The sequence below is a fragment of the Nocardioides turkmenicus genome (assembly GCF_011045035.1).
GTDB lineage: Bacteria > Actinomycetota > Actinomycetes > Propionibacteriales > Nocardioidaceae > Nocardioides > Nocardioides turkmenicus.
The window spans coordinates 1-56760 of record NZ_JAALAA010000009.1 but is presented as its reverse complement, the minus strand read 5'-3'; the positions used below and the strand labels follow the sequence as shown (position 1 = coordinate 56760).

The 56760-nt window shown below is 70.5% G+C and carries 58 protein-coding genes and 1 riboswitch (1 of these 59 only partly in view); of the genes, 31 read left to right on the top strand and 27 right to left on the bottom strand.

Annotated features, from left to right (window positions below; translation table 11 throughout):
• The 5 genes from lon to G5C66_RS12115 all read left to right on the top strand — a co-directional run.
• Window positions 1-645 carry the 3' portion of an endopeptidase La gene (gene lon / locus G5C66_RS12135; RefSeq protein ID WP_165111230.1) on the top strand. Its footprint begins 1680 nt before the window's first position, so the window shows 645 of its 2325 coding nt (coding positions 1681-2325); the start codon falls outside the window, past its left edge; the stop codon is at window positions 643-645.
• A 68-nt stretch (window positions 646-713) separates the two neighbouring features.
• Window positions 714-1265 (top strand): isochorismatase family protein, encoded by a 552-nt coding sequence (locus tag G5C66_RS12130; protein ID WP_165111229.1) that lies wholly within the window; start codon window positions 714-716, stop codon window positions 1263-1265.
• Window positions 1262-2173 (top strand): DJ-1/PfpI family protein, encoded by a 912-nt coding sequence (locus G5C66_RS26815; protein WP_165111228.1) that lies wholly within the window; start codon window positions 1262-1264, stop codon window positions 2171-2173. Before G5C66_RS12130 ends, G5C66_RS26815 begins: the two co-directional genes overlap by 4 nt.
• Before the next feature lie 83 nt (window positions 2174-2256).
• Window positions 2257-2395: riboswitch (SAM riboswitch) on the top strand.
• Window positions 2396-2406: 11 nt separating this feature from the next.
• The gene (gene thrC, locus G5C66_RS12120; protein ID WP_165111227.1) at window positions 2407-3684 is read left to right on the top strand and encodes a threonine synthase; all 1278 of its coding nucleotides are present in this window, start codon (window positions 2407-2409) and stop codon (window positions 3682-3684) included.
• 41 nt (window positions 3685-3725) lie between these two features.
• The gene (locus G5C66_RS12115) at window positions 3726-4646 is read left to right on the top strand and encodes an SGNH/GDSL hydrolase family protein (protein ID WP_338144155.1); all 921 of its coding nucleotides are present in this window, start codon (window positions 3726-3728) and stop codon (window positions 4644-4646) included.
• On the opposite strand, the gene G5C66_RS12110 is transcribed toward G5C66_RS12115, so the two are convergent.
• The 7 genes from G5C66_RS12110 to G5C66_RS12080 form a co-directional block, all read right to left on the bottom strand.
• Window positions 4641-5903: a type II toxin-antitoxin system HipA family toxin gene (locus G5C66_RS12110; protein ID WP_165111226.1), complete on the bottom strand. Its 1263-nt coding sequence runs from the start codon at window positions 5901-5903 to the stop codon at window positions 4641-4643. The genes G5C66_RS12115 and G5C66_RS12110 overlap by 6 nt on opposite strands.
• On the bottom strand, window positions 5903-6148 hold the full coding sequence (locus tag G5C66_RS12105) for a helix-turn-helix domain-containing protein (protein ID WP_165111225.1): 246 nt from the start codon (window positions 6146-6148) through the stop codon (window positions 5903-5905). The genes G5C66_RS12110 and G5C66_RS12105 overlap by 1 nt, the downstream gene beginning before the upstream one ends.
• A gap of 90 nt (window positions 6149-6238) precedes the next feature.
• Window positions 6239-7846, bottom strand: coding sequence for an AMP-binding protein (locus G5C66_RS12100; protein ID WP_165111224.1), 1608 nt, complete (start codon window positions 7844-7846; stop codon window positions 6239-6241).
• A gap of 87 nt (window positions 7847-7933) precedes the next feature.
• A complete protein-coding gene (locus G5C66_RS12095; protein WP_165111223.1) occupies window positions 7934-9502 on the bottom strand; it encodes an AMP-binding protein in 1569 nt (522 codons plus the stop codon).
• 17 nt (window positions 9503-9519) lie between these two features.
• Entirely contained in the window at window positions 9520-10785 is a 1266-nt protein-coding gene (locus G5C66_RS12090; RefSeq protein ID WP_165111222.1) for an RNA polymerase sigma factor, read from the bottom strand.
• A complete protein-coding gene (locus G5C66_RS12085; protein WP_165111221.1) occupies window positions 10785-11132 on the bottom strand; it encodes a YciI family protein in 348 nt (115 codons plus the stop codon). Before G5C66_RS12085 ends, G5C66_RS12090 begins: the two co-directional genes overlap by 1 nt.
• Window positions 11129-11491 (bottom strand): YciI family protein, encoded by a 363-nt coding sequence (locus tag G5C66_RS12080; protein WP_241248459.1) that lies wholly within the window; start codon window positions 11489-11491, stop codon window positions 11129-11131. The genes G5C66_RS12085 and G5C66_RS12080 overlap by 4 nt, the downstream gene beginning before the upstream one ends.
• 211 nt (window positions 11492-11702) lie before the next feature.
• Between G5C66_RS12080 and G5C66_RS12075 the strand changes: the two genes are divergently transcribed.
• The 4 genes from G5C66_RS12075 (at window position 11703) to groL (ending at window position 19433) form a co-directional block, all read left to right on the top strand.
• Complete coding sequence (locus G5C66_RS12075; RefSeq protein WP_165111220.1) at window positions 11703-15545, top strand: Pls/PosA family non-ribosomal peptide synthetase; 3843 nt, start codon at window positions 11703-11705, stop codon at window positions 15543-15545.
• A 1-nt stretch (window position 15546) separates the two neighbouring features.
• Window positions 15547-16881, top strand: a complete 1335-nt coding sequence (locus G5C66_RS12070; protein WP_165111219.1) for a M1 family metallopeptidase — start codon at window positions 15547-15549, stop codon at window positions 16879-16881.
• Window positions 16882-17054: 173 nt separating this feature from the next.
• Complete coding sequence (locus G5C66_RS12065) at window positions 17055-17588, top strand: GNAT family N-acetyltransferase (protein ID WP_165111218.1); 534 nt, start codon at window positions 17055-17057, stop codon at window positions 17586-17588.
• Window positions 17589-17801: 213 nt separating this feature from the next.
• Window positions 17802-19433 carry a chaperonin GroEL gene (gene groL, locus G5C66_RS12060; RefSeq protein WP_165111217.1) on the top strand — a complete coding sequence of 544 codons (1632 nt, stop codon included), beginning with the start codon at window positions 17802-17804 and terminating at the stop codon, window positions 19431-19433.
• A gap of 91 nt (window positions 19434-19524) precedes the next feature.
• Here the strand turns inward: groL and G5C66_RS12055 are convergent, their stop codons facing one another.
• Both G5C66_RS12055 and G5C66_RS12050 read right to left on the bottom strand, forming a co-directional pair.
• Window positions 19525-20088, bottom strand: coding sequence for a hypothetical protein (locus tag G5C66_RS12055; RefSeq protein WP_165111216.1), 564 nt, complete (start codon window positions 20086-20088; stop codon window positions 19525-19527).
• Window positions 20085-20642 carry an RNA polymerase sigma factor gene (locus G5C66_RS12050; protein ID WP_165111215.1) on the bottom strand — a complete coding sequence of 186 codons (558 nt, stop codon included), beginning with the start codon at window positions 20640-20642 and terminating at the stop codon, window positions 20085-20087. Before G5C66_RS12050 ends, G5C66_RS12055 begins: the two co-directional genes overlap by 4 nt.
• 72 nt (window positions 20643-20714) lie before the next feature.
• On the opposite strand from G5C66_RS12050, the gene G5C66_RS12045 reads away from it, so the two are divergent.
• The 14 genes from G5C66_RS12045 (at window position 20715) to G5C66_RS11980 (ending at window position 36972) form a co-directional block, all read left to right on the top strand.
• Entirely contained in the window at window positions 20715-21746 is a 1032-nt protein-coding gene (locus G5C66_RS12045) for an alpha/beta hydrolase family protein (RefSeq protein WP_165111214.1), read from the top strand.
• Between the two features lie 287 nt (window positions 21747-22033).
• Complete coding sequence (locus G5C66_RS12040) at window positions 22034-22609, top strand: hypothetical protein (RefSeq protein ID WP_165111213.1); 576 nt, start codon at window positions 22034-22036, stop codon at window positions 22607-22609.
• Entirely contained in the window at window positions 22606-23136 is a 531-nt protein-coding gene (locus tag G5C66_RS12035) for an NTP transferase domain-containing protein (protein WP_165111212.1), read from the top strand. Before G5C66_RS12040 ends, G5C66_RS12035 begins: the two co-directional genes overlap by 4 nt.
• Window positions 23137-23209: 73 nt before the next feature.
• Window positions 23210-24088 carry an AAA family ATPase gene (locus G5C66_RS12030; RefSeq protein WP_165111211.1) on the top strand — a complete coding sequence of 293 codons (879 nt, stop codon included), beginning with the start codon at window positions 23210-23212 and terminating at the stop codon, window positions 24086-24088.
• A complete protein-coding gene (locus G5C66_RS12025; RefSeq protein WP_165111210.1) occupies window positions 24085-25191 on the top strand; it encodes a VWA domain-containing protein in 1107 nt (368 codons plus the stop codon). Before G5C66_RS12030 ends, G5C66_RS12025 begins: the two co-directional genes overlap by 4 nt.
• Window positions 25184-26314 carry an XdhC family protein gene (locus G5C66_RS12020; RefSeq protein ID WP_165111209.1) on the top strand — a complete coding sequence of 377 codons (1131 nt, stop codon included), beginning with the start codon at window positions 25184-25186 and terminating at the stop codon, window positions 26312-26314. Before G5C66_RS12025 ends, G5C66_RS12020 begins: the two co-directional genes overlap by 8 nt.
• Window positions 26315-26389: 75 nt before the next feature.
• Window positions 26390-27613, top strand: coding sequence for a sigma-54-dependent transcriptional regulator family protein (locus G5C66_RS12015; RefSeq protein WP_165111208.1), 1224 nt, complete (start codon window positions 26390-26392; stop codon window positions 27611-27613).
• Between the two features lie 75 nt (window positions 27614-27688).
• Entirely contained in the window at window positions 27689-28204 is a 516-nt protein-coding gene (locus tag G5C66_RS12010; RefSeq protein WP_141795068.1) for a (2Fe-2S)-binding protein, read from the top strand.
• Window positions 28201-30678, top strand: coding sequence for a molybdopterin cofactor-binding domain-containing protein (locus G5C66_RS12005; RefSeq protein ID WP_165111207.1), 2478 nt, complete (start codon window positions 28201-28203; stop codon window positions 30676-30678). The genes G5C66_RS12010 and G5C66_RS12005 overlap by 4 nt, the downstream gene beginning before the upstream one ends.
• Entirely contained in the window at window positions 30675-31529 is an 855-nt protein-coding gene (locus G5C66_RS26810; protein ID WP_165111206.1) for an FAD binding domain-containing protein, read from the top strand. The genes G5C66_RS12005 and G5C66_RS26810 overlap by 4 nt, the downstream gene beginning before the upstream one ends.
• A gap of 3 nt (window positions 31530-31532) precedes the next feature.
• Window positions 31533-32267 carry an SRPBCC domain-containing protein gene (locus tag G5C66_RS11995; protein WP_165111205.1) on the top strand — a complete coding sequence of 245 codons (735 nt, stop codon included), beginning with the start codon at window positions 31533-31535 and terminating at the stop codon, window positions 32265-32267.
• A 126-nt stretch (window positions 32268-32393) separates the two neighbouring features.
• Window positions 32394-33875: an NAD(P)-binding domain-containing protein gene (locus G5C66_RS26805; protein ID WP_165111204.1), complete on the top strand. Its 1482-nt coding sequence runs from the start codon at window positions 32394-32396 to the stop codon at window positions 33873-33875.
• Between the two features lie 164 nt (window positions 33876-34039).
• The gene (locus G5C66_RS11985) at window positions 34040-35008 is read left to right on the top strand and encodes an AraC family transcriptional regulator (protein ID WP_165111203.1); all 969 of its coding nucleotides are present in this window, start codon (window positions 34040-34042) and stop codon (window positions 35006-35008) included.
• A gap of 77 nt (window positions 35009-35085) precedes the next feature.
• Window positions 35086-36972 (top strand): carboxypeptidase regulatory-like domain-containing protein, encoded by a 1887-nt coding sequence (locus tag G5C66_RS11980; protein WP_165111202.1) that lies wholly within the window; start codon window positions 35086-35088, stop codon window positions 36970-36972.
• A gap of 27 nt (window positions 36973-36999) precedes the next feature.
• Here the strand turns inward: G5C66_RS11980 and G5C66_RS11975 are convergent, their stop codons facing one another.
• The 6 genes from G5C66_RS11975 to G5C66_RS11950 are packed head-to-tail and all read right to left on the bottom strand — an operon-like array spanning window position 37000 to window position 42042.
• Complete coding sequence (locus G5C66_RS11975; RefSeq protein ID WP_165111201.1) at window positions 37000-37734, bottom strand: tetratricopeptide repeat protein; 735 nt, start codon at window positions 37732-37734, stop codon at window positions 37000-37002.
• Window positions 37731-38633, bottom strand: coding sequence for a vWA domain-containing protein (locus G5C66_RS11970; protein ID WP_165111200.1), 903 nt, complete (start codon window positions 38631-38633; stop codon window positions 37731-37733). The genes G5C66_RS11975 and G5C66_RS11970 overlap by 4 nt, the downstream gene beginning before the upstream one ends.
• Entirely contained in the window at window positions 38630-39634 is a 1005-nt protein-coding gene (locus G5C66_RS11965; RefSeq protein WP_165111199.1) for a vWA domain-containing protein, read from the bottom strand. The genes G5C66_RS11970 and G5C66_RS11965 overlap by 4 nt, the downstream gene beginning before the upstream one ends.
• Complete coding sequence (locus G5C66_RS11960; protein WP_165111198.1) at window positions 39625-40128, bottom strand: hypothetical protein; 504 nt, start codon at window positions 40126-40128, stop codon at window positions 39625-39627. Before G5C66_RS11960 ends, G5C66_RS11965 begins: the two co-directional genes overlap by 10 nt.
• On the bottom strand, window positions 40115-41002 hold the full coding sequence (locus tag G5C66_RS11955) for a DUF58 domain-containing protein (RefSeq protein WP_165111197.1): 888 nt from the start codon (window positions 41000-41002) through the stop codon (window positions 40115-40117). The genes G5C66_RS11960 and G5C66_RS11955 overlap by 14 nt, the downstream gene beginning before the upstream one ends.
• A 26-nt stretch (window positions 41003-41028) precedes the next feature.
• Complete coding sequence (locus G5C66_RS11950; RefSeq protein WP_206444009.1) at window positions 41029-42042, bottom strand: AAA family ATPase; 1014 nt, start codon at window positions 42040-42042, stop codon at window positions 41029-41031.
• 191 nt (window positions 42043-42233) lie between these two features.
• Between G5C66_RS11950 and G5C66_RS11945 the strand changes: the two genes are divergently transcribed.
• The 3 genes from G5C66_RS11945 to G5C66_RS11935 all read left to right on the top strand — a co-directional run bounded on the left by G5C66_RS11945 (window position 42234) and on the right by G5C66_RS11935 (window position 44557).
• Entirely contained in the window at window positions 42234-42971 is a 738-nt protein-coding gene (locus tag G5C66_RS11945) for an SDR family oxidoreductase (protein ID WP_206444008.1), read from the top strand.
• Window positions 42972-43002: 31 nt separating this feature from the next.
• Window positions 43003-43893 (top strand): SDR family oxidoreductase, encoded by an 891-nt coding sequence (locus G5C66_RS11940; protein WP_165111195.1) that lies wholly within the window; start codon window positions 43003-43005, stop codon window positions 43891-43893.
• 61 nt (window positions 43894-43954) lie between these two features.
• Entirely contained in the window at window positions 43955-44557 is a 603-nt protein-coding gene (locus tag G5C66_RS11935; RefSeq protein ID WP_165111194.1) for a TetR/AcrR family transcriptional regulator, read from the top strand.
• An 18-nt stretch (window positions 44558-44575) separates the two neighbouring features.
• On the opposite strand, the gene G5C66_RS11930 is transcribed toward G5C66_RS11935, so the two are convergent.
• On the bottom strand, window positions 44576-45187 hold the full coding sequence (locus tag G5C66_RS11930; protein ID WP_165111193.1) for an alpha-ketoglutarate-dependent dioxygenase AlkB: 612 nt from the start codon (window positions 45185-45187) through the stop codon (window positions 44576-44578).
• Window positions 45188-45333: 146 nt separating this feature from the next.
• Here G5C66_RS11930 and G5C66_RS11925 point away from each other — a divergent pair, with 146 nt between their 5' ends.
• On the top strand, window positions 45334-46047 hold the full coding sequence (locus G5C66_RS11925; RefSeq protein ID WP_206444007.1) for a GntR family transcriptional regulator: 714 nt from the start codon (window positions 45334-45336) through the stop codon (window positions 46045-46047).
• Between the two features lie 10 nt (window positions 46048-46057).
• On the opposite strand, the gene G5C66_RS11920 is transcribed toward G5C66_RS11925, so the two are convergent.
• Window positions 46058-46408 (bottom strand): hypothetical protein, encoded by a 351-nt coding sequence (locus G5C66_RS11920; protein WP_165111192.1) that lies wholly within the window; start codon window positions 46406-46408, stop codon window positions 46058-46060.
• 71 nt (window positions 46409-46479) lie between these two features.
• On the opposite strand from G5C66_RS11920, the gene G5C66_RS11915 reads away from it, so the two are divergent.
• The gene (locus G5C66_RS11915) at window positions 46480-46737 is read left to right on the top strand and encodes a DUF4031 domain-containing protein (RefSeq protein WP_165111191.1); all 258 of its coding nucleotides are present in this window, start codon (window positions 46480-46482) and stop codon (window positions 46735-46737) included.
• Here G5C66_RS11915 and G5C66_RS11910 read toward each other — a convergent pair.
• The 8 genes from G5C66_RS11910 to G5C66_RS11875 form a co-directional block, all read right to left on the bottom strand.
• Window positions 46734-47972 carry an MFS transporter gene (locus tag G5C66_RS11910; protein ID WP_165111190.1) on the bottom strand — a complete coding sequence of 413 codons (1239 nt, stop codon included), beginning with the start codon at window positions 47970-47972 and terminating at the stop codon, window positions 46734-46736. The genes G5C66_RS11915 and G5C66_RS11910 overlap by 4 nt on opposite strands.
• A 40-nt stretch (window positions 47973-48012) precedes the next feature.
• On the bottom strand, window positions 48013-48630 hold the full coding sequence (locus G5C66_RS11905; protein WP_206444006.1) for an HD domain-containing protein: 618 nt from the start codon (window positions 48628-48630) through the stop codon (window positions 48013-48015).
• Window positions 48631-48647: 17 nt separating this feature from the next.
• Window positions 48648-49844, bottom strand: a complete 1197-nt coding sequence (gene serA / locus G5C66_RS11900; RefSeq protein WP_165111188.1) for a phosphoglycerate dehydrogenase — start codon at window positions 49842-49844, stop codon at window positions 48648-48650.
• Between the two features lie 74 nt (window positions 49845-49918).
• Complete coding sequence (locus G5C66_RS11895; RefSeq protein WP_241248458.1) at window positions 49919-50767, bottom strand: L,D-transpeptidase family protein; 849 nt, start codon at window positions 50765-50767, stop codon at window positions 49919-49921.
• Between the two features lie 124 nt (window positions 50768-50891).
• Entirely contained in the window at window positions 50892-51548 is a 657-nt protein-coding gene (locus tag G5C66_RS11890; RefSeq protein WP_165111186.1) for an exonuclease domain-containing protein, read from the bottom strand.
• A gap of 59 nt (window positions 51549-51607) precedes the next feature.
• Entirely contained in the window at window positions 51608-52018 is a 411-nt protein-coding gene (locus G5C66_RS11885) for a hypothetical protein (protein ID WP_165111185.1), read from the bottom strand.
• A 37-nt stretch (window positions 52019-52055) separates the two neighbouring features.
• On the bottom strand, window positions 52056-52361 hold the full coding sequence (locus G5C66_RS11880) for a DUF2087 domain-containing protein (RefSeq protein ID WP_206444005.1): 306 nt from the start codon (window positions 52359-52361) through the stop codon (window positions 52056-52058).
• Between the two features lie 35 nt (window positions 52362-52396).
• A complete protein-coding gene (locus G5C66_RS11875; protein WP_165111183.1) occupies window positions 52397-52693 on the bottom strand; it encodes a DUF1905 domain-containing protein in 297 nt (98 codons plus the stop codon).
• Window positions 52694-52774: 81 nt separating this feature from the next.
• On the opposite strand from G5C66_RS11875, the gene G5C66_RS11870 reads away from it, so the two are divergent.
• The 3 genes from G5C66_RS11870 to G5C66_RS11860 are packed head-to-tail and all read left to right on the top strand — an operon-like array spanning window position 52775 to window position 54170.
• On the top strand, window positions 52775-53236 hold the full coding sequence (locus tag G5C66_RS11870) for a pyridoxamine 5'-phosphate oxidase family protein (protein WP_165111182.1): 462 nt from the start codon (window positions 52775-52777) through the stop codon (window positions 53234-53236).
• Window positions 53226-53870: a hypothetical protein gene (locus G5C66_RS11865; RefSeq protein ID WP_165111181.1), complete on the top strand. Its 645-nt coding sequence runs from the start codon at window positions 53226-53228 to the stop codon at window positions 53868-53870. Before G5C66_RS11870 ends, G5C66_RS11865 begins: the two co-directional genes overlap by 11 nt.
• 42 nt (window positions 53871-53912) lie before the next feature.
• Window positions 53913-54170, top strand: coding sequence for a hypothetical protein (locus tag G5C66_RS11860; protein WP_165111180.1), 258 nt, complete (start codon window positions 53913-53915; stop codon window positions 54168-54170).
• Window positions 54171-54177: 7 nt separating this feature from the next.
• Here the strand turns inward: G5C66_RS11860 and G5C66_RS11855 are convergent, their stop codons facing one another.
• Both G5C66_RS11855 and G5C66_RS11850 read right to left on the bottom strand, forming a co-directional pair.
• On the bottom strand, window positions 54178-55827 hold the full coding sequence (locus G5C66_RS11855) for a DNA repair helicase XPB (protein ID WP_165111179.1): 1650 nt from the start codon (window positions 55825-55827) through the stop codon (window positions 54178-54180).
• A 9-nt stretch (window positions 55828-55836) separates the two neighbouring features.
• Window positions 55837-56760 (bottom strand): helicase-associated domain-containing protein (locus tag G5C66_RS11850; RefSeq protein WP_206444004.1); only part of this gene is annotated, 924 nt, incomplete at its 5' end.

Below are 56760 nucleotides of genomic sequence, written 5' to 3'. Positions count from 1 at the left end.
GACAACCTCAAGGACCTGGTCGGACGGCCCCGGTTCACGCCGGAGTCGGCGGAGCGTACGTCGGTCCCGGGCGTCGCCACCGGGCTGGCCGTCACCGGGCTCGGTGGGGACGTGCTCTTCATCGAGGCGTCCGCGGCCGACGGGCAGACCGGGCTGAACATCACCGGTCAGCTCGGCGAGGTGATGAAGGAGTCCGCGCAGATCGCGCTCTCCTTCGTCCGCTCGCACGCGGCTGAGCTGGGCGTCGACCCGGCGGTGCTCGACCGTTCGCTGCACGTCCACGTGCCTGCGGGAGCGGTCCCGAAGGACGGGCCGTCGGCCGGCATCACGATGGTCACCGCGCTCACCTCGCTCGCGACCGGTCGCCCGGTGCGCAGCGAGGTCGGCATGACCGGCGAGGTATCCCTCTCCGGCCGGGTGCTGCCCATCGGTGGCCTGAAGCAGAAGCTGCTCGCCGCCCAGCGGGCCGGCCTGACCGAGGTCTTCGTGCCCCAGCGCAACGAACCCGACCTGGACGAGGTCCCGGACGACGTGAAGGAGGCGCTGACGATCAACCTGGTGAGCGATGTCAGGGATGTCGTACGCGGCGCCCTGGCGCCCGCCGAGGGAGAGGCCACCGCGGAGAGCACGGTTGCCGCTGCCTGACCGGATCGTTCCGGATGCTGCCCGCTTGATGCCTCGTGCGTCGAGCGGGCAGCTCGCACACTGGAGGCATGAGCAACCGAGCCCTCATCGTCATCGACATCCAGGAGTCCTTCCGCCAGCTCGAGGCCTGGCCGCAGACTCTTCACCCCGACATCGCCGAGCGCGCCGAACGGCTGGTGAGCCTTGCGCGGGCCGCCGGCGACCTGGTCGTGTGGGTGCTGCACACCGAGCCCGGCAGCGGCGGCGCCTTCGACCCGGCCTCGGGCCACGTGCGTTATCTCGACGGCCTCAGCGGTCCCCGGGAAGGTGAGGTCGCGGTCCGCAAGACCTCCCACAACCCCTTCACCACCACCAACCTGCAGCAGGTGCTGACCCAGCACGGGGTCACCGAGCTCGTGGTGTGCGGGATCCGCGCCGAGCAGTGTGTCGAGACCACCGCGCGGGTCGGCTTCGACCTCGGCTACCAGGTCACCTACGTGGCCGACGCCGTCACCACCGAGCCGCTGGGCGGACTGTCCGCGGAGGAGGTCGTGGAGCGTACGAAGCTCGTGCTCAGCGGCCGGTTCGCCGAGATCGCGACCATCGCCGAGCTGGAGGCTGTGGCAGCATCTGCAGCGTGAGCAAGGTCGTGTTCGTGCTGCTGCCCGGCGTACATCTGCTCGATCTCGCCGGGCCGGCACAGGCGTTCCACACCGCCGGCAACCTCGGCCACCCCTACGAGCTCGTGTACGTCGCCGGCACCGCGCCGGGGGAGGTGCTCTCGGCGCAGGGGCTGCCGCTGGCGGCCGCGGCGGAGTGGCCCGACCTCGACCCCGGCGACCTCCTCGTCGTGCCGGGCTGGCGGGCTGCGTACGACCTTGTCGGCGGTCCCCGGCTCACCCGGGAGACCGCCGAGCGGCTGCGGGCACATCATGCGGCCGGGGGCGAGGTGGCGAGCGTCTGCGCGGGCGCCGACGCCCTCGGTCAGGCCGGGCTCCTCGACGGCCGTCTCTGCACCACCCACCACGACCTCCAGGACGCGCTGTCCAGGCGCTACCCGAAGGCCCGGGTGGTGCGGGACGTCCTCTTCACCACCGATGACCGGATCGTGACGTCGGCCGGCATCGCCAGCGGTATCGACCTGAGCCTCCACCTCCTCGCGATGCGCCACGGCCCGGCGCTGGCTGCGCGGGTGGCCCGTGACATGGTCGTCTACGCCCGCCGTAACGGCGACCAACCGCAGGAGAGCGTCCTGCTGCGCCACCGGAACCATCTCGACGACACCGTCCACCACGTGCAGGACGTCATCGACGCCCGGTTCGCCGAGTCGCTGCCGCTCGCCGGTCTGGCCGACGGCGTGGGAGTGAGCGAGCGCACCCTGACCCGCGCCTTCGTGCGCGCGACCGGCCTCACGCCGCTCCGGTATCAGCAGGCCCTTCGCCGCGAGCGCGCCGACCACCTGATCGCCGCGGGCACGACCATGGAGTCGGCGGCCCGGGCGGTTGGCTTCGACGACGCCCGGATGCTGCGCCGGCTCCGCGCGCGCTGAGGTCGGTCCAAATAGTGGACGAGCGGTCCGCGGAGTGGAACCCGGGTGTGTGGGGCGCCGGATACCTGCCGTACGATCGCTACTGCTCATCGAGAGGGACTGAGGGAACGGCCCAGTGAAGTCCCGGCAACCGACCGCGAGCCTCCTCCCAAGCCTGGGCGGGTAGCGGAGCAGGTGCTAATTCCGGCCCGGCGCGAGAGACGTGATCGGGGAAGATGAGGAGGAGGTTTCTCATGAGCGCTGCAACCACGGAGACCACGACCGCCGGCCTTCGCGAGGGCGCCTTCGGCAACGCCTCGGCACTATCGTGCCGCGAGTGCGGCAACCAGATCGACCTCGGTCCGCACTACGCCTGTCCGGAGTGTTTCGGGCCACTGGAGGTGGCCTATGACTTCCCGGCCGTGACCCGCGAGGAGATCGAGGCCGGACCCCGCAACATCTGGCGCTACAAGGCGCTGCTGCCGGTGCCTGCCGACATCGAGCAGAGCCCCAACACCGAGCCCGGCTTCACCCGCCTCCTGGACGCGAAGAACCTCGCCAAGGAGCTCGGCGTCGAGAAGATCTGGGTGAAGGACGACTCGACCAACCCGACCAACTCCTTCAAGGACCGCGTGGTCGCGTGCGCCCTGAGCGCCGCCCGCGAGCTCGGCGCCAAGGTCTTCGCCTGCCCCTCGACCGGCAACCTGGCCAACGCCGTGGCCGCCGCCGGCGCCCGCGCCGGGATCCCCACCGCGGTCTTCATCCCGAGCAACCTCGAGCAGCCGAAGCAGGTCAACTCGGCCGTCTTCACCGACAACCTGATCGCGGTCGACGGCAACTACGACGACGTCAACAAGCTGGCCCAGGAGATCGCGGCGGAGGAGGACGGCTGGGCGTTTGTGAACGTCAACGTACGTCCCTTCTACGCCGAGGGCTCCAAGACGCTCGGCTTCGAGATCGCCGAGCAGCTCGGCTGGCGCCTGCCCGACCAGATCGTCATCCCGGTCGCCTCCGGGTCCCAGCTGACCAAGGTCGACAAGGCCTTCAAGGAGCTGATCAAGCTCGGCCTGGTCGAGGAGAAGCCCTACCGGATCTTCGGCGCACAGGCCACCGGATGCAACCCGGTCGCGACCGCCTTCAAGGCCGGCGTCGACGCCATCCGCCCGGTCAAGCCCGACACCATCGCGAAGTCGCTGGCGATCGGAAACCCGGCCGACGGCATCTACGTCCTCGACGCCACCCGCTCCTCCGGCGGCGCCGTCGAGGAGGTCACCGACGACGAGATCCGCGCCGCGATCGTGCTCCTGGCCCGCACCGAGGGCATCTTCACCGAGACCGCCGGCGGCACGACCCTCGCGGTCACCAAGAAGCTCGTCGAGACCGGCGCGCTCGACCCGAGCCTGGAGACGGTGATCATCAACACCGGCCACGGCCTCAAGACCCTTGACGCGGTCAGCGGCATCGTCGGCCCCCGCGCCACCATCGCCCCCAACTACGACTCCTTCGAGGAAGCCGGGCTCTCCCGGGCGTAGGTTGGCCTCGCGTTCACACTCGTGCGCTACAGATAAGGAATGTGAGCAGCGCGAAGACGAGTGAAGAGGCCAGGTGGCTCGGTATGGTCGCCGCCACCGCCGGAGTCGCCGGTGCGATCGGGGTGGTGGGGGCGGCGGCCGGCGCCGGGTTCGTGACGTTGCTGAAGAGACAGGCGGCCCACGCGCGCGACGTGATCGGGAAGCCTCTGGGCGAGGAGGCGATCGACGCCGACAAGGTCTACAAGAAGACCTTCGGAGGTACGCCGGTCGAGCTCCTCGTCCTCGGCGACTCGATCGCCGCCGGGCTGGGCGCGGAGACCAGGGGCGGCACCCTCGGCGCACGGCTGGCCAAGGGCACGGCCAAGGCGCTGCAGCGACCGGTGCGGCTGCGTACGGCGGCCGTGGTCGGCGCCGAGACCTCGATGGTCCCGGCTCAGCTCGAGTCGCTCCCGGACGGCTACCGGCCCGACGTCGCGGTCGTGATCGTGGGCGGCAACGACGTCACCCACCGGGTGCCGCAGAAGGACTCCATCCGGGTGCTGGGCGAGGTCATCGACGCCCTGCGCGAGCGTGGCGCCGAGGTGGTCGTCGGCACCTGCCCGGACGTCGGCGCGGTGCGGCCGCTGCCGCAGCCGCTGCGATCGCTCGGACGCAGGATCGCCAAGCAGCTGGCCGACGGCCAGCGGGAGATCGCGCTGGCCAAGGGTGCCCACGTCGTCTCGCTCTCCGACGTCGTCGGGCCGTTCTTCATCACGAACCCCGACGAGATGTTCGCCATCGACCACTTCCACCCCAGCGCGATGGGCTACAAGCGCACCGCCAAGGCGATGCTGCCCTCCGTCCTGGCCGCCCTCGGACAGGTGCATCAGGTCCCGTTCGGCCACCACCTGCCCGAGCTCCCGCCCGAGGCGGAAGAGCCGCCGGATCCTGACACGAATACCGGTCGAGTCGGTTCGTCATGACGCGCCGACTCGGCGAGCGCTCTTGGCGTCGAGGATGCGCTTCTCGACCAGGTCCCAGGCCTCGGCGCTCACGCCGGGGTGAGCGGAGCGGTCGATGGTGTCGAGGGCATCGGCGACTTGGGAGAGAGTGCGGTTCACGACGCGGATGGCGCGCCGCTCCGGTAGGCCCCACGAGCGGCCTTCTGCGACCACGTCGTCGATGGTGACCTCGTCGACGAGGAACTTCCCGTTGACGTCCAAGGCGAACCGCCTGTTGTCGCGGCGATGGTGGAGATGCATCGAGATGTCGTAGGCCGGGCTCAGGGTCACGCTCCCGTCGGCCCGTCGGATGAACGAGATGTTCTTCGCGTGCATATCGGTGTTACCGACGAGGTGGGAGAAGGTGACCAGTCGCAGGAGGTCGTCCGGGTTGCCGCCGTCGAGGCGGAGTACGTCGGCAGCGTGTCGCAGTGAGGGCATCTTCGAACCCCACTGGAACTTCCGGTTGGGATCCAACGTGTTCAGACCGATCGCCTGAGCGAGATCCTCCTGGTGGATCCGGGGATGCGGGCCACCGAGATCCCTGTCATAGCGGGAGACCGCAATGGCGCGTACGTCCTCGAACTCCAGGATCTTCGCGTCGATGCTGGTCAGGCCGACCATACGAGCGAGTGTCAGAGAGGCGACCTCGGTGTCGATGACATCAGCGATGCCGGATTCCGCTGAGCTGCCTCGTTTGACGATCCAGGTCGATGGCGCCCCGTCCTTGCACGCGAACCAGTCGCCGTCCTCGTGGTGGACGGCTATCTTCGGGACCATTCCCGGAAGACTGATCGACTCCACCGTCGTCCCGAGCGTGCCCGCCGGGGAGTGCTCGTCAGCGCGTCGAATCCGTTCAGCGAGCTGGTCCTGCGTCAGTGGCACGTATCGCCCGTTGGCGGTGGGGTCATCCGTCCCTTCGGGGACGAAGATGGCCGCGCCGGTCGTATCGCGACCGTACGACCGGATCATCGCGAACGAGTCATCCGGCGGGACGCCTGCGCTCATGGCGTGGTTGGTTCGGGCGTTTCCTTCGGGGAGAAGTCCGTCCAGATAGTTCTTCACCAGTGCGGGAACCGGCACGTCGCCGACAGTCAGTTTTGCCGACAGCAGGCGCGTCCCTTCGGGCCAACGTTCTTGCGACTCAACGGTCCACGACAGGGTGATGCGGCCGTCGTGCGCCTCGGACACGATGGCGATGCGTGTGCCGTAGAGCCAGATGTCGAGCGGATCGCGCATCAGTGCTGACCCTCGTCGTCGACCCGGGCATGGATCTCGATATGGGCACCAAGCTCTCGGAGCAGCTCGAAGATGCGTGTGGCGTACAGGTTGGGCTTCCCGGACTCGACCTCGTAGATGTATCGCCGTGAGATGCCGAGTGCCTCCGCGAGCTCGTCCTGAGTGACGCCGCGCTTCGCTCGAAGGCGTGCGAGGGCCTGGCCGAGTGCTTCCGGTGACCTTGCGGTGAGGTGATAGTCCGACACAACCGGCTCCTATGGGCTGATATCAACTCATGCGATGGATGTGAGGATATCAGCCCATAGGGGGTATGGGTGGATATCAGCCCGCGCGGCCTACTGGGCGGTCTCGGCGTCCGCCTCGTCCGTACGCTTGCCGCCGGTGCTGAGCAGGTCGGCCGTGAGTCCGGCGGCGGCGCGGTAGTCGACGGTCCCCGCCGGCGTACGCGGCACCGACTCGACCAGCAGGACAAGCTTGGGCTCGTGAGAGTCGCCGAGCACCGATCGGGCGTGCTTGCGCAGGTCGGCGGCGGCGGTCTCGGAGTCCGGGGTCAGCTGCACCAGGGCCGCGACCTGCTGGCCCCAACGCGGGTGGGGCATGCCGAAGACGGCGGCGTCAACGACGTCGTCGTGGGCGAGGAGCACGCCCTCGATCGTCTCGGGGTGGATCTCGAGATCGCCGGTCCGTACCAGGGTCGCGGCCCGGCCGAGCAGCGTGATCGAGCCGTCCTCCTCACGGCGGGCGAGGTCGCCGGGGAAGGTCCAGCGCCGGTTGTCGATCAGCTTGATCGCGGTGGCCGAGCGGGCGTTGTCCTTGTAGTAGCCGAGCGCTGCCGGGCCGGAGCGGGCCAGCAGGCCCTCGACGCCGGGTGCCGCCGGGGTGAGGTCCGGGTTGAAGACCTCCACCTCCGGACCCACCATGAAGCGCGCCTCGCCGGGGACGAGGGGAGTGCCGTCGTCGGCGCGAGACCCGGTGACGCCGGTCTCCAGGGTGCCGTAGGAGTCGACGATGACCCGGCGGGCGAACGCGTTGCGGAGCACCGAGAGGACGCCGTCGGAGAGGGGAGCCGCGGTGTTGGAGACACCCGCGAGCGAGTGCAGCGGCCAGCGCTTCTTCCCGACCAGCCGCGCCGCGGCCACCGGCCGCGCCTGGGCGTCGCCGAGGAGGGTGATCGCGGTGGCGCCGGACCTCTCGGCCAGGTCGAGGAAGGACTCCGCCGAGAACGACTCGGACGTGTAGAGCACCGCGGTGCCGCCGGCGACCAGCGCCCGCAGGAGCAGCAGCTGGCTCTGGCCGTGCAGCAGCGGTCCGCCGGCGAGCAGGACGACGCCTGAGTCGCGGGCGGCCGCCTCGGCGGCGAGCCCCTCGACCGACGGGATCGGGGCGTTGCGGCGGACGGTGTTGAGCGCCGCCCAGATCAGGTCCTCCTGGCGCCAGACCGCACCCTTCGGGGTGCCGGTGGTGCCGGTGGTGAAGATGATGTGCCAGTCGCCCGGCGTACGTCCGACCGTCGGCCGCTCCTTGGACGCGGCGGCGACCTTGGCGTCGTAGTCAGGGCCGAGGACGACCCGGTGGTCGAGCTTCAGGTCGAGCTCGTCGAGGTCGTCGGTGAACTCGGGGGAGACGATGGCGGCGACACAGTCGGTGGCGGCGTACGTCCTGGCCAGCTCGTCACGCCGGTAGGCGTGGTTGATGTTGACCGGGATCGTGCGGGCCTTGAGGCACCCGTAGAGGGCGTCGACCCACTCGATCCGGTTGGTCGCGTGGACGGCGACCTGGGCACCCGGCTCGAGGCCGACGCTCAGCAGGTGGTTGGCCAGGCGCGTGGCACGCTCGTCGATCTCGGCGTACGTGTAGGCGCGCTCGGTGGTGACGACTGCCGTGCGGTCGGGGATCGCATCGGCCATCGCTTCCAGGATGTCGGGCAGTGTGAGGGGGATCACGGCGGACACAGGGACGTCTGCGCCTTCCTTGGTTAGGGCCAGAGGTGGGGCGTACGGCACCGGGCCGTACGTCTGATCAGCCGGCCGTCACCGACGCGCCTCGAGCAGCTCGGCAGCGACCGTAGCGCTCGCACGATAGTCCACCTTGCTGACCGGTGTGCGAGGGACTCGCTCCACGAGCAGGATGTCCTTGGGCACCTTGTAGGCGGAGATCAGGCTGCGACAGTGCTCCCGGAGCCCGTCGATCGAGGTGGTGGCGCCCTCGCGGAGCTGCACCAGCGCGGTGACCTGCTGGCCCCAGCGCTCGTGCGGTGTGCCGACGACCGCGGTGTCGAAGACGTCCGCGTGCCGGAGCAGGACCGCCTCGACCTCCTCGGGGAAGACCTTCTCGCCGCCGGTGTTGATGCAGCCGGAGCCGCGGCCCAGGACGGTGATCGAGCCGTCCTCCTCGCGCCGGGCGAAGTCGCCGGGGATCGACCAGCGCTGCCCGTCGACCTCCTTGAACGTCGCCGCGGTCTTCACCGGGTCGTTGTAGTAGCCGAGCGGGATCGAGCCGGTGCGCGCGAGCATCCCGGTCTCGCCGGGAGCGCACGGCTTCAGCTCGGTGTCGAAGACCTGTACGTCGATCCCGACCTGGAACTTCGGTGCGGCCTGTGCGCCCTCGTCGCCCTCGTCGACCTGCATGCCGGTCGCCCCGGACTCGGAGGCGCCGTAGGAGTCGAGGATGTAGCGGCCCGGCAGCGCCTCGCGGAGCTGGGCGCGGACCCCGGCGGAGAGTGGCGCGGCGCCGTTCGAGACGGCGAACAAGGAGCTCAGGTCCCAGCGATCCGGCTCGCGCAGGATCGCCTCGGCGACCGGGCGGCCCATCGCGTCGCCGAGGAAGGTGAGCGAGTTGACGCCGGCGGCTTGGACGAGGTCGAGGATCGTCTCGGCCGTCCAGGTCGGCTCGGTGTAGAGCGAGACCGTGCAGCCCGCGACGTGGCCGTTGCCCATGATCCATTGGCTGCCACCGTGCATCATCGGGCCGCAGGCCAGCAGCACCATCGGCGTCTCCTGCGCCGCGGCCTCCTCGGCGAGCTGCTCGACGGTCTCGAACGGCGCCCCGAACCGGCTCGCGTTCATCGCGCCCCGGATGATGTCCTCCTGGCGCCACACGACGCCCTTCGGCATCCCGGTCGTACCGCCGGTGTAGATGACGTAGCGGTCGTCGGGGCTGCGCTCGATGTCGGGGCGCTCCTTGGGTGCGGCGGCGACCGCGGCGTCGTACTCATCGCCCATCACCAGCGTCGGGATCCCGAGCCCGAGCGCGGCGACGGCCTCGACGTGCTCGGGCCCGATGATCGCCATCACCGCGTCGGAGTTGCGGTAGAGGTGGTCGAGCTCGTCGTGGAGGTACTTGTGGTTGATGTTGATCGGCACCGCCCGCGCCTTCATGCACCCGTAGAAGGCGTCGACCCACTCGATCCGGTTGCGGGAGTGGACGGCGACGTGGTCGCCCGGCTTGATGCCCTGGCTGATCAGGTGGTTGGCCAGCCTGCTGGCGCGCTCGTCGATCTCGGCGAAGCTGTAGGCGTGCTGCATCGTGAACACGGCGGTGCGGTCGGGGACGGCGTCGGCCATCGCCTCGATGATGTCCGGAAGGGTGATCGGGGTCACATCCCCGAGTGTGGCAACTAGAACGTGTTCTCGTCTAGCGATCGGTTCGCAAAACCTTCCAGGGCGTTCCGGCGCCGGGTCAGGTCGGTCCGCTCCGGTCCGTGCGTGCACAGCGCGATGGCCTCCGCGTAGGCCTCGGCCGCGTCGCGGTGACGCCCGGCCCGCTCCAGCAGCTGGGCTCGTACGGCGGGCAGCCGGTGTCCCGGCAGAGCGACCGACTCCAGCGCCTCGAGCCCGGCTTCGGCGCCGTGGGCCTCGGCCACCGCGACGGCTCGGTTGAGACGTACGACCGGGGTGTCGCGCAGCGCGAGGAGCTCGTCGTAGCGCTCGATGATCCGGTCCCAGGCGGTCGCCCCGGCGCTCGGCGCGACGGCGTGCTCGGCGGCGATCAGGGCCTGGAGGAGGTAGGGCGCCGGCGCTGAGTGGGCCAGCGGGGTGAGGATGGCGAGGGCTTCGGTGATCTCCGCGAGATTCCATGCGCTGCGGTCCTGGTCGGGGAGCAGGACCAGGCTCCCGTCGGGACCGATGCGCGCCTCTCGGTGGGAGTGCTGCAGGAGCATCAGGGCGAGCAGCGCGTCGACCTCCGGGTCCGGGGCCGGGAGCACCGTCCGGAGCACGCGGACCAGCCGGATCGCCTCGCCGGCGAGGTCGCTGCGTACGACGTCGGGGCCGGTGCCGGGGGCGTAGCCCGCCGTGAACGCGAGGTAGGCGACCTCGGCGACGATGCCGACCCGGCCGGCTAGCTCGGCGAGGTCGGTCGGCACCTCGAAGGACGCGCCCGCGAGCCGCTTTCGCGCCCGGGTGAGGCGGGCGGCCATGGTGGCCTTCGACTGCAGGAACAGTCGGCCGATGTCGTCGGTGGAGACGCCGAGGACCAGCCGGAGGGTCAGCGCCGCAGCGGCCTCCCGGGAGAGCGACGGATGGGCGCAGAGCAGGACCAGCCGGAGCCGCTCGTCGGTGACCGCCTCGCCACCGGCCGCGGCCGGCACCGTGACCATGACCTGCTGCGCCTCCTGGGTCAGCGCCGCGTCCACCGCGAGCAGCGGCATCTTGCGGGCCAGCACCTCCTCCGAGCGCATCCGGTCCACGATCCGGCGGCGGGCGGCGGTGAGCAGCCAGGCGGCGCCGTTGTCGGGATCGCCCTCGACCGGCCAGCGCCGGGCGGCCGTCTCGAAGGCGTCGGCCAGCCCCTCCTCGGCCAGGTCGAGACGCCGGAACTGCGCGACGAGCAGGGCCAGCAACCGGCCCCACTCGTCACGCAGCAGCCTCTCGGCCAGAGACATCAGCTGAGCTTCACCCCGAGGCACGGACGGATCTCGGTCGCGAAGCGCTTCGGCAGCAGGTCGGCGAGCTCCGCCGCGTCGTCGATCGTGGGCACATCGATGAGGATGAAACCGCCCAGCTGCTCGACCGACTCCGCGAACGGCCCGTCGGTGACGGTGCCGTCCGGGTGGATGGTTCGCGCGGTCTCCGGGCGGCCGACCGCGTCGCCGGCGAGACGGGTGCCGCGCTCGATGAGCGCCTTCTCGAAGGCGATGAAGTCGGCGTGCGCCTGGTCGCGTTCCTCGTCGGACAGCGCGTCCCAGCGATCGTGGTGGTCAGCGCCGCCCAGGAGAAGGAGGAAGTTCATGACATCCCCTCGTGGTCGACGATCTCGCGGACCTCGAGCGCCGTCTCCAGCTCGGCGAGCACCTTGCAGCACTCGAGCATGTCGTCGACGTCGTCGGTCTCGATCGTGTAGAAGCCGGTGACGTGCTCGACGGTCTCGGCGTACGGGCCGTCGGTGATCACCACCTCGCCGCCCTGCTTGCGCAGCGTCTTGGCCTTGCTGGAGTGGTGGAGCTCGGCGCCGCCGGTGACCTTGTGGCCGCGCTCGGCGAGCAGCTTGGCGAACTTGCCGTGCACCTCGTAGCCGGCGGCCTTCTCCTCCGGCGTCGACTCGGCCCAGAAGGCCTCGTTCGTCGGCAGCAGCACCATGTATCTGGTCATCGTGGGTTCCCCTTCTCGCCTCGAATGAGTCTGTCACCGGGGATGACGGGTGGGACAAGGACAAATCGACACCGAGAAGGAAGGAAGATGTACGGCATCCGTTCAACTGTTCCCGGAAGGCTCCGCGTGTGAGCGAGCGTAAGCGAGTGAACCATCCAAGCTTCACGCGACCGCGTCCGTACGATGGCGCTTGCGCTACGGACGTGGTCGCGTGACCGACCCATTGCTGCGTGGCCAGCTCGCGCCTGAGCCCCGGACTCTCGTCGACATCTTCCGGGCGACCGCCGCCCAGGTGCCCGACGAGCCGGCCGTGGAGGCGGGCAACGGCCTGCTGACGTACGCCGAGCTCGAGGAAGCCGCCGACGGGCTGGCCGCCGAGCTCAACGCCGCGGGGATCGGGCCGGGGGACAAGGTCGGGCTGCGGATCGCGAGCGGCACCAACGACCTGTACGTCGCGATCCTCGGCATCCTCTGCGCCGGCGCCGCCTACGTGCCGGTCGATGCGGACGACCCCGAGGAGCGGGCCCGGCTGGTCTTCGGCGAGGCACACGTCGCGGCGGTCGTGACCAACGACCTGCGGGTCACCACCCTGGCTGAGCCGCGCGAGGCGCGCGAGCCGGAGGAGCCGTCGACGGAGGACGACGCCTGGGTGATCTTCACGTCGGGGTCGACCGGCACCCCGAAGGGGGTCGCGGTCACCCACCGCAACGCCGCCGCGTTCGTCGACGCCGAGTCGCGCCTCTTCCTCCAGGACGCCCCCATCGGGGTCGGTGACCGGGTGATGGCCGGCCTCTCGGTCGCCTTCGACGCGAGCTGCGAGGAGATCTGGCTGGCCTGGCGCTACGGCGCCTGCCTGGTCCCGGCGCCGCGCGCGCTGGTGCGCTCCGGGGTCGACGTCGGCCCGTGGTTGGTCGCCAACCAGATCACCATCGTCTCCACGGTGCCGACGCTGGTCGCGCTGTGGCCGCCCTCGTCGCTCGACCGCGTCCGGCTGCTGATCACCGGTGGTGAGGCGATCCCGCCCGAGCTCGCGGCCCGACTGGTTACGCCCGACCGGGAGGTGTGGAACACCTACGGCCCGACCGAGGCGACGGTGGTGGCCTGTGGTGCCCGGCTCACTGCCGAGGGACCTGTGCGGATCGGTCTCCCGCTCGACGGCTGGGACCTCGCCGTCGTGGACCCCGCGACCGGCATCCCCGTCCCCGAGGGCGAGACCGGCGAGCTGATCATCGGCGGCGTCGGCCTGGCGCGCTACCTGGACGCGGCCAAGGACGCCGAGAAGTACGCCCCGATGCCCACCCTCGGCTGGTCACGGGCCTACCGCTCGGGCGATCTCGTCGTCAACGACCCCGCCGGTCTGCTCTTCGGCGGCCGCGCCGACGACCAGATCAAGCTCGGCGGACGGCGGATCGAGCTCGGCGAGATCGACAGCGCCCTGCTGCAGCTCCCCGGTGTCGTCGGGGCCGCGGCGGCCGTGCGGAAGAGCGCTGCCGGCAACAGCCTCCTGGTCGGCTACGTCACCGTCGACGACACCTTCGACCAGGCGGCCTCCGTCGCCCGGCTCCGGGCCGACATGCCGGCGGCCCTGGTGCCGCGGCTGGCTGTCGTCGACAGCCTCCCGACGCGTACCAGCGGGAAGGTCGACCGCGACGTGCTGCCGTGGCCGCTCGCCTCCGCGGCAGGTGCGGGGGAGGGGCTCAGCGACACCGAGGCCTGGCTGGCCGGGCTGTGGAACGACGTGCTCGGTGCCGAGGTCGACGGGCCGAAGGCGGACTTCTTCGACCTCGGCGGGGGCAGCCTGACCGCGGCCCAGATCGTCAGCCTGATCCGCGAGCGCTTCCCGGAGGTCGCGCTCGGCGACGTCTACGACCGGCCGGCGCTCGGGGCGCTGGCGGCGTACATCGACGAGCTGGGCAGCTCGGCCGCGGTCTCCGAGCGCGAGGTGCCGGCGGTACGTCTCGAGACCCAGGCCGCGCAGGTGGTCGCGACGATCCTGCTGCGCTGCCTCGCGGCGCCGCGCTGGCTGACCTGGATCGCGCTCGGGACGACGCTCGCGCAGCCGTGGGCACCCTGGCTGCCCTCGGTCAGCTGGTGGGTGCTGGTGCCCGCGATCGTGCTCTTCCTGACGCCGCCCGGGCGGATGCTACTCGCCGCCGGGGCTGCGCGGCTGATCCTTCGCGGCGTACGACCGGGGCAGCACCCGCGCGGCGGCAAGGTCCATCTGCGGCTGTGGCTGGCGACGCACGCTGTCGACGAGCTCGGCGCGCACGGGCTCGCGGGGGCGCCGTGGATGCTCTGGTACGCCCGGCTGCTCGGCGTGCGGATGGGCAAGAACGTCGACCTGCACAGCCTGCCGCCGGTCACCGGCATGCTCACCCTCGGCAAGGGCTGCTCGATCGAGCCGGAGGTCGACCTCTCCGGCCACTGGATCGAGGGCGACGTGCTCCATCTCGGCGAGGTCTCGGTGGGCGACCGTGCTCGCGTGGGGGCGCGGTCGACGCTGCTGCCGGGCGCAACGGTGGGCGACGACGCCGAGGTGGGGCCGGGGTCCGCGGTCTTCGGGACGGTGCCGGCGGGCGAGTTCTGGTCGGGTTCGCCGGCCGTCCGTGCCGCCCGGGAGGCGCGCGGCCCGTGGCAGCCACCGCAGGCGCGCGCCCGGGTCTGGATGCTCCTCTACGGCATCGCGGCCGCCGTCCTCGCCCTGCTCCCGGCCGCCGCCATCGGCGTCGGGACGCTCGTCGCGGTCGCTCTCGCCGGCGTGCCCGGCTCCTACGCCGACATCGGGCCGCTGCTCGCCTGGAGCCCGGTCGCGGTGGCGGCCGGCTTCGCGACGCTGGCTGTGCTGATCTGGGTGGTGGTGCGGCTCGCCGGGCTGGCGATCCGCCCAGGCGTCCATCCCGTACGCAGCCTGGCCGGTGTCGCGGTCTGGTCGACGATGCAGGTGCTCGACGAGGCCCGCACCTGGCTCTTCCCGCTCTACTCCTCGACGCTGACGCCGCTGTGGCTGCGGTCGCTCGGCGCCAGGATCGGTCGCCACGTCGAGGCCTCCACGGTGCTGATGATCCCCGGCCTCACCCAGGTCAACGACCAGAGCTTCCTCGCCGACGACACCCTGATCGGCGGCTACGAGCTCGGCGGCGGCTGGCTGCGGGTCGAGCGGGTCAAGATCGGCAAGCGCGCCTTCGTCGGCAACTCGGGCATGGCCGCGCCCGGCCGCAAGGTGCCGAAGGCGTCGCTGGTCGCGGTGCTCAGCGCGGCGCCTCGGCGCAAGCGGGCGCAGAAGGGCGAGAGCTGGCTCGGCTCGCCGCCGGCGCCGTTGCGCCGGGCGGCCGGAGAGGCCGACTCGGGACGTACCTATGACCCGCCGGCACGCCTCAAGATCGCCCGTGCGCTCGTCGAGGTGGCCCGGCTGGTGCCGCAGACGCTCGCCGTGCTGCTCTACGCCGGGGTGGCCTACGTGCTCGTCAGGATCTGGGAGGCGACCGACCTGCTCGTCGTGGTCCTGGTCGCCGGGCCGGTGCTCGCGGCCGCGGGAGCCGTCGCGGCCGGTGTCACGGTCGCGGCGAAATGGCTGCTCGTCGGCCGGATCCGGGCGGGCTCGCACCCGCTGTGGAGCTGGTTCGTGTGGGCCAACGAGCTGGCCGACACCTTCGTCGAGGTGCTCGCCGCGCCCTGGTTCACCGGCGCCGTGTCGGGCACCCCGGTGCTCAACCTCTGGTTCCGTGCGCTCGGTGCGAGGATCGGCCGCGGCGTGTGGATCGACACCCACTGGCTCCCCGAGACCGACCTGGTCGAGCTCGGCGACGGCGCCACGGTCAACGCCGGCACCGTCGTGCAGACCCATCTGTTCCACGACCGGGTGCTGGCCCTCGACGAGGTCGTCCTCCGGCGCGGCGCGACGCTCGGTCCCAACTCCGTCATCCTGCCCGCCGCAGCCATCGGCCGGCATGCGGTCGTCGGCCCGGTGTCGCTGGTGATGCGCGGCGAGAGCCTGCCCGACAAGACGCTCTGGATCGGCAACCCGATCGGCCCGTGGGACCAGGAAGGCCCCTAACATGACCGCCGTGCCGAAGCCCCCGACCGCCGACCCCTATCTGCCGGGTCACGGGGACGCGTCGTGGAGCGCGACCCACTACGACCTCGAGCTGACCTACGACCTGGTCGGCAATCGGCTCGCGGGCACCGCGACGATCCGCGCGGTCGCGGTCGACGACATCAACCGGGTCGTCCTCGACCTCGCCCACCTGCGGGTGCAGAAGGTGGCGGTCAACGGCCGTCCGCCGGCCAAGTGGGCCCACCACGACCACCGCCTGGTCCTCAACCTCCGCTCGCGGATCGCGGCCGGCGAGGAGTTCGTGATCACGGTCAGGTACTCCGGCAAGCCCCGCCCCGTGGTGCTGCCGCACCACGGCGACGCCGGCTGGGAGGAGCTCGACGACGGTGTCATCGTCGCCGGTCAGCCGCACGGCGCGCCGACCTGGTTCCCCTGCAACGACCGGCCCTCCGACAAGGCCCGCTACGCGATCAGCGTGACCACCGCACCCGGCTACGCGGTCGTCTCCAACGGCGAGCTGACCTCCCGCGTACGCCGCGGCAGCGGGGAGACCTGGCGCTACTGGCAGGCCGAGCCGATGGCGACCTACCTGGCCACGGTGCAGGTCGGGCGCTACCGGGTCGTCGATCTCCCGCCCGGCGAAGGGCCGGGCGGCCGGGTGCCGATCCGGGCTGCGTACCCGGTCGACGCCACCGCGGGCTTCGAGGCCTCCTTCGGGCGGCAGCGGGAGATGATGGCCTACTTCACCTCGGTCTTCGGGCCCTACCCGTTCGCCTCCTACTCCGTCGTGGTCACCGACGACGAGCTCGAGATCCCGCTCGAGTCGCAGTCGCTGTCGACCTTCGGGCGCAACCACCTCACCGGCGAGTGGTCGGAGGTACGCCTCGTCGCCCACGAGCTCGCCCACCAGTGGTTCGGCAACGCGGTGACGCTGCGCGAGTGGCGCGACATCTGGCTGCACGAGGGCTTCGCCTGCTATAGCGAGTGGCTGTGGTCGGACGCCTCCGGCGGCCGCGCCTGCGGTGAGCACGCCCGCCACCACCACCGTCGGCTCGCCGGGCTGCCGCAGGACCTGGTCCTCGCCGACCCCGGGCCCGCGGACATGTTCGACGACCGGGTCTACAAGCGCGGAGCGCTCACGCTGCACGCGCTGCGGCGTACGGTCGGGGACGAGTCCTTCTTCCGGCTGCTGCACACCTGGGTCTCTCGGCACAGCGGCGGCACCGTCACCACCGGCGACTTCGAGGCGCTCGCGGCCGAGGTCTGCGGCCGCGACCTCACCCCGCTCTTCGACGCCTGGCTGCGCCGGCCGTCGCTGCCGGACCTGCCCGCCTGAACAATCCCGCCGCTGGTCGAGCCGGATTCGTGAGGACGAACGAATCCGTGTCGAGACCAACACGGTCCCCTGTCGCGCTCCGATGGGACTGTGTTGGTCTCGACACGCTCGGCCGCAGGCGGCCTCGCGGCTCGACCAGCGGGTGCGTGTTGCCTCCGGCTAATCTCGGCGACGTGCCCGATCTGACCTTCCGTGACGCCACCTTCTCCGACGTGGACACGCTGGTGGCCCTGATCGAGTCGGCCTACCGCGGCGATGCCTCCCGAGCCGGCTGGACCACCGAGGCCGACCTGCTGGCCGGCCAGCGCACCGACCCCGAGGGCGTACGCGAGGTGATCACCGCGCCGGGCTCCCGGCTCCTGGTCGCCGAGCAGCCGGCCGCGCGGCCGGGGGAGATCGTCGCCTGCTGCCAGCTGCAGAAGCGGGAGGCGTACGTCTATTTCGGCATGTTCTCCGTCTCGCCGACGCTCCAGGGCGCCGGTGTCGGCAAGGCCGTGATGGCCGAGGCCGAGCGGATCGCGCGCGAGTGGGGTGCTGAGGAGATCCGGATGACCGTGATCCGCCAGCGCGAGGACCTGATCGCGTTCTACGAGCGGCGGGGGTTCCGGCGTACGGGGCGGTTCGAGCCCTTCCCCTACGGCGACGAGCGCTTCGGCCTGCCGCTGCGCGACGACCTCGAGTTCGCGGAGCTCGCGAAGGCTCTCTGACCGCCGTCATCCGCTCGAATTTCTTGCACTCGCAGGGGTCGAGTGCTAAACATGAGGCTGGCACTCTTACCATGAGAGTGACAACAACCGGACCGGTGACGTTGAGGCGTCGCGAGCGGCAGGGAAGGGTTCTGCCGGGAGTGGCGTCGTCCGTCGCGGGCAACCCATCGGACCGGATCCAACGAACTTCCCAAGTGAAGGATCGCAGGAGCAATGCCGAAGCTCATCGCTTTCAACGAGGAGGCCCGTCGGGGTCTGGAGAAGGGTCTCAACACCCTCGCCGACGCCGTCAAGGTCACCCTCGGTCCCAAGGGCCGCAACGTCGTGCTCGAGAAGAAGTGGGGCGCCCCCACGATCACCAACGATGGTGTCTCCATCGCCAAGGAGATCGAGCTCGAGGACCCCTACGAGAAGATCGGTGCCGAGCTGGTCAAGGAGGTCGCGAAGAAGACCGACGACGTCGCCGGTGACGGCACGACGACCGCGACCGTTCTCGCCCAGGCGCTGGTCCGCGAGGGCCTGCGCAACGTCGCCGCGGGTGCCAACCCGGCCGGCCTGAAGCGCGGCATCGAGGCGGCCGTCGACGCCGTCTCCGAGCAGCTGCTCGCCCAGGCAAAGGACATCGAGACCAAGGAGCAGATCGCTGCTACCGCCTCGATCTCGGCCGCTGACACCACCGTCGGCGAGATCATCGCCGAGGCGATGGACAAGGTCGGCAAGGAAGGCGTCATCACCGTCGAGGAGTCGAACACCTTCGGGCTCGACCTCGAGCTCACCGAGGGTATGCGCTTCGACAAGGGCTACATCTCGGCCTACTTCGTGACCGACCCGGAGCGTATGGAGACCGTCCTCGACGACCCGTACATCCTGATCGTCAACTCGAAGATCTCCAGCGTCAAGGACCTGATCCCGGTCCTGGAGAAGGTCATGCAGACCGGCAAGCCGCTGGTCATCCTGGCCGAGGACGTCGACGGCGAGGCTCTCTCGACGCTGGTCGTCAACAAGATCAAGGGCACCTTCAAGTCCGTCGCCGTCAAGGCTCCGGGCTTCGGTGACCGCCGCAAGGCCATGCTGCAGGACATCGCCATCCTCACCGGTGGTCAGGTCATCTCCGAGGAGGTCGGCCTCTCCCTGGAGACCGCCGGCATCGAGCTGCTCGGCCAGGCCCGCAAGGTCGTCATCACCAAGGACGAGACCACCATCGTCGAGGGTTCGGGCGACCAGGGTCAGATCGAGGGCCGGGTCAACCAGATCCGCGCCGAGATCGAGAAGTCGGACTCCGACTACGACCGCGAGAAGCTGCAGGAGCGCCTCGCCAAGCTGGCCGGCGGCGTGGCCGTCATCAAGGTCGGCGCGGCCACCGAGGTCGAGCTCAAGGAGCGCAAGCACCGCATCGAGGACGCCGTCCGCAACGCGAAGGCTGCTGTCGAGGAGGGCATCCTGCCCGGTGGTGGTGTCGCGCTGATCCAGGCCGCGACCACCGCGTTCGAGAAGCTCGAGCTCGAGGGCGACGAGGCGACCGGCGCCGCGATCGTCAAGGCCGCCATCTCGGCGCCGCTGAAGCAGATCGCCATCAACGCCGGCCTCGAGGGCGGCGTCGTGGCGGAGAAGGTCGCCGGTCTTCCGGTCGGCCAGGGCCTCAACGCGGCCACGGGCGAGTACGTCGACCTGCTCCAGGCCGGCATCATCGACCCCGCCAAGGTGACCCGTTCGGCTCTGCAGAACGCCGCGTCGATCGCCGCGCTGTTCCTCACCACCGAGGCCGTCGTGGCCGACAAGCCGGAGAAGGCCGCCGCTGGCGACCCGACCGGTGGCATGGGTGACATGGGCGGCATGGGCTTCTGATCGAGCCCCGCTAGCTCTACGCAAGAGGGCCCCTCCTTCGGGAGGGGCCCTCTTTCGCGTTTCCGCCCTGGACTATCTCGGCAGGCCCCGCTCAGGAGGCCGGCACCCACATGATCCGCAGACCGGACAGGCCGTCCTCGACCGAGCCCATCGTGGTCAGGTGGAGGATCTGGTCCTCCGGGATCGCGTCGCGGTCGAGGCGGAGCGTGAAGGCGTCCTCGCTTAGCGAGGTCTCGATCTTCGGGGCCGATCCCGTGCCCGGGTCGTCACCGGTCGGCCCGTGCACCTCGGTGCCCTTCTCGGGGCCGGTACCGGTGTCGAGGGTCCCGCCGTCGGAGTCGGCAGGGTCGGCGGACACGTCGGGGTCGTAGTCGACCTCAGCGGCGACCCCGTGATCTCGCAGGGCCTGCTCGAGACCTTCGGCGTCGTCGAGGCGGTAGACGGTGACGACGACATCGTCGCCGGACTCGTCGACGGCGTACGCCGCGGACGGGCCCCACATCGCGACGGCGACCGCGGTGGCGGCAGCGGCGGCGGCAGCCGGCAGGGCCGCCCAGCGCCACCGGCGGGATCGGGTGGGTCGGACGGGACCAGGTGTGCGCGTGGCGACGTGCTCGCGCAGCTCGGTGAGCAGGGACTGCTCGAAGGTGTTCATGGCTGGACCTCCAGGGGAGTGAGATGTGACTGGACCCGGGCACGGCTGCGGTGCAGCCGGACCCGCGCGGTGCCCGGCTTCACCCCCAGCACGGCGGCGGCCTCGGTCACGGAGAGCCCGTCGACGGCGACCAGCTCCATCAGCGCCCGGTCGCGGCGCGGCAGGGACGCCAAGGCGTCGTAGAGCCGGCGCGACTCGCGCGCCGAGTCGATCCGGGACTCGATCGCCGCCAACGAGTCCGGGTCGAGAAGCCGGCGGCCGGCGATACGGCGAACGGCGTCCTTGTCCTTCTTCTGGCGGCGGAACTCGGCGGCGACCACGTTGCGGGCGACGCCGGTGAGCCAGGCGGCGGGCGTGCCGCGGTCGGCTCGGTAGGAGGCGGCTGCGTCGATCGCGGCGAGGAACACCTCGGCGGTCAGGTCGGCGGCCAGGTGCGGGTCGGTGACCCGCCTGGCCACGAACCGTTGCACGAGATCGAGGTGCTCGCGGTAGAAGGTCTCGAACGCATCGGGATCCTCGCCGATCCGTCCGACGTCGGTCTCTGGTGTGCTCATGTCTCCTCTTGGACCCTGGCGCTCCCGACGTTACAGACCCGTGGTCGCGGACGCCGGGCTACGCTCGACGGCATGGGCCTGAAGGCGATCCCGGCGCTGGTGGTTTCGGCCGTGCTCCTCGCCGGTTGCGGCGGTGAGCCGGCCGCCGCGCCGCCGTCCCGGACCGCGGAGCCGTCGGCCTCGGCCTCTGCGGCCGCGCCGTCCCCGAGCCCGTCGGAGACGCTGCCGCCGGTGACCGACAAGGTCTCGCTCCCGCAGCTGATGCGCGAGGAGTTCCCGGGCGGCGAGGTGACGGTGCTGCGGGAGGCGGGGAGCACGGACGCCTACCGGCGCTTCGAGGTCAGCTACCCGAGCGGGCGGCTGACGATCACCGGGGTGCTCTTCCGGCCGCGCGGGCCGGGGCCGTTCCCTGGCGTGGTCTTCGCCCACGGCCACATCGACACCGACATCTACGTCACCGGACAGGGCCTCAGACGCGAGCAGGACCGGCTGGCGCGTGAGGGCTATGTCGTCCTGCACACCGACTACCGCGGCCACGCCGGCTCCTCAGGTATCCCCGAGGGCACCGAGGAGGACGAGAGCCGCCTCGGCTACACCCGCGACACGATCAACGCCGTCCAGGCGATGAAGCGACTTCCCTACGTCGACCCCGACCGCACCGCGCTGCTGGGCCGCTCCATGGGCGGGGCCGTGGTGATGAACGCGCTCGTGGCTCAGCCGGACCTGGTGCGTGCTGGGGTGACGTACGCGTCGGTCTCCTCGGACATCGTCGACAACATCAACCGGTGGGCGGTGCCGTCGCGGCCCGAGGAGGTGGCCCGGCTCTACCGGCAGTACGGAGATCCTGAGCGGGAGCCGGAGTTCTGGGAGGGGCTGTCGGCCCGGACGTACTTCGACCGCATCGAGGTCCCGGTCCAGATGCATCACGGCACCGACGACGAGTCCTGCCCGATCCGGTGGGCCTACACCACCCGGGACCTGATGGAGAGCGCGGGCGTGCAGCAGCGGCTGTGGGTCTACCAGGGCGAGCAGCATGCGTTCGGGCCGCAGTGGGACCTCTCGATCCGGCGGGTAATCGGGTTCCTCGACCGCAACCTGGCGTGACCGGGCCGGACGCCGAGAATGGGACAAGAGGTCCATCCGTTTGAGGACTTTCGACACTGTCTCGACAACAGTCCGGTAACGCAGCATGGGTGCTCCACACACAGTGGCCGACTGCGGGGAAGCGTCTGGATCTGGGGGGCTTGAAGCCCAAGGGAGTATCCGGGTGAAGTTCTGCAGCGGCGAGCGGGGTCAGGGCTCTTCGAAGCCAGGGCCCCGCTTGCGTGTGTCCGGGAGGGTGTGTCAACCGGGTCCACGGATGACCACCAGTGGTGAGGCATGATGTGGGCATGAGTGTCGACCTCGGACCGAAGACAGGGACGCAGCGGCCGCGGTCGCCGTGGCGCTGGCTCGCGGCCGTCATCGCCGCCGCGGTCGTGCTCGTCGCCGTCGTCGCCTCCTTCGGCCTGCTCGGCTCCGACGACACCGCCGAGGACCCCGATGCCGGGCCGCCTTCGCCGACCGCGACGGTCACCGAGACCGCGGCGCCCCCGTCGGCCTCCGCCCCCGCAGAGGGCGCAGGAGCGACCGAGCTGACCGTCGTCGCCGACGCCGCCCGCTGCCTCCCGCCGACCTCGAAGTGGCTCTCCCAGAACGCCGCGCTCGCCTTCGAGGGCACCGCCGAGAGCGTGACCAAGAGCGAGGCCGTGCTGCGGGTGAAGACGTGGATGTACGCCGACGGCTTCGGCGGCACCGACACCGTCCGGATCACCTTGCCCGCGCCGAGCACGATCCCGATGCCCGAGTTCGAGAAGGGCAAGAGCTACCTGGTCGCGGCCAAGGGCGACGCCGAGGTCATCGGCTGCGGCTACAGCGACGCCAAGAGCCCGAAGCTCCAGAAGCTCTACACCGACGCGTTCAAGTGATCTCCGGGCTCCTCCTGGCTGCCGGAGCCGGGCGCCGGATGGGCAGGCCGAAGGCGCTCGTCGACGACTGGCTGGTCCGGTCGGTCGAGGTCCTGCGCGCGGGCGGCTGCGACGACGTACTCGTCGTGCTCGGCGCCTCCGCCGAGGAGGCTCGGACGCTGCTCCCGGCCGACCAGCGGGTCGTCGTCGCCGACGACTGGGACGAGGGCATGGGGGCCTCGCTACGGGTCGGCCTGGAGGCTCTCGGGCCGGAGGTCGAGGCTGCGGTGGTCCATCTGGTCGACCTTCCGGATGTCGGCGGGGATGTGGTCGCCCGAGTGGTCTCGACGGCCGCGGAGACCGGGCTGGCCCGGGCGGCGTACCACGGGGTTCCGGGGCATCCGGTGCTGATCGGGCGCGACCACTGGGAAGGCGTGATCGAGGCAGCCGTCGGGGACCAGGGCGCCCGGGGTTATCTCAAGGCCCACGACGTACGCCTGGTGGAGTGCGGCGACCTGGCCGGCGGAGACGACGTCGACCGTCGCTGACCGGCGACTCGCGCCTACCCTCGTAAGAGGTTGTCCAACCCTCAGCCAACGCTTCGCGTTCTAGGCTCAGACCATGGACCTGACGCCCCGGGAGATCGCCGACCGCCTCGCGGGGACGGGATATCTGGCTGACCCGGAGCTGGCGACGGTGACGTTCCTCGGGCTGCGGATGCAGCGGCCGCTGCTGCTCGAGGGCGAGCCCGGGACCGGCAAGACGGCGCTCGCGGAGGCCGTCGCCGAGGCGCTCGACCTGCCGCTCGTACGGCTGCAGTGCTACGAGGGGATCGACGCCACCCAGGCGCTCTACGACTGGGACTTCGCCCGCCAGATCCTGCACCTGCGCGCCCTCGAGGCGGCTGGTGGTGCGGGCGAGGTGGAGGAGGCCGAGAAGTCCCTCTACGACGAGCGGTTCCTGCTCGCCCGGCCGGTGCTGGCCGCGCTGCGGCAGGCGCCGTCGGTGCTGCTCGTCGACGAGGTCGACCGGGCCGACGACGAGTTCGAGGCGTTCCTGCTCGAGGTGCTGTCCACCTATCGGGTCACGATCCCGGAGTTCGGGACGGTCGCCGCCACGGTCCCTCCGGTCGTCGTGCTCACCTCCAACCGCACCCGCGAGCTCCACGACGCCCTCAAGCGCCGCTGCCTCTACCACTGGATCGACCACCCGGGGCTGGACCGCGAGATCGAGATCGTACGCAGCCGAGCCCCCGAGGTCGCCGAGGAGCTCGCCCGCCAGGTGGTCAGTGTGGTCCAGCAGCTGCGCGGTGCCGAGGGCGCGAACGCCCTGCTCAAGCCGCCCGGCGTCGCGGAGACCCTCGACTGGGCCCGCGCCCTGCACCACCTCGGCACGACCGAGATGAACCTGGAGAGCGCAGCCGCCACGCTCGGCGCGCTCGTCAAGCACCGCGAGGACGCCGACCGCGTCCGCGCGGCGCTGGATCGGCTGCTGACGTGACCGTAGGACACGACGGGCCCGAGATCCTGCTCGGCTTCACCCGAGCCCTCCGCGCGGCCGGGGTGCAGGTGACCCAGGACCGCGCCCAAGGCTTCCTGCAGGCGACCGCGATCGTCGGCGCCGACGAGCCGGTCGCGACCTACACGGCCGGCCGGGCGACGCTGTGCGCCGGTCCTGACGACCTGCGCCGCTACGACCAGGTCTTCGAGGCGTGGTTCGGGTCGACGGCGGCGCTGCCGGGGCCGCAGGGGCCGCCGCGTACGGTCTCGGTCACCTCGACCCTTCCCGAGACCGAGCCGCAGGACGGCGACGACACGGGGGAGGGGGACGGCGATGTGATCCGGGCGCGCGCGAGCGAGATCGAGACCCTGCGCCACCGCGACGTCGCCGACCTCGACCCGGCCGAGCAGGAGCGCCTGGCGACGCTGATCGCGCGCCTCAGCCCGAGGGCCCCGCGACGAAGGACACCGCGACAGGACCACTGGCGGCGCGGACGCGTCGACGCGCACCGCACCCTGCGGGCCAGCCTGCGACACCTCGGCGAGCCGGCCGGGATCCACTACCGCCGACGCGGCGAGCGGCCGCGACGCGTCGTCTGGCTGATCGACGTGTCCGGGTCGATGAGCGCCTACGCCGACGTGCTGCTGCGGGTCGCCCATCGGGTGAGCTCGGCGGGGCCGGCCAACGCGGTCTTCACGATGGGCACCAGGCTCACCAACGTCACCCGCGCGCTGCGCCACCGCGACCCCGACCGTGCGCTGGTCGCGGCGGGTGAGACGGTGCCCGACTGGTCGGGCGGCACTCGGCTCGGCGACAACCTGCAGGCATTCCTGCGGCGCCACCAAGGACTGGCCCGAGGAGCGGTGATGGTCATCGCGAGCGACGGCTGGGAGCGCGGCGACACCGCGCTCCTCCAAGAGCAGACGGCGAGGCTGCACCGCCTCGCCCATCGCACGGTGTGGGTCAACCCACACCGTGGCAAGGTTGGATATGAGCCGCTGCAGCGAGGCATCGTCGCGGTGCTTCCGCACGTGGACGACTTCGTCGCCGGGCATTCGCTGGCGACGTACGAGGATCTGGTGGAGGTGATCGCGCGTGCGTGACGTACTCGACGATCTGATGACGTGGTGGGAGTCCGGCGAGACGGTGGCGGTGGCCACGGTGGTGGCGACGTTCCAGTCGGCGCCCAGGCCGCCGGGGGCCTCGATGCTGGTCGGCCCCGACGAGACCGCGGTCGGCTCGGTCTCCGGCGGTTGCGTCGAGGGCGCGGTCTACGAGGTCGCTCGTGAGGTGGCCGAGTCCGGCGTGCCCGAGCTCCACCGCTACGGCGTCTCCGACGACGACGCGTTCGCGGTCGGCCTGACCTGCGGCGGCATCCTCGACGTCTTCGTCGAGAAGATGTCGAAGGAGACCTTCCCGGAGCTCGGCGAGCTCGCCGAGGACGTACGCAGCGGCAACCCGGTCGCCCTCGCGACCGTCATCGAGCACCCCGACCCCGAGATCCTCGGGCGCCGCGTCCTCATCCGCCCGGAAGGGGTCAAGGGCTCTCTCGGGAGCGCAAGGATGGACGACGCCGTCCACGACGACGCCCTCGGTCTGCTCGCTCACGGCACCAACCAGACCCTCTCCTACGGCATCGACGGCGAGCGCCGCGGCGAGGGGATGCGGGTCTTCGTCTGGTCGTTCGCGCCCAAGCCTCGGATGCTCGTCTTCGGCGCGATCGACTTCGCCGCCGCGGTGGCCCGGGTCGGCGCCTTCCTCGGCTACCACGTGACCGTCTGCGACGCCCGTCCGGTCTTCGCCACCAACTCCCGCTTCCCCGAGGCCGACGAGGTCGTCGTCGACTGGCCCCACCGCTACCTCGGCGCCGAGGTCGAGGCCGGCCGCATCGACCGGCGCACCGTGATCGCCGTCCTCACCCACGACCCGAAGTTCGACGTACCTCTCCTCGAGGTCGCCCTCCGCCTCCCCGACATCGCCTACGTCGGCGCGATGGGCTCACGCCGCACCCACGACGACCGCCTCGCCCGGCTCCGCGAAGCAGGTCTCACCGACGCCGAGATCGCCCGCCTGAGCAGCCCGATCGGCCTCGACCTCGGCGCCCGTACGCCGGAGGAGACCGCCATCTCAATCGCCGCCGAGATCATCGCCGGCCGCTGGGGCGGCTCCGGCGAGCGCCTGGCCACCACCGAGGGCCGGATCCACCAGGACGTCGAGTACCGCTGAGGGGATCGTGAGGCAGGTCACAGGGTGCTACCTTGGCAGGACCGAGCCTCAGGGCCGAGCTCCAAAGGGGGAGTGATGGTTCGTAGCGATCTGCAGGAGCGCCGCATCAGCGCGGCGCGGGCGTGGACCGCCTTCGTGGAGAGCGGCGATGCCGCCGAGGACTTCGTCCGGCCCGAGATCCTGTCGAGCTGGACGCGCTCGGCGACGGCCGTGAAGCCGGACGTGCGCGAGGCGCCGCTGGCCGACGAGGACGAGACCCGGGAGATGTGGCGCGGGTCCCCGCTCCAGGTGGCCGTCGAACGGGTCGAGGAGGAGCTGCGCTGCACCGCCGACGACGGCGATCTCGTCATCGCGGTGACCGACCCGGACACCCGGGTGCTGTGGACGTACGGCGGACGGGTGATGCGCCACAAGGCGGAGTCGGTCAACTTCGTGCCGGGCGGGCGCTGGGACGACGAGAGCGCCGGCACCAACGCGCTCGACCTCGCCAACCGGACCAACGCGCCCTCGATGGTCTTCGGCCCGGAGCACTACGCCGAGGTCGTGCACAACTGGGTCTGCTGGGCGGCGCCGCTCCACGACCCGGTCACCGGCAAGCACCTCGGTGTCCTCGACCTCTCCACGACCTGGGACCGCACCCACCCGATCGGGATGGCGACGGCCCGGGTGATGGCGCGCCTCATCGAGGGGGCGCTGCCGAAGATCCCGACCCCGCGGCAGGACGAGGCGATCGCCGAGCCCGGTCTCGTGCTGACCCTCCTCGGCACCGCGGAGACCTGGCTCGACGGACAGCGGCTGCTGCTCAACCGCCGCCAGACCGAGATCCTCGCCCTGCTCGCCCTCCACCCCGAGGGCCTCTCGCTGGAGCGGCTGCACGCGATGGTCTACGGCGACCAGGCGGTCACCTTCTCCACGCTCAAGGCCGAGGTCTCCCACCTGCGCCACGCGCTCGGCGGCCAGGTCGCCTCCCGCCCCTACCGTCTGCTGATGCCGGTCGCGACCGACGTCGACCAGGTCCTCGCCCTGATCCGGCACGGCCGGGTGGCGGCCGCGGTCGAGGCGTACGGCGGCGATCTCCTGCCCGGCACCAACAGCCCGGCGCTGGCCGAGATGGCCGAGTACGTCGCGGTCGCGCTGCGCGAGGCGCTGATCGCCGACCCACAGCCCGATGCGGTGCTGCGCTACAGCGAGCTCGCTCCGTACGACACCGAGGTCGTCGACGTCTGCCTGCGCCGCCTCGGCGGCAGCGCCCACCCGGCGTTGCCCCTGCTCAGGGCTCGTTTGGCGGCCAGCAGGTAGTCAGCCAACCGGGGCCCAACCCTGCGCGTCCTACTGTGATCTGGCCCACACAGTGACGTCTGGCAGGGAGACAACATGGCCCGGATCAGCATGCGCGTCGACGGTATGAAGGTCACCGACGACGTCGAACCGCGGACACTGCTCGTGCAGTATCTCCGCGAAGGACTCGGCAAGACCGGCACGGTGATCGGTTGCGACACCAGCAACTGCGGCGCCTGCACGGTCCATCTCGACGGCGACTCGGTGAAGTCGTGCAACGTGCTCGCGGTGCAGGCCGACGGGTGCGAGGTGACCACGATCGAGGGCCTCGCCGACACGGTCGAGGGCGACCTCCACCCGGTCCAGGAGGCGTTCCGTGAGTGTCACGGCCTGCAGTGCGGGTTCTGTACGCCCGGCATGATCATGCAGTCCGTCGACCTGCTCAAGCGCAACCCGCAGCCCAGCGAGGACGAGATCCGCGAGGGCATCGAGGGCAACCTGTGCCGCTGCACGGGCTACCACAACATCGTCCGCGCGGTGCAGTACGCCAGCGGCCACCTGGCCACCGCCGCCAACCCGCGCGGCGCGACCGAGGAGGTGGACGCGCTGTGACCGCCGTCGAGGCTCGTCCGGAGCAGACCAACGAGATCGGCCGCGACCGGCGCCGCAAGGAGGACGCCCGCCTGATCACGGGCCGGACCCGCTGGACCGACAACATCAACCTGCCCGGGATGCTGCACCTGGCGATGGTGCGCAGCCCGTTCGCCCACGCGCGGATCACCAACATCGACACCAGCGCCGCGGCGGATGCCGAGGGCGTGGTGACCGTGCTGGCCGCCAAGGACTTCGACGAGACGCTCGGGGTCTGCATCAACGCCTGGCCGATCACGCCCAACCAGAAGGCGCCGGCCCATCCGCCGATCGCGACCGACCGGGTCACCTTCGCCGGTGAGATCGTCGCCGTCGTCGCTGCCCGGTCCGCGGCTGCCGCCCGCGATGCGGCCGAGATGGTCGAGGTCGACTACGAGGAGCTTCCCGCCGTCGTCTCCCTCGAGGAGGCGGTCAAGGACGAGGTGCTCGCCCATCCCGACCTCGGCACCAACAAGTCCGCGCTGTGGGTCTTCGACAGCGCGCAGGCCGGCACCGGCGGTAACGTCGACGAGGCCATCGCGACCGCCCGCAACGACGGGATCGTGATCGAGCGGACCTACCGCCAGCAGCGCCTGATCCCGGCGTTCATGGAGCCGCGCAGCGTCGTGTGCGACCCGACCGGTGAGCAGATCACGGTGTGGAGCGCCACCCAGATCCCGCACATCCTGCGGTTCGCGTTCGCCGCGACCACCGGGGTGCCCGAGTCGAAGATCCGGGTGATCGCTCCCGACGTCGGCGGCGGCTTCGGCGGCAAGCTCCAGCAGACGCCCGAGGAGATGATCGTCTTCGCGATGGCTCGCCGGCTCGGTAAGCCGGTGAAGTACACCGAGACCCGCTCCGAGTCGCTGCTCTCCGCCCACCACGGCCGCGACCAGATCCAGAAGCTGACCCTCTCGGCCACGAAGGACGGGCAGGTCACCGGCCTCAAGGTCGAGCTCGACGCCAACCTGGGCGCCTACGTCGCCATCGTCGGCGGCGGGGTCCCGGTGCTCGGCGCCTTCATGTTCAACGCGATCTACAAGTTCCCGGCCTACCAGTTCAACTGCCAGACGGTGTTCACCAACACCACCTGGACCGACGCCTACCGCGGCGCGGGGCGGCCGGAGGCGACGTACGCCGTCGAGCGGCTGATGGACGAGCTGGCCGCCGAGGTCGGGGTCGACCCGCTCGAGATCCGGGAGAAGAACTGGATCAAGCACGAGGAGTTCCCGTTCACGACCGTCGCGGGGCTCACCTACGACAGCGGCAACTACGAGGCGGCGACGGCCAAGGCGAAGGAGCTCTTCGGCTACGACGAGCTCCGTGCCGAGCAGCAGCAGCGCCGGGCCAGCAACGACCCGGTCCAGCTCGGCATCGGGGTCTCGACCTTCACCGAGATGTGCGGCCTGGCCCCGTCGCGAGTGCTCGGCAGCCTCGACTACGGCGCCGGTGGTTGGGAGCACGCGCAGGTGCGGATGACGCCGACCGGCAAGGTCGAGGTCATCACCGGCGCCAGCGCGCACGGGCAGGGGCACGAGACCGCGTTCAGCCAGATCGTGGCGGACCGTCTCGGCGTACCGTTCGAGGACGTCGAGGTGCTCCACGGCGACACCCAGATCGCGGCCAAGGGCTACGACACCTACGGCTCCAGAAGCCTGGTCGTGGGCGGTGAGGCGCTGGTCAGGGCCGCCGACAAGGTGCTCGAGAAGGCCAAGCCGATCGCGGCCCACCTGCTCGAGGCGAGCGTCGAGGACCTGGAGTTCACCGGCGGCAGGTGGACGGTCAGGGGCACCGACCAGGGGCTGGCCATCGGCGAGCTCGCCACGGCGGTCTTCGCGGCCCACAACCTGCCCGACGGGGTCGAGGCCAACCTCGACTCCGAGGCCACCTTCGACCCCGAGGCGTTCAGCTTCCCGCACGGCACCCACCTGTGCGCGATGGAGGTCGACACCGAGACCGGGCAGGTGAAGATGCGGAAGTACGTCTGCTGCGACGACATCGGCAACATCATCAACCCGCTCATCGTCGCGGGTCAGGTGCACGGTGGCCTGGTCCAGGGCATCGCCCAGGCGCTGTGGGAGGACGCCGTCTACGACGACGCCGGCACGCTGGTCGCCGGCTCCTTCGTCGACTACCTGCTCCCGACCGCCGCCGACACGATCAGCTTCGAGATCGACCACACCACCTCGCCCTCGACCACCAACACGCTCGGCACCAAGGGCGTCGGCGAGGCCGGCACGATCGCCTCCACCCCGGCGGTGGTCAACGCGGTCGTCGACGCGCTGCGCCCGCTGGGGGTCAACGACGTGACCATGCCCTGTACGCCGGAACGCGTGTGGCGGGCGATCAACGAGAGCTCGGCCGGTGGCGAGACCACCGGCGCGGCCGCAGCACACTTCGATCCGTCGACGGGCATGTCCGGGAACGTCGACCGCACGGAAGGAGACGTCCAGTGATTCCCGCATCGTTCGACTACGTCGCCCCGACCACGGTCGAGGAGGCCCTGGCCGCCCTCGCGCAGTACGGCGACGAGGCCAAGATCATCGCCGGCGGGCAGAGCCTGCTGCCGGTGCTGAGGATGCGTCTCAACGCTCCCGAGTGGGTCATCGACCTCGGCCGCATCGACTCCCTCAAGGGCGTACGCGACGAGGGTGACTCGATCCTCATCGGCGCCATGACCCGCCACTGCGACGTCGCGACCGATCCTCTGGTCGCCGAGCACGCGGCCCTGGTCGCTCGTGCCACGGCGACGGTCGCCGACGAGCAGGTACGCCACCGCGGCACCTTCGGTGGCGCGCTCGCTCACGCCGACCCGGCGGGCGATCTCGGAGCCCCGGCCCTGGCCCTGGACGCCGAGTTCGTCATCGCCGGGCCGGGCGGGGAGCGGGTCGTCCCGGGCTCGGAGTTCTTCCAGGGGCTCTTCGAGACGGCCGTCTCCGAGGACGAGCTGCTCGTCGGCGTACGCATCCCGAAGCACACCGGATGGACGGCCCACTACGAGAAGTTCGTCCGGGTCGCCCACCAGTGGCCGATCTGCGCGGTCGGCGCGACCCTCAAGGTCTCCGGCGGCGTGATCGAGGGCGCGGCGATCGGTCTCACCAACATGGGCGCCACCCCGTTGCGCGCGGCCGGCGTCGAGCAGGCGCTGGTCGGCCAGCAGGCCACCGAGGAGGTCGTACGCAACGCCGCGGCCCTGGCCGCCGACGGCGCCGAGCCGCCCTCCGACCTCAACGGCGACGCCGACTACCGGCGTCACCTGGTCACGGTGCTCACCCGGCGGGCCATCACGAAGGCGCTCGGGGGCTGACGCGTGGATCTGACGCACCAGTTCACGGTCCCGACCTCGGTCGAGGAGACCTGGGACAGCTTCCTGGACATCGGCTCGCTCGCCGAATGCTTCCCGGGAGCCCAGGTCACCTCGGCCGAGGGCGACACCTTCACCGGCACGGTGAAGGTGAAGCTCGGTCCGATCGCCATGGTCTACGCCGGCTCCGGCACGTTCGTCGAGAAGGACGAGTCCGCCCGCCGGCTCGTCGTCGAGGCGAAGGGGCGCGACAAGCGTGGCAACGGCACCGCCGGCGCCAACGCGACCCTGACGATGGCTCCGGAGGGCACTGGCACCCGGGTCGAGATCGTCACCGACCTCGCGGTCACCGGAAAGCCCGCCCAGTTCGGACGCGGGGTCATGCAGGACGTCTCCGACAAGCTGCTCGGTCAGTTCGTCGCGTGCCTGGAGTCGAAGTCCGCCCCACCGTCGGTCGAGCCCGCGAGCGAAGCGAGCGGTGTCGAGACCAACACAGTCCCGTCGAGCGCCGGAGGGGACCGTGTTGGTCTCACTGAGACCGGTTCGGCGGGGCCTCCGCCCAGCGGCTCCGGCGGCTCGACCAGCGGTGCGCCGAAGCACGCGGCGCCGAAGGAGCCCGAGGCCCTCGACCTGGGCGCCACCGTCGTACCGGTGCTGATCAAGAACTACGGCAAGAAGATCGCCGTGGGGGTGGCGGTCATCGCCGCGGTGGTGATCGTCTACAAGCTCCTGCGGGGCTGAGGCCGGATCGCGCGACGAACCCGTCGCGCAATCCGGATACCTCTCGCGCAACCTGGATAGCGGAGCGCTGTTCGACCTCTCTAGCGTTTTGCCTACGCAGACCCCGCTGCGAGAGGAAACAGAAAAGTGAAGATCGCGGTCATCGGCGCCGGGTTCGCAGGCATCGCCTCGGCCAAGGTGCTCACCCAGCTCGGGCACGACATCACCGTCTTCGAGAAGACGCCCGATGTCGGTGGTGTATGGAGCCGCACCCGTCGCTACCCAGGGCTGACGACGCAGAACAACAAGGACTCCTACACGCTCTCGGACCTGAGGATGCCGAAGGTGTTCCCCGAGTGGCTCAGCGGCGAGCAGGTGCAGAGCTACCTCGAGATGTACGTCGAGAAGTTCGACCTCGCCCCGATGATCAGGCTCTCCACCGAGGTGCGGAGTGCCCAGCCGGCTGGAGGGGGCGGCTGGGACATTTCCGCAGCGGGGGCTGACGGCGAGACGACCGAGCACTACGACCACCTGGTCGTGGCCAGTGGCGTCTTCTCGGAGCCGTTCGCCCCTGCGTACGACGGGGTCGACGACCTGAAGGCCGCCGGCGGCACGATCCTTGCCGCGAGCGAGCTGCACGACCTGGACACCGTCAAGGGCAAGGACGTCGTGGTCGTCGGCTACGGGAAGTCCGCCTGCGACGTGGCCGTCGAGATCGCCAAGGAGGCGGCCTCGACCACCGTGGTCGCGCGCCAGCTGCTGTGGAAGATGCCCCGCAAGATCAAGGGCGTCCTCAACTACAAGATGCTGCTGCTCACGCGCATGGGGGAGGGGCTCTTCCCCTACCAGAACATCCGCGGAGCCGAGAAGATGCTGCACGCCGGCGGCTCGAAGATGGCCGGCTCGATGGTCGGCAGCGTCGAGTCGGTCACCACCAGCCAGCTCAAGCTGAAGAAGCTCGGGCTGATCCCCAAGGGCCAGTTCACCGACATCGCCCGCTCGACGGTCTCGCTGGCCACCGAGGGCTTCTTCGAGGGCGTCGAGGCCGGCGACATCGCCGTCGAGCGCGACACCGAGATCGCCGCCTTCGTGACCAAGGACGGCAAGCCGTACGCCGAGCTCGCCAACGGTCGCGCGGTGCCGGCCGACGTCGTGGTGACGGCGACCGGCTTCAAGCAGGAGCTCCCGTTCTTCTCCGAGGAGATCCAGGACCAGCTCACCGACGACAACGGCGACTACCAGCTCTATCGCCAGATCCTCCCGCTCACCGTGAAGGACCTGACCTTCGCGGGCTACAACTCCTCGTTCTTCTCGCCGCTCTCGGCCGAGATGAGCGCGGTCTGGATCGGCTCCCACCTCGGTGGCGGCCACCAGGTCCCGCCGGTGGAGGAGATGGAGGCCCACGTCACCGCGCGGCTGGCCTGGATGCGGGAGCGCACCGACGGCCACCACGCCCGCGGCACCAACATCATCCCGTTCTCGATGCACAACATCGACGAGGTCCTCGGCGACGTCGGCATCGACGTCAGCAAGCGGGTCAAGGCGATGCAGTGGCTGCTGCCGATCAACCCGAAGGCGTACGCCTCCGTCACGCCCAGACTCGTGGAGAAGCTGGCCGGGAGGAGCTAGTACGACGCGAGATGCCGGTGTTCCTGGGTGGGACCGGCATCTCGTTTCGGGTTCGGGTGGACTCCAGCCGGGACCTTGGACAGTGATTGCGCAGTGTTCGCGTTCACACGGCGCCGGCTCCGCTACGCTCTTCGGTCAATCGAGCCACGGTCCAGGAGCCTCCCTTGCCCCGTCCCCTGCTGAGCCGCCACACCGTTGTCGCCACCACTGACGTGGACCAGGCCCGAGAGGCCGTAGCGGAGCGTTTCTGCGCCCATTATCTGGCGCTGACGCAGGCCGGCTCGCAGCTGGACATGGTGCACAACGCCGCGCCGCTGGGCGAGGACGTGATGCTCAACTACATGCGCTACGGCGACGAGGTGCGGATCACGCCCGGCACCTTCGACGACTTCTACCTGATCCAGCTCCCGCTGGCCGGCAGCGCCAAGGTCAAGGTGGGTGAGCACGTCGTCCTCGCCGACCGCACCCGCGCCTCGATCGGCTCGCCCACCGAGGCGGTCGACATGCTCTGGTCCGACGGCTGCGAGAAGCTGCAGGTCTACATCCGCCGCAGCGCGGTCGAGGAGGCGGCTGCCGGCATCGGTGGCGCGGGCCCGGTGGTCTTCGACCCCACGCTCGACCTGGCCCGGCCCGAGGTGCGCGACTGGCTTAAGATGGTGCGCCTGGCCTACGACAACGTCGAGGCGGGTGGCTCGCTGATGAGCTCCCCGCTGGTGGCCGCGCCCTACGAGCAGGCGCTCATCGGCGGCCTGCTGACGATCCAGGCCAACACGTCGTTGGAGATCGCCTCCGAGAACGCCACGCCCTCGATGTCCCGGGCCGTACGCATGGCCGTCGACCTCCTCGAGGCCCACCCCGAGCGCCCCTGGAAGGTCGCCGAGCTGGCCCGATCAGTCGGCGTCTCGACCCGTACGCTGCAGGAGGCGTTCCAGCGCGACCTCGACACGACGCCCCTGGAGTACTGGCGGCGGACCCGGCTCGACCGCGCCCACGCCGACCTGCTCGCCGCCGACGCGACCGCCACCTCGGTCACCGCCATCGCCGCCCAGTGGGGCTTCTTCCACCTAGGTCGGTTCTCCCAGGCGTACCGGGCGCAGTTCCAGGAGCTCCCGTCGCAGACGCTCATGCGCTGAGTTCGATGGCGGGGTGAGCCGACCTTCGTCTATCTTGTCTGCGCACCTCGCCCGAGGCTGCGCAATCGGAGGTCATCATGGCTCGGCTCGCATGCGCGATCGCCATCCTGCTCATCGCACCACTTCTCACCTTCGCCTCTGCGGTTGCTGAGGCCGCCGAGCCCGACGGCGTGACCATCTTCCCGTCGGCGGACGGGCCGTTCATGTGGGGCGAGCCGATGGACCTCGAAGGCACGGTGACCGAGAACGGTGCGCCGGTTGCCGGCGCGAACGTCGAGCTTGCGCAGATTGATCCGAGCGCGGCGTGGCACGCCACTGTCGTCACCGATGCAAGCGGGCGTTGGACCTACCGGTTCACCCCGCCCGTCGCGAGCCGCTACACCCTGCACGCGAGCTACGCCGGCGCCGACGGCACCTACGAGGACTGGACCAACTTCGACGTCGCTCGGCACCCGTCGACGTTCACCTTCTCCGACAACGGCCTCCGTCAGACCGACGAGCAGATCTCGTTCGACGTGCTCCTGTCCGGCGATGGTGCGGGTCTGGCCGACCGGGTCGTGCACTGGGATCTTCAGTGTTGGTATTCCGAGACCAGCCCGGTCTCGGTCGGCCGCATCACGGACAGCACCACCTCAGCCGCCGGCACGTTCACCGTGACGTACGACCAGCAGTTCCCGTGTCCTGAATACGCGCTCATCGCCTGGTGGGATGGCGACGCGGACTATCAAGCAGCCAAGGACTGGGCGACGGAGCCCACGGCGTGGCGCCGATCCGACCTGCAGATCCACGCTCCGGATTCCGCCTATGTCAACGACGACCTCGGCACCAGCGTCACCGTGCTCGTCGACGGCGTGCCAGCCCCGAACCGCACCGTCCATGTTCGGTATGCGCCAAGCACGTCGACGTGGTCCCAGATCGACGTCGTTTCTGGGCCTGATGGTGTCGCCTCGATCCCGATCAAGGTGACCGAGCCCGGAAGCTGGCACATCGAAGCGAGCATGGACGCCACCGACGACACCATGGCGGCGAGCCGGTGGGTGACGGTTCCCGTGTCCCAGGTTGCGACCGATCTCAGCGTCTCGCCGATGGTGTCGTCTGTCCTCGTCGGCAATCCCGTCACCGTTCGAGGGAGCCTCGTCCGTGCGGACGGTCGGAACGGCGGGGCGACGGTGAGACTCAGCGTCGCCGACGAGTCGGGTTTCCTGCGTGATCATGAGACGACGACGGGTTCGGACGGCACGTTCGAGTTCGTCGACATGCCGAACGTTGCCAGACCGGTCACCTATTACGTCACCGTTCCCGGTGACAACCGCTATGTCGCGGCCTCCCACCCGGCCCAGACGGTGACGGTGCAGCCGCAGACGCCCGCTGTGACGCTGACAGCCAACAAGACGTCGTACGCCGCTGGCGAGACCGCCACGTTCCGGGTCAACCTCACCAAGACCGACAGCCGAAGGGTGCGGGTCACGGCTCAAGAGGCCGGCGGCACCATCAAGGTCCTCTACGACGGCAACGTCCCGTCGACCGGACTGACCCTCAACCGCACGATGTGGCGGAACACCACGATCGTGGCGAGTCACCCTGCCGACTCACGGAGCACGGCCGCCAAGGCCACGCTCAAGCGATCCGTACGCCTCGGGCTCGCGACGAAGGCACTGAACCCGCTGCGTCGAGTCGGGGCGTACGCCGTGTACCGGCCGTCCGCGGACCCCACCCTCGTCACGTCGGTTCGCCCGGTCCGCTCCGGCCTCTGCGTCCGGATGACGGTCCAGAAGTACAAGGACGCGGCCTGGAGAACGGTCGCGACCTCGACCTGCCGGACCACCAACGCCTACGGCAAGGCCCGGTGGACGCTCACGCGCTACCACCCCAGCGGCTCGCGATTCCGCATCGCGGCTCGATTCGCAGGTGACTCGACAAACGCCGCCGGGACCGGCCCGTGGACGTACGTCCGATTCCGCTGACCGCCCTGGTGTCGGGCGGCCAACGCCTCACCACTGCGGCTCGTCGCTGAACCCGCCGTAGTCGTCGAGGTCGGCGTCGTCGCGGCGGTAGCTCTCGCCGTCACCGTTGCGCTGGTCGAGCTTGTCCTCCTTCTTGTCCTCGTTCTGCGGCTGATCGGGTGGGTCGTCCTGCTCGTTGGGTCTGATCGGCGTCTTCGGGGTCAGCTTCTCCTGCAGGCGCTCCTCGACGGACTCGCCCTGCTGGGACTGCTCCTTGCCCTGGCCGGCGTCGGTGGGGCAGTCGCCCTCCTTCAGCGTGGCCAGCGCCTCCTCGTAGGCCGCCTTCGCGCCGCGCTGGTCTCCGGCGTCGCGGGCGCGGTCTCCGATCGCCTCCTGGGTCAGCGACATGTTGATGCGTACGGTGCACTCGTGGTCCTCGGGCACCCGCTCCAGCGCCTCGCCGTAGTAGGCGATCGCGCGGGCGTTCTCGCCGAGGAGGAAGGCGGCGTTGCCGGCGTCGAAGTGGGCGATCCACGGCTGCAGGATGTTGAGCTCGCGGTTGGCGGAGTAGTGCTCCATCGCGGTCGCGGCGTCGCGTACGTCCCAGGCGTCGCGGCCGGCCCGGTCGTGGTGACCCATCAGGACCACCTTCATCAGGAAGGCCAGCCCGATGACCACCGGGACGATCCCGGCCAGCAGGAAAGCGCGGCGCACCTGCTCGCGGGCGGTGCGTACGGGGCCCTGCGGCTCGGTCGCCTCGACAGGTGTCTCGGTGACGGTCACGACAGCACCTCCTCGGCCTCGTGCGCGCGACGGCGATGGCCCCACAGCTCCCACAGCAAGAGTGCCAGCAGGGGGAAGCCGAAGATCCAGGCCCGGGACACCTCGCCGCCGGCGGAGGTCTTCTCGGTCAGCATCTCGGAGTCCCAGGTGGAGGCCTCGGTGACGACCTCCTTGGGGTCCTTCGTCGTGCGGCGAATCGTCTGAAGGCCCATCTGACCTGCGATCCCGCGCAGGTTGGCCAGGTCGATCCGGGAGCGGGCGTCCTGGCCGTCGCTGTCCTTGAGGTAGCCGTCCTGGGGGCGCTCGTCGTCCCACGGCATCCTGCCGCCCTCCTCGGTGCCGTAGCCGAGCACGACACCGCCGGCCGAGAGGTCGTCGACCTCGGCGAACGACTCCTGGTCGACGCCCTCGCGGGTGTTCTCCCCGTCGGAGGCGAACACCACGATCCGGCGCCGTTCGGGGAAACGCTCCTGGTCGCGCTCCAGGGCCTCGATGACCTGGTCGCGCGGGGCGTCGACCATGGAGCCGGAGCCGTCGAAGGCACGTTCGGCGTAGAGCCCGTCGACCCAGGCGTTGAACGCCGTGGTGTCGTAGGTGAACGGCATCTCGGTGCGTACGACCTCGCCGCCGAAGGTGATCGCCCCGAACCGCACCGAGGGCAGCGCAGCCGAGAGCGCCTTGAGGTCCCTCTTGAGCTGGGTCATCCGGGCCTCGCCTCCGGGGCCGTCCTCGGCGACCATCGACCGGGTCCGGTCGACCACGACGAGGATGTCGAGATCGGCCGTACGCATCTCAGTCGGCGCCGCGCCCCAGGTCGGCCGCACCAGGACGACGACGGTGAGCAGGACGATCAGCCCGCGGCGTACGAGGGTGAGGATCTGCCATCCCATGGCGCTCATCGGAACAGCCTCCCGGAGCGGACCAGGGCATAGACCCACCCGGCGATCAGCATGAGCACGCCGAGGACGATCGTCGCGATCGGCCAGCCGGGGGCGTCGCGGACCTGGTACTTCGGCGGCTCGACGACCTCATCGGCGGAGAGCCGGTCGATGCCGGCCAGGATGGACTCGATGGAGCCGTCGTCACCGAGGAGCGAGAAGGTGCCGCCGGTGTCGGTCATCGCCTTCTCGAAGGTGGCGCGCTTGTCCTCCTGGAAGCTGAGGTCGGCGGAGCCGATGCCGTAGAGCCGGACGTCGCGCTCCTTGGCGAACTCGGCGGCCTCGGGCAGCGTGTAGACCGGCGGGCCGCCCTGCGGGTCGTTGTCGGAGGCGACGATGACCGCCCGGCCCCGCTCGGGGTTGGACAGATCGAAGCGCTTGACGCAGGACACGATGCCGTCGCTGATCAGGGAGGCGCGCTCCTTGCCGAGGTAGGTGCCCGCGACGTACTCCTGGTCGCCGAGGGCGAAGGCGCGGCCAGCCCGTGACAGCTCGTCCTGCACCCAGCCGTAGTCGTCGGTGAGCGGGAAGACGGTGACGGCGGCGTCGCTCCACAGCACCAGGCTGACCCGCTCGCCGTCGAGGCCGGCGACGAGCTGGGAGTAGGCCTGGGTGACCTGGGTGTCCTCGTCGAACATCGAGGTCGAGGCGTCCAGGCAGAGCACGATGTCGCGGGTGGAGTAGCGGTTCTGGGTGATGTCGGTGGCCTGCGGGCGGGCGATCAGCCAGATGCAGCCGATCACCGCGAGCGCGATGCCCGCGGTCTGCCACCAGGAGAGCCAGCGCTGCTGGGTCGCGAGCTCACGGAACCGGGGGAGCCGCTTCAGGCGCTCGGTGTGGGCGACGAGCACGGCGTCGGCCGGGCGGCGGTGCACCCGGGCGGCGAGGACGACGATCGCGGCGACGGCGACGGCCGTGACGACCAGCATGATCACGCCTAGGACGGGCCATCTCAGGTCCATGTCGTCACCACCTGCCGGGCCCGGCCCAGCGCCTCGGGGAAGCGCTCGGCCGCCTTGCCCTCCTCCTCGGAGGCGAACGCCGGCGGATACATCACCTCGACGGCCATCGCCAGCGGACGGGTGCGGGGGTCGCTGCGTACGGTCGCCTTCAGGTCGGCGAGGACCATCTTGTCGGCGGGGATCTGGCTGACCTCGGCGACGTAGTCGCGTACGGTGCGGCTCAGGTGCTGGTGGCCGACCCGCGCGGGTACGTCCCCGCGGTGCACGGCGCGCTCGATCCGGTCGATCTCAGCCAGGGACTCGGCGCGCAGGTCGCGCGGCTCGGGCACCCACGGCGTCTCGACCTCGACGACCGGCCGGCGCTTGCGGGTCAGCAGGATGACCGCGAGGTAGTAGAGCACCACCGCGGCGAGCAGCGCGAGCGCGAGCACCAGCCACCAGCCCGAGTGGGCCAGTGGCTGCTGGAACTCCTCGGGGACGCTACCGGCGCGCATGACGGTGCCTCTCCAGGAGATGGAAGACGGCGCCGATCGCGGTGGCGTCGTCGCGGACCCGCTGATAGGCGATGCCGAGGCGGTCCAGCGTGGTGCGCAGCCCGTGCTCCTCGGCTGCGGCCAGCTCGGCGTACTGCGCATGGAGGACCGCGTCCCCGCTGAGCCATCCGGGCAGCGCGGCGACGGTGTCGACGTCGACGGTCGGCCCGCCGCCGGCCACCGCGGTCGTGGGATCGAGGTCGTCGATGCCCGCGACCAGCACCTCGTGCTGGACGGTGAGGCGGCGCAGGACCGCGGCCATGTCGTCGCTGACCGCGTGCTCGTCGGTGACGACGAGCAGGATCGCCCGGCGGCGTACGTTGGTGGCGACGTGACGCAGCACCGCGACGATGTCGGCCTCGGCGGCGTCGGGGGTGATCGCGTCGTGGGCCTGCCCCAGCGCCCGCTCGAGCGCGACCTCGGTGTCGGCGGGCTTGGTGAGCCGCTGGGTCTCCGAGTCGCCGTAGGCGACCGCGACCTTGTCGCCGTGCCTGACCCCCAGCCACCCCACCAGGCCGGCGGTGAAGATCCCCAGGTCGCGCTTGGTGGTGGTGCCGGTCGCCTGGGCCGCCATGCTCCGGCCGGTGGAGATTGCCAGCAGCACCAGATGCTGGCGCTCGGCGGTGAACCGCTTGACCAGCAGGCTCCGGGACCGGGCCGTCGCCTTCCAGTCGATGTCCTTCACATCGTCGCCGGGGACGTACTCCCGCAGGTCGTGGAAGTCCATGGAGCGCCCGGTCTGGAGGGACGCGTACTCCCCGTCGAGCAGTCCCACGACCTTGCGGTGGGCATGGATCATCAGCCGTGTGCGGATCCGGGGGAGGTACGTCGCCATGTCGGTGCTCGGGTCAGGGGATCGGCTCAGGGGCTGGGGACAGCGCGGACCAGCGCGTCGACCAGCATCTCCGGCTGGACCTTCTCGGCCAGCGCCTCGAAGCTGAGGTGGAGCCGGTGGCGCAGGATGCTGTGGCGCAGCTCGCGCACGTCCTCCGGGGTGACGTAGGAACGGCCGAGCAGCAGCGCGGCGGCACGCGACGCCTGCAGGAACGCGATCGAGGCACGCGGGGAGGCACCGATCTCGACGTAGGAGCCGGTCTCCGGCCCGAGCAGCTGGTGGGCGTTGCGGGTGGCCTGGACGAGGGCAACGATGTAGCGCTTGATCGCCGGGTCGACGTAGACCCGCTTGGTCAGCTCCTGGAGCCAGATCACGTCGTCGGGGTCGGCGACGGGGCGGGTCTCCTCGTGGTCGGGGCCGAGCGTGCCGGCCTCGATCCGCTCCAGGACGATGAGCTCCTCGCCGTCGCTGGGGTAGTTGACGATCTCCTTGAGCAGGAACCGGTCCATCTGGGCGTGGGGGAGGACGTAGGTGCCCTCCTCCTCGATCGGGTTCTGGGTGGCCAGCACCATGAACGGGCGCGGCAGCGGGTGGATGTGGCCGGCGATCGACGTCTGGCGCTCCTGCATCGCCTCGAGCATGGCGCTCTGGGTCTTGGCGGAGCTCCGGTTGATCTCGTCGAGCAGCACGAAGTTGGCATGAACCGGGCCGAGCTGGGTCTCGAACTCATGGTTGCGCTGGTCGTAGACCTGGGTGCCGATGATGTCGCTCGGCAGCAGGTCGGGCGTGCACTGGATGCGGGAGAACTTCGCCTTCACCGTCTGGCTCAGCGTGCTCGCGGCAAGCGTCTTGGCCAGCCCGGGCACGCTCTCGAGCAGCACGTGCCCCTCGGACAGGAGCGCGATCAGCAGTGCCGTCCTGAGCCGCTCCTGGCCGACCACACGGCTGCTGAAGGCGGTGCTGACCCGCCCGACGATCTCCTTCGCCCTGGCGATCTCCTCGGCGGAAGGCGGGGCGAGGGTTGGTGCGGTGGTGGTCAAGGCGGCTCCAGAGGCGTCGGCTGTCGGTCCCATCCTTTCCTACCAGCGTACGGAACGCATCTGGGGCCCACTCCACAGCCGGTTCCGTGAGCCGCCCGACCGGTGGCCGCGCGAAAACGTATGTGGACAAGACGTTCATATCTGTGGTTATATGGACACATCGTTCACATCGACTCCTGAAGGAGAGCATCATGACCACCACCAACACTCGTGTCGCGCTCGTCACCGGCGGTTCGGGAGGCATCGGCACGGCTGTCGTCGAGCGCCTGGTCCGCGACGGCTTCGCGGTCGCTGTCCACTACGCCGGCAACGCCGGCCGCGCCGAAGGGCTCGTCGCGGAGATCACCGCGGCAGGCGGCCAGGCGATCGCTGTCGGCGGTGACGTCGCGGACGAGGTCGCGATGGCTGCGGCCTTCGAGGCCACCACCGAATCGTTCGGCGGCATCGACGTCGTCGTCAACACCGCCGGGATCATGGCGCTGAGCCCGGTCGCGTCGCTGGACCTGGACGTACTCGACCGGATGCACCGCACCAACATCCGCGGCACCTTCGTCGTCTCGCAGCTCGCCGCGAACCAGGTCCGCGACGGCGGCGCCGTCATCAACTTCTCGACCTCGGTCAAGAAGGTCGCGCTGCCCGGATACGCCGCCTACACCGCGTCCAAGGGCGCTGTCGACGCGCTCACCATGGTGCTGGCCAAGGAGCTCGCGGGTCGCGACATCACCGTCAACGCGGTCGCGCCCGGCCCGGTCGCCACGCCGCTGTTCCTCGAGGGCAAGGACGAGGAGACCATCGAGCGGATGGCCAACATGAACCCGCTGCACCGGCTGGGCACGCCTGACGACATCGCCGAGGTGGTCGCCTTCCTCGCGGGCCCGTGCCGGTGGATCAACGGCCAGGTCGTGTACGCCAACGGCGGCATGGTCTGAGCCGGTCGGAGAGAGCAGGAAGGACATCGCCATGAACCAGATCGTCGTCATCACCGGAGCCTCGAGCGGCTTCGGTGCCCTGACCGCACGGGCGCTCGCGCGGACCGGGCAGACCGTCTACGCCGGGATGCGCGAGACCGGCGGCCGCAACGCCTCGGCGGTGCAGGCTGCGGCCGACTACTCGGTCGAGCACGGGGTCGACCTCCGGGCGATCGAGCTCGACGTCAACTCCCAGGACTCGGTCGACGCCGCCATCGCCCAGGTCGAGGCCGACCACGGCCGCATCGACGTCCTCATCCACAACGCCGGCCACATGGTCGTCGGCCCGACCGAAGCGTTCACCCCTGAGCAGCTGGCCGAGCTGTACGACGTCAACGTGCTCTCGACCCAGCGTGTGAACCGGGCGGTGCTGCCGGGCATGCGGGCCCGTGGCGCCGGTCTGGTGATGTGGGTGTCGAGCTCCTCGGTGAAGGGCGGCACGCCGCCCTACCTCGCCCCGTACTTCGCCGCCAAGGCCGGCATGGATTCCCTCGCGGTCTCCTATGCCGGCGAGCTGGCCCGCTGGGGTGTGGAGACGTCGATCATCGTGCCGGGCTCGTTCACCAGTGGCACGAATCATTTCGCGCACTCCGGACGGCCCGCCGACACCGCCGTCGAGGCGGCGTACGAGACGCGCTATGCCGGGCTCATGGGGCAGGTCGCCGAGAAGCTCGCCGCGCTGGCCCCGGCAGACGCGGACGCGTCGATGGTCTCCGACGAGATCGCTCGGATCGTGTCTCTCCCGGCCGGGGAGCGTCCGTTCCGGGTCCACATCGACCCGGCGGACGACGGCTCGGAGGAGGTGTCGGAGGTGGCCGACCGTGTCCGCCGCGAGTTTCTCGGGCGCGTGGGACTCGCCGATCTTCTCGCTGTCGCTCGGTGAGCCATCGCGCCGCTGACTCCTCATACACTGGCTCACCGATCACATCAGAAGGGGGCGGATCATGACCGCCGAGGACGTTCCGCCGCGCCGGGGACGAGGGCGTCGGCCTGCCGACGAGGTCCGGGCCGACATCCTCAGCACCACGGGGCAGCTGCTTCTCGAGGAGGGCATCGCCGACCTCACCTTCGACCGGATCGCCCGGCTCGCAGGCGTCAGCAAGACCACGCTCTACAAGTGGTGGCCGTCTCGGGGTGCGCTCGCTCTCGACGGATACTTCCATGCTGTCGAGGACACCCTGGCCTTCCCTGACACCGGCGACATCCGGGCCGACCTCGTCAGTCAGCTGCATGCCTTCGTCGCCCTGATGACCGAGACGGCCGGCGGTTCTGCGCTTCTCCAGCTGATCGGGGAGGCGCAGACCGACGCCGAGCTCGCGGCCTCCTATCGGGCGCTCTACTCGACCGAGCGCCGCCGTCTGGCCGTGGAACGCCTCACCCGGGCTCAGGAGGCCAGCCAGATCCGGCCCGACGTCGACGTACGAGTTCTCGTCGACCAGCTCTGGGGATCGGTCTATCACCGACTGCTCATCCCTGACGAGCCCGTCACCCCAGAGTTCGCCACGGCTCTGGTCGACAACATCATGGACGGTGTCGCGGGGGCCTGAGCGACGGCAGGCCCGGGGTCAGAAGACGTTGCGGGGGCGGAACTGCACCGAGATCCGGGGGCCGGCGGAGGAGACCTTGGGGATCGCGTGCTCCCAGGTGCGCTGGCAGGAGCCGCCCATGACGACGAGGTCGCCGTGGCCCATCTCGATGCTCATGCCCTTGCCGCCGCCGTGGGGGCGCAGCGCGAGACGGCGCGGGTCACCGACGGAGACGATCGCGACCATCGTGTCGTCGGTGCGCCCGCGGCCGATCTTGTCGCCGTGCCAGGCGACCGAGTCGTTGCCGTTGCGGTAGTAGCAGCAGCCGGCGGTCACGAACGGCTCGCCCAGCTCGGGCAGGTAGTGGGCGGTGAGCCGGCCGCGGGCCTCGGCGAGCCGCGGGTGGGGGAGCGGCTCGCCCTGGCCGTAGGTGTGGAGCAGTCGCGGCACGTCGACAACGCGGTCGTACATCTGCCGGCGTTCCTCGCGCCACGGGACGTCGTGGACCAGCGTCGCGAAGACGTCGTCGGGATCGGGCAGCCAGCCGCGGGCGATGTCCACCCAGGCTCCGCGGTCCAGATGGATCCGCTCGTAGGCCGGCTCGGTGGTCTCGTCGGCTGTGGGGGCGAAGAGGGTTCCCTGAAAGTCCACCCTCGCAGCATACCTCGCTATCGAACAAGTGTTCTAGCGAAAACCGGCCATCGTGTTTCGTTGCAGTTGGTCTGCCTCATCTCGCTGCAATGTCACAACTTGACGAAACTCGGGACGTACGCGAGGTGTACACCTACGCTCACCTCATGGTCCGGTCGGTCGAGGGTGAGCGGTCGCTCAAGCACGTCCAGATCAGGGAGTACGTCCGGGAGCTGGTCATCGGCGAGAGTCCCGGTGCGTCCGCGCCCTCGGAGCGCGAGCTGGTCCAGAAGTTCAGCGTCGCCCGCGCGACCGTGCGGCAGGCGCTCGACGCGCTCGTCGCCGAGGGTCTGCTGGTCCGGATCCCTGGCCGCGGGACGTTCGTGGCCCGCCCGCGGCGCGCGCAGAGCCCGGTGCTCGGGTTCAGCGAGGAGATGGCTCGCCGCGGGATGCAGGCCTCCTCCGAGACGCTGCTGCTCGGCCGCGAGAAGGCCGGCCCCACCATCGCCCGGGCGCTGGCGATCAAGGAGGGGGCGGCCGTCGTCCACTGGCGTCGGTTGCGCCGTGGCGACGGGGTGCCGATCTGCATCGAGGACGTCTACCTCGACGAGACGATCGTGCCCGGGATGCTCGAGCGCACCACGCCGACCAGCCTCTACGCCGAGCTGGCCACCCGGCACATGCGGCCGTCCTGGGTCGACGACACGTTCCGCGCGGACGTGGCCAACATCGAGGAGGCCACCCTGCTCGGGCTCTCGGTCGGCGTGCCCGTGCTCCGCCGGCAGCGGAAGTCGGTCGCGGGGGACCGCTACGTCGAGGTGTGCCGCTCCGTCTATCGCGCGGACCGCTACGCGCTGCACCTGCAGCTCGGCCCGTCCTGACGCGGTCGGCTCAGAGGTCACCGAGGGGTGCGATCACGTCGCCGCTCTCCTCGCAGACCCAGATCGGGTCCGGGCCGCCCAGGTCGGGGGTGATGTGGAGCGAGTGCACCGGAGCCTCGGGTGGACACGTCGTGCACACCGGCCAGCGCGCCGAGGCCTCACCGTCGAAGAGCAGGTCCTGGACGTCCTGGGCGACCAGGCCCGCGACGTACGCCTTGCCCTCGGGCCACTGCTCCACCCACCAGCCGCGCTCGGTCATCGCGTCCTCGAGGGCGGAGACGGCGGCGGCGCCGGCGAGTCCGCGGGCATCGAGGTCGTGGAGCACCCTCGCCCGAGCCTCGAACAGCACTGTCGTGTTCATCACCGACCATTCTTGCCCACCGGTCAAGAGTCGCCTGCGCCAACTCGTGGCGATCGCGGACAATCCTCTTTGTGATTCTGATCGACCCGCCGAACGTCCCCAGCCGCGGCCGGATGTGGTCGCACCTGGCCAGCGACACCTCCTACGAGGAGCTGCACGCGTTCGCGAGCCGGATGGGGATCCCGGCCCGCGGGTTCGACCGGGACCACTACGACGTGCCGGCTGAGGCGTACGACGACATGGTCGCCGCCGGTGCCGTCGAGGTGACCTCGCGGGTCCTGGTCTCCGCGCTCATCGCGGCCGGCCTGCGCCGCCGCAAGCGCCGTTAGGCGGCGAACTTCTCACCCGGCGTCGGCGACGCCTCCGCCGAGGGCTTCGACATCCGGCGCACGGTGAGCCAGATGGCCGCCGCGATCAGCAGGCCGAGCCCGCCGCCGAGGATGAACCCGCCCTGCCAGCCGACCAGGTCGATGGCGAACCCGGCGGTCGGCGCGCCGACGGCGCTGCCCAGCGTGATCGCCGAGCCGTGCCAGCCCATCACCTCGCCGCGTACGGTCGAGGGGACGCGGCTGGTGATCGCCTCCAGCGCGGCGGTGAGCGTCGGCGCGCAGAAGAAGCCGCTGAGCAGGAGCAGCGCGGCGAACGAGATCGGGCCCCAGGCGAACGCGGTCAGCACCGTGGTCGCACCCAGCAGCACGAGCATCACCGCCGCGGACGGGTGGCGGTTGAGCGCACCGTAGACGAGCGCGCCGACCAGCGAGCCGAGGGCCCAGATCGCCATCACCAGGCCGAGGAGGGTGGTGCGGTCGAAGTCGCGCATCGCGGCCACGGTGCCGAGGTCCTCGGCGATGAGGATGAGCGAGGCGGTGAAGGTGCCGGCGAGGAGGAGTACGACGCCGGGGCTGACCCAGGACGGGAGTGCGAAGCGGCGAGCCGGGACACTGAGGTCGCTGGGGGCCGCGTCGCTCGGCACGGTCGGCTCTCCCTCGGTGATGCTCGGGTTGAGCAGCCACAGCACGACGGCCGCGGCGATCCCGAGCCACTGGGTCACCAGCAGCGCCCAGGAGGTGCCGAGGTAGCTGGCGCTGAGCACGCCGATCACCGGGCCGACCATGAAGGCCATCTCGGTCATGATCGCGTCGGCGCTGAGCGCCGCGGTGCGCTGCCCTGGCTGGACCGAGCGAAGCACCACCTGGCGCACGATCGACCAGGACGGCACGGTGAAGAGACCTGCGACCGCGATCAGGGCGATCAGCGGAAGGTAGCCGACCCAGGGAGCGATCGACCAGGCGATCGGGAGGATCGCCAGCGGCAGCAGGAGCGTACGCCGCAGGCCGAGGCGGTCGAGGAGACGGCCGAGCCAGGGCGCGGAGATCGCCATCGCGATCGCGAGCACCGTCGAGACCAGGCCGGCCTCGGCGTAGGAGCGGTCCAGCGGGCCGACCACGTGAAGGGTGACGATGACCGAGGACGCCGGCATCGGGATCCGCAGGAACAGACCCAGCACGAGGATGCGGCGAACGTCGGGAATCCGCCACAGCTCGGCGTACGTCTGGAAGCTCACCGACGGATTCTGTCACCCCTGCGGGGTATCGAACGAATTGTTATCGATCGGGTGACAGGTATGAGTTGAGCGCCTCCAGCTCGGCCGCGATGTTGGCCCGCGCGGCGGCCTCCCAGCTGATCCTGGCGAAGGGGGTCGAGAAGAGCGACTCCTTCTCCAGCAGCCGTTCCAGGACCTGGGCTCGGCCGACGCGGAACTCCTCGTCGGAGAGGTGCTTGTACTCCTCGCGGACGGTCGCGGAGTACTCCGCGTAGCGCTCCGCGGGAGCCGCCAGGATCGCCAGATCGGCGTCGGAGAGCACCCGGCCGCTGTGGTCGTCCGGCTCCGGGTCGTGGGTCTCGGTCAGCCGCACCAGGCGGGCGACCTCGGCCACCGTGTCCGCGTCCAGGTGAGCGGCCAGGGCGTCCTCGGCCCAGCTCGCCGAGCGCTCCTCGGCGTCCCGCTCCCCGTCGTAGACGGAGTCGTGGAAGAAGGCCGCCAGGGTGACCGTCAGCGGGTCGAAGCGCTCCCCCTCCTCCTGCAGCTCCTCGATCCGGTCCAGCACCTCGGAGAGGTGCCGGCGGTCGTGGTAGCGGCGGGTCGGCTCGTCGTACGCCGCCAGAAGCTCACCGAGAAGGTCGGTCGCCTCTGGCAGCGGCCAATGTCGGGGGAGGTCCATGGGCCAGAACGCTAGCGTCACGCGTGGTAGGCGCGCACCCACCTGGTGTGCGGGTTGCCCGCGATCTTGTCCAGGGTCGTCGGCGGCACGCTGGTCGCGTCGGTGACCACGAAGCCGGTCTCGCCGGCGGTGGCGAGGTACTGACCGGTCACGTTGACGCCCTCGGAGGCGAGCAGGGCGTTGAGCTCGGCGAGCACGCCCGGGACGCTGTCGTGGAGCAGCGCGAGGCGCGCGCCCGCACCCAGCGGCGGCGGCTGGACGGCCGGCAGGTTGACGCTGAGCGCGGTGGATCCGGAGCGGATGAAGTCGCGCAGCTTGCCGGAGACGAACCAGCCGATCTCCTCCTGTGCCTCCTGCGTGGAGCCGCCCACATGGGGGGTCAGGATGACGTTGTCGAGACCCTGCAGCGGGCTCTCGAAGGGGTCGCCCTGGGCCTTGGGCTCGATCGGGAAGACGTCGAGCGCGGCACCGGCGATGTGGCCGGACTCGATGTGCTTGCGCAGCGCGTCGTTGTCGACGAGGAAGCCACGCGCGGCGTTGATGAACAGGCTCCGCGGCTTCATCTTGGCGAACTGCTCCTCGCCGAACATGCCCAGGTTGCCCGGGCGTCCGTCGATGTGGATGGAGACCACGTCGGCCTCCTCCAGGAGCGCGTCGAGCGACTTCATCCGGCGCGCGTTGCCGTGGGCCAGCCGGTCGGCGATGTCGTAGAAGATGACGTACATGCCCAGCGCCTCGGCGACGTTGGACAGCTGGGTGCCGATGTTGCCGTAGCCGATGATGCCGAGCGTGCGGCCGCGGACCTCGTGGGAGCCCTTCGCGGACTTGTCCCAGACGCCGGCGTGCATCTTCTCGGTCTTCTCCGGCAGCCGCCGGGCCAGGGAGATGATGTAGCCGATGACCAGCTCGACGACCGAGCGGGTGTTGGAGTAGGGCGCGTTGAAGACGGCGACGCCGCGCTCGGCGGCGGTGACCAGGTCGACCTGGTTGGTGCCGATGCAGAAGCAGCCGATCGCCTTGAGGTCGGTGGCCGCGTCGAGCACCCGCGGGGTGATGTGGGTGTTGGAGCGGATACCGAGCAGGGTCACGCCCGGAAGGGCCTCCACCAGCTCGTCCTCGGAGAGGGACTTGCTCCGCAGCTCGACCTCGAATCCGGCCTTCTCGAGGTTCTCGACAGCGACGGGATGGATGTTCTCCAGGAGCAGCGCCTTCATGGCTCAAGCCTAAGGCGCGCGAGGTACGCCTCCTCAATCGTGCCCGAGGGCCGGACCGCGGTCCGTGGCGGTCCTCAGGACCAGTAGACGACGACCCCGTCGCCGATGTTCACCTGGTCGTAGAGGGAGGTGATGGCACCGTAGTCGCGTACGTTCACACAGCCGTGGGAGGCGCCGTTGTAGCCGTTGGCGGCGAAGTCGGGGGAGTAGTGGACCGCCTGGCCACCGGAGAAGAACATCGCGAACGGCATCGGGGTCTTGTAGATGGAGGAGACGTGGTCGCGGCTCTTGGCGAAGACGGAGAACTGGCCCTCGCGGGTCGGCAGCTCCTGCGAGCCGAATCGCACCTCGACGCTCATCTGCACGGTGCCGCCGACGACCCAGCGCAGCACCGAGGTCGACTTGTCGATGCACATCACCCGGCCGGTCAGGCAGCGCGGATCGAGCTTGCCCTCGGGGACCGGCGGCGGCGCGTTGGTCAGCTCGGCCTCGGTCGGCTCGCGGGTCATCGCGTACAGCCGGTCGAGGGTCGTCTGGTCCACGAAGCCGGTGACCGCGATGCCGCGCTTGGCCTGGAACCCGGAGACGGCCTCGGTGGTGACGTTGCCGTAGAACCCGGTCACGCCCGCGTTGAACCATCCGATCTGCTTCAGGCGCGCCTGCAGGTCACGTACGTCGTCGCCGCTGTCGCCCTTGCCGAACAGTCGCGGGCCCGAGGTGGGGGACGGCTTCGGCTTGGGCTTCGGCTTCGCGCTGGGGCTCGGTGTCGGCGTGGCGCTCGGGGAGTCGCTCGCCGAGGGGGAGGCGGCGGCCGGCGAGGCGGTCTCGGGTGCCGGCGCGGCCGCCGGCTCCGTGGCGCATGCCGCGAACGTGGTTGCCAGCAGGGCCACCAGCGCTCCCGCGGTGATTCCTCGTCTGACCATCTTCTTCGCCTCGCTCCGGACCATGGCCCTTCGAGGTTAGATCGGGCCGACGACATACTGATGCCCGAACCGGCCCATCCGGTTGCATATCTCCGGGAAATGTCCCGGCTGGTGGGACGATCTCTCAGCGAGCCGGTGGCGCGAAGCGGCTGAACCAGCGGCGCACGGTCCGCTTCAGCCGGTGTCGCGTGCTGTTGCACGCGACCAGCGGCAGCGTGAGGCCGACTCGGTCGGCGTCGGCCAGCTCCCGCAGCAGGATCTCGGCGGCCACCCGGGTGTCGTCGCCGGCGTCGTGGGCCTTCATCTGCTCCACCGCGTAGTAGGCGGCGATGGTGGCCAACGACTTGTCGGGCACGTCCAGGGCGAGCGCCTTCGCGAACCGCATCGTGCACAACCAGTCCAGGACCTCGAGCCGTACGCCGGCGCGGTCGGACTCCACGGCCACGAAGGCCCAGTCGAACGGCGCGTTGTGGGCCACGAAGACCCGTCCGGCGAGGCGCTGGGCGATCGTCGCGGCGACGTCGCGGAACGGTGGGGCGCCGGCCAGGTCGGCACTGGTCAGACCGTGGACCTCGACCGGCCCCGGGTCGACGCCGGCGCCCGGGTTGACCAGCGTCTCCCACTCCGACTCGGGTTTGCCGTCGGCGGAGATCTGCCGGATCGCCACCTGGATCACGCGGTCGCGGTAGGGGTCGAGCCCGGTCGTCTCGACGTCGAGGACCGCGTAGCCCCGTCGGTTGCCCCGGGCTTCGCTTCGGCCGCGCGATTCGGTGGTGGTCACAGTGCTGACGGTATCGGTGAGCACCGACACTCTTTTCGGGCCGTCAGGTCGCTGGATCGTCAGACCGTCAGCGCAATGATGCCGGCGATGACGAGAACCACGACCACCAGCACGGCGACCAGCGCGAGCACGCCCGGCTTCTTCTGCTTGACGTGCCCGATCGCGCCCTTCTGGAACGTGGTGGCCGGCGCGGCGTAGAAGACCGGGACGGTCTGGCCCTCGGCGACGTCGAAGCTCAGCGACGCCTTGCCGAACTTCCAGGTCCACTGGGTGTACATGTCGACGTTCCAGTGTCCCGGCGGCACCGGGAAGACGTTGCGGCCGTACTGGGTCGGCATCTGGTGGCCGTTGAGCAGCACCGTCGGCACGATCAGGTTCGAGGTCATGTGGCTGCCCTGGATCGTCAGGTCGATCCACCCCACGGGCGGCTGTCCGGGCGTTGGCTGGCCCGACTGGTCCGGCATCGTCATGGGGCGAATCATGCCCGATCCGGTCGGTGGTGGCGGGTCAGATGTCGACGCTGCCGCCGGAGCGCCAGTAGTAGCCGCCCTCGCGCATCATGAACCCTTCCTCGTAGAGGTAGCGGCGCAGCGCGGCGACGTCGTCGTGGAACCGGCCCAGGATCTCGTTGACCTCGCGCTCGGGGTAGACGTGGCCGAGCTCGAAGGACTGCGCGAGCTGGTTGAGCACGACCAGCTTCTTGACGTGCTTCGACGGGATCGTCAGCAGCCGCCCGTCCTTGCCGAAGAACCGTCTCAGGGTCTCGGCGTCGTCGGGTCGGGGCTGCCAGGTCGCGCGGGTCACGCCTTCCATCGTGCTCCGGCCGGCCGGTCCGGCGCCACCGGGTTTCAGACGAGGGTGATCGAGACGAGGGCGCGGTCGCCGACCTGGAGGTCCTCCTTGCGGCGTACGGCCTTCTTGATCGGCAGCGCATAGCCGTCCTGGCCCGGGAAGACCGAGGTCCTCCAGATGGTGGTGCCGATCCGGGCCTCGACCCGCACCGACCCGAAGCCGCGGGGCGGGCCGGTCGCGATCGACGCCTCCCGGATCTCCTCGGTGACCTCGGGCGGCGCGGTCACGAAGATCCAGGCATCGGTCTCGCCCTTCCATGGCCACAGCTCGGCCTCGAACTCCCAGGTCTCCATGCGCCCATCCTCCTCCAGGACCCTCCAGAACCCTCCGGAAAGCCGTAGGTCGCCCGCTCGGTCGGCGACTAGGGTGCGGCCATGGCTGCCCCTCGCTCCCTCGACCAGAGACTCGCCGACACCCGTGCCCGTCTGGAGAACGACGTCGATCTCTGGATCGCGTCGGCGCACGACGACCAGCCCTGGCTGGTGCCGATCTCGTTCGTGTGGTGGGAGGGCGAGATCTGGATCGCGAGCATGGGCGGGGCGCGGACGCAGCGGAACCTCTCCGCCTCTCCCGCGGTGCGCCTGGGGCTGGGCGAGCTGCGCGACGTGGTGATCATCGACGGTCGTGCCGAGGTCTTGCCGATGGACGGGACGCCGAAGGAGGTGCTCGACATCTATGCGGCCAAGCAGGGCGGCGACCCGAGCCGGTGGGCCGACAGCCTGATCCGGGTCAGGCCGACGAAGGTGCAGGCCTGGCGTGAGGAGAACGAGCTGGAGGGCCGTCACTTGATGCGCGACGGCCGCTGGCTGGACGAGGGTGGGTCGGATGGGAGCTGAGCTGAGCGAGGACACCTTCCGCGCGCTCGCCCGGTCGTCGCCGTGGCGCTTCAGCACGCTCCACTTCACCTGGCCGACGGGGGCGGACGGGGACGTCGAGTGCTGGCTGAGCCGGCCCGGACGACTGCGGGTCCGCGACGCCCGCGGCGAACGCGTCGTCCGGGAGGAGGCGAGCACTCCTCCGGAGCCGGTCCTGCGCGCCGACGGCCTCGTGGCGAGCCGACCGCGGGCCTACACCCACGACATCGACGACCCGATGTGGGACAACTACGTGTTCGTGTCGATGCTCGACCCGGAGGAGCTGTCGGAGGACGTGACCTTGAGCGACCTGCGCTCGGAGGCGCTCGGCGGCCGGGAGACCTGGTGGGCGCGGGCCGTGCCAGGGAAGGGGTATGAGCCGCGGTGCGGCTGCTGCCCGCTGCTGTGGTCGCGGGTCAGCGACTGGTTCGAGTACGGCGACGGCGCCCCGGGCTGGGAGCCGCCGGCGGGGACGGTCTACCCGGAGGCGTACGACGTCGCGCTGGACGTCGCGACCGGCATCGTGGTGCGGCTGAGCCCGGTCGGCGGCTCGCGATCCGATCTCGGGTTCGAGACCACGATCCACGAGGCAGAAATGTCGGTGCCCTCTGCTTAGGTGGTGACGAGGACGACATCCGATCCAGACGGAGGAGATGTCATGACCATCAGCACGACCATCGATGAGGAGATCGAGCAGCTCGAGGAGGAGCTCGGCGAACCGCCTGCCTGTGAGTGCAGCTGCGGCAGTCCGGACAGCGACGCGGAGCCTTGTGGCGAGGCCGCGGCGTACGCCGTGACCGTGCTCTGTCCCGACGACCGCTGCACCCACACCTATCTGCTCTGCCAGGAGTGCCGGGACCTGTGGGTCGCGAGCTGTCCGCCACCCCATCAGCTGCGCGTCGTGGCGCTGGGCTGAGATGCGATCAGGAGGGGAGATCGTCGAGGGAGTCGGCATCGACGATCCGGTACGCATAGCCCTGCTCGGCCAGGAAGCGCTGGCGGTTCTGGGCGAAGTCGGCGTCGATGGTGTCGCGGGAGACGATCGTGAAGAAGTGCGCGGTCTTGTTGCCGTCGCCGGGCCGAAGCAGCCGGCCGAGCCGCTGGGCCTCCTCCTGGCGGGAGCCAAAGGCGCCGGAGACCTGGATCGCGACCTCCGCCGAGGGCAGGTCGATGGAGAAGTTGGCGACCTTGGAGACGACCAGCAGGTCGATGTCGCCGGAGCGGAAGGCGTCGAAGAGGCGCTGACGCTCCTTGACCGACGTCTTGCCCTCGATCACCGGGGCGTCGAGCGCGGCGGCGATCTCGTCGAGCTGCTCGAGATACTGCCCGATCACGAGCGTCGGCTTGCCGGCGTGGGAGGCGACGATCTCCTTGACCACGTCGATCTTGTGGTGCGTGCACGAGGCGATCCGGTAGCGCTCGTCCGGCTCGCCGGTGGCATAGACGAGCCGCTCGTCGGCGGGCAGCGTCACCCGCACCTCGACGCAGTCGGCCGGAGCGATCCAGCCCTGCGCCTCGATGTCCTTCCAGGGAGCGTCGTAGCGCTTGGGCCCGATCAGGGAGAACACGTCACCCTCGCGCCCGTCCTCACGCACCAGCGTGGCGGTCAGGCCGAGCCGGCGGCGCGCCTGCAGGTCGGCGGTCATCCGGAAGATCGGAGCGGGAAGGAGGTGCACCTCGTCGTAGACCACCAGCCCCCAGTCGCGGGCATCGAGCAGCTCCAGGTGCGGGTAGGCGCCCTTCCGGCGCGTGGTCAGCACCTGGTAGGTGGCGATCGTGACCGGCCGGATCTCCTTGACCGAGCCCGAGTATTCGCCGATCTCGTCGGGGGTCAGTGAGGTGCGGCGTACGAGCTCGTCCTTCCACTGGCGCGCGGAGACGGTGTTGGTGACGAGGATCAGCGTGGTCGCCTGGGCGTGCGCCATGGCGGCAGCGCCCACCAGCGTCTTGCCGGCGCCGCACGGGAGCACGACGACCCCGGAGCCGCCGTGCCAGAACGACTCGGCCGCCTCCGACTGGTAGGGACGGAGGTTCCAGTCGGTGGTGTCGAGCGCGATCGGGTGCGCCTCACCGTCGACGTAGCCCGCGTAGTCCTCGGCCGGCCAGCCGAGCTTGAGCAGCGCCTGCTTGAGGTTGCCGCGCTCGGAGGGGTGGACGACGACGGTGTCCTCGTCGAGCCGCTCGCCCAGCATCCCGGCGACCTTCTTCGCCCGGACGACCTCCTCCAGCACCGCGCGGTCGGAGGAGACCAGCACCAGTCCGTTGGCCGGGTTCTTCTCGAGCCGCAGCCGGCCGTAGCGCGCCATCGTCTCGGCGACGTCGACCAGGAGGGAGTGAGGGACGGGATAGCGCGAGAACTCCAGCAGCGTGTCCACCACCTGCTCGGCATCGTGGCCGGCGGCGCGTGCGTTCCACAGCCCCAGCGGGGTGAGGCGGTAGGTGTGGATGTGCTCCGGCGAGCGCTCCAGCTCGGCGAACGGCGCGATCGCCTTGCGGCACTCGCATGCCCGGGCATGGTCGATCTCGAGCAGGAGCGTCTTGTCCGACTGGACGATCAGGGGGCCGTCGTTCACCGCACCAGCCTACGGTTGCGCCGGTCGCACACCTCGAACGCGGGAGAGCGCGAAGGACCGTACGTCGTCCTCGACCCGGGCGGTGAGCGAACCGCCGTCGAGCCCCAGCGGCTCGACGCGCGCCTCGGCGGCGACCCCGCGGCCGTCGACGTAGGAGATCACCACCTGCTCCTTGGCGTCGATGGCCTCGTGGAGGACCGCCATGGTCGAGGCCGGCTCGGCGGACGCTGGGGCGGGTGGCGCCGGGCGGGACGCCGCCGTCTCGTCGCCCGCCTTGATCCTCGTCGCCACCGCGGCGGCGCGCGCGGCGAGGTGAGCCTCCTGGGCACCTGCCGGGCGCTGAGCGTTGCGGGTCTTGGCGCGTCTGGCGTCCGGACGCGCCACGTGGACCGACCCGTCGGGCGCCTCGACGACCGGAGCCAGGCCGAGCTCGCGGAGCCGGGGGAGGAGCGAGTCGAGCGCGACCGTGCTGACGACCACCGTCGGCGCCAGCCGGCGCAGACCCAGGGACTCGGCCGCCGGGTGAGCCAGCAGCTCGGCCAGCGCGGCCTCGTCGTCGCTGCGGAGATAGGCGGCGGCGAAGCCGACCCGCACGGTCCCGAACGTACGCGCGGTGTCGTCGACCAGGTAGGTCAGCGCCTGCGGGACCGGGGTGCGCGACGCCGCGGTGAGGAAGGCGTGGATCTCGGTGGCGGTCCAGCCGCGGTCCATCGCCCGGCGCACCGACTCCTTGGTGAACCGGTAGACCGTCGCCCCGCCGTGCGACTCCACGGTCGCGACGACGGCCAGCGTGCGGGCCAGCGCGGGCTCCAGCGGCCCCGGGGCGACCGCGGTCAGGTCGCCCTGCAGCAGCACGTGGCCGACCGGCTCCGGCAGCAGCTCCGCCAGGACCGGGACCGGGTCCTCGCCCGCCACCAGCCCCCGCCCGTACGC

Coding starts and splice junctions, on each gene's coding strand:
- G5C66_RS11895 (WP_241248458.1), bottom strand. CDS start 50,767: ATGGTCAGACGAGGAATCACCGCGGGAGCGCTGGTGGCCCTGCTGGCA.
- thrC (WP_165111227.1), top strand. CDS start 2,407: ATGAGCGCTGCAACCACGGAGACCACGACCGCCGGCCTTCGCGAGGGC.
- G5C66_RS11865 (WP_165111181.1), top strand. CDS start 53,226: ATGGGAGCTGAGCTGAGCGAGGACACCTTCCGCGCGCTCGCCCGGTCG.
- G5C66_RS12050 (WP_165111215.1), bottom strand. CDS start 20,642: ATGAGCACACCAGAGACCGACGTCGGACGGATCGGCGAGGATCCCGAT.
- G5C66_RS12070 (WP_165111219.1), top strand. CDS start 15,547: ATGACCGCCGTGCCGAAGCCCCCGACCGCCGACCCCTATCTGCCGGGT.
- G5C66_RS11870 (WP_165111182.1), top strand. CDS start 52,775: ATGGCTGCCCCTCGCTCCCTCGACCAGAGACTCGCCGACACCCGTGCC.
- G5C66_RS12010 (WP_141795068.1), top strand. CDS start 27,689: ATGGCCCGGATCAGCATGCGCGTCGACGGTATGAAGGTCACCGACGAC.
- serA (WP_165111188.1), bottom strand. CDS start 49,844: ATGAAGGCGCTGCTCCTGGAGAACATCCATCCCGTCGCTGTCGAGAAC.
- G5C66_RS11885 (WP_165111185.1), bottom strand. CDS start 52,018: ATGACGATGCCGGACCAGTCGGGCCAGCCAACGCCCGGACAGCCGCCC.
- G5C66_RS12045 (WP_165111214.1), top strand. CDS start 20,715: ATGGGCCTGAAGGCGATCCCGGCGCTGGTGGTTTCGGCCGTGCTCCTC.
- G5C66_RS12080 (WP_241248459.1), bottom strand. CDS start 11,491: ATGACCAGATACATGGTGCTGCTGCCGACGAACGAGGCCTTCTGGGCC.
- G5C66_RS12130 (WP_165111229.1), top strand. CDS start 714: ATGAGCAACCGAGCCCTCATCGTCATCGACATCCAGGAGTCCTTCCGC.
- G5C66_RS12040 (WP_165111213.1), top strand. CDS start 22,034: ATGAGTGTCGACCTCGGACCGAAGACAGGGACGCAGCGGCCGCGGTCG.
- G5C66_RS12055 (WP_165111216.1), bottom strand. CDS start 20,088: ATGAACACCTTCGAGCAGTCCCTGCTCACCGAGCTGCGCGAGCACGTC.
- G5C66_RS12090 (WP_165111222.1), bottom strand. CDS start 10,785: ATGTCTCTGGCCGAGAGGCTGCTGCGTGACGAGTGGGGCCGGTTGCTG.
- G5C66_RS11860 (WP_165111180.1), top strand. CDS start 53,913: ATGACCATCAGCACGACCATCGATGAGGAGATCGAGCAGCTCGAGGAG.
- G5C66_RS12085 (WP_165111221.1), bottom strand. CDS start 11,132: ATGAACTTCCTCCTTCTCCTGGGCGGCGCTGACCACCACGATCGCTGG.
- G5C66_RS12030 (WP_165111211.1), top strand. CDS start 23,210: ATGGACCTGACGCCCCGGGAGATCGCCGACCGCCTCGCGGGGACGGGA.
- G5C66_RS11970 (WP_165111200.1), bottom strand. CDS start 38,633: ATGAGCGCCATGGGATGGCAGATCCTCACCCTCGTACGCCGCGGGCTG.
- G5C66_RS12110 (WP_165111226.1), bottom strand. CDS start 5,903: ATGCGCGATCCGCTCGACATCTGGCTCTACGGCACACGCATCGCCATC.
- G5C66_RS11980 (WP_165111202.1), top strand. CDS start 35,086: ATGGCTCGGCTCGCATGCGCGATCGCCATCCTGCTCATCGCACCACTT.
- G5C66_RS11955 (WP_165111197.1), bottom strand. CDS start 41,002: ATGGCGACGTACCTCCCCCGGATCCGCACACGGCTGATGATCCATGCC.
- G5C66_RS11960 (WP_165111198.1), bottom strand. CDS start 40,128: ATGCGCGCCGGTAGCGTCCCCGAGGAGTTCCAGCAGCCACTGGCCCAC.
- G5C66_RS11920 (WP_165111192.1), bottom strand. CDS start 46,408: ATGAACACGACAGTGCTGTTCGAGGCTCGGGCGAGGGTGCTCCACGAC.
- G5C66_RS11925 (WP_206444007.1), top strand. CDS start 45,334: ATGGTCCGGTCGGTCGAGGGTGAGCGGTCGCTCAAGCACGTCCAGATC.
- G5C66_RS11905 (WP_206444006.1), bottom strand. CDS start 48,630: ATGGACCTCCCCCGACATTGGCCGCTGCCAGAGGCGACCGACCTTCTC.
- G5C66_RS11940 (WP_165111195.1), top strand. CDS start 43,003: ATGAACCAGATCGTCGTCATCACCGGAGCCTCGAGCGGCTTCGGTGCC.
- G5C66_RS11935 (WP_165111194.1), top strand. CDS start 43,955: ATGACCGCCGAGGACGTTCCGCCGCGCCGGGGACGAGGGCGTCGGCCT.
- groL (WP_165111217.1), top strand. CDS start 17,802: ATGCCGAAGCTCATCGCTTTCAACGAGGAGGCCCGTCGGGGTCTGGAG.
- G5C66_RS11965 (WP_165111199.1), bottom strand. CDS start 39,634: ATGGACCTGAGATGGCCCGTCCTAGGCGTGATCATGCTGGTCGTCACG.
- G5C66_RS11880 (WP_206444005.1), bottom strand. CDS start 52,361: ATGGAAGGCGTGACCCGCGCGACCTGGCAGCCCCGACCCGACGACGCC.
- G5C66_RS12015 (WP_165111208.1), top strand. CDS start 26,390: ATGGTTCGTAGCGATCTGCAGGAGCGCCGCATCAGCGCGGCGCGGGCG.
- G5C66_RS11875 (WP_165111183.1), bottom strand. CDS start 52,693: ATGGAGACCTGGGAGTTCGAGGCCGAGCTGTGGCCATGGAAGGGCGAG.
- G5C66_RS11945 (WP_206444008.1), top strand. CDS start 42,234: ATGACCACCACCAACACTCGTGTCGCGCTCGTCACCGGCGGTTCGGGA.